A 55,989-nucleotide genomic window follows, 5' to 3' on the forward strand; every position below is an offset into this window, starting at 1 on the left:
AGTACGTCCAGTACGAGGGTGATGCGGGCGCGCGCCGATAGCACGCACCAGACGCCGCGGGCTGCTCCACGAAGATCCGCCGGACAGGCCCTAGGGGACCTCGCTCGCCGCACCCGTGGACCCACTCGCCTGCTCCGGCGTATCCGGCTTCGTGGGCGGCTCCTCCGGGTCCGGCTCCTCCGGGCTCGGGGAATCCGTCTCCGTCTCCGTCTCCGTCGGCGTGGGCTTGGTGACCGTCTTCGTGGGCGTCGGCGAAGACGACGAGGGCTTCGGCGACGACCCCGTCGCGCGCGGCGACGACGGCGACCCCGGGGACGACGGCGTGTCCGGCGCCGAGGACGTCGCCGAAGGCGACGCGTCACCGGCCGCCGGCGCCGACCCGCTCCCCGTCGGAGAGGGCGTCGCCGAGGGCGACGCGGAGGCGGGCCCCGAAGGCGCCCCGCTCGTGGACGGCCCGTCCGCCGGCTCCCCGGTCTCCACATCCGTGTCGTAGATGCTGTCGTCGTCCGGCGCCTCCTGCTCGGTCGACGTACCGGCGCCGCCCTGCGGGTCGCTGCTCGACGTCAGGCCGAGCGTCACCACCGTGCCGAGGACCCCGGCCAGCAGCACCCCCGCCCCGGCGGCGACCAGGTTGCGCCGGGCCCCGCCGATGAGGGCCAGCGGCCCGCCCCGCGCCGCACCCTTGCCGCCGCCCGCCGCGGGCGCGGTCACCGGCACCGTCATCGGCTCCTGCCGGGGCACCACGGCGGTGTCGGCGAACGCGCTCGTCATCGGGACCGGGACGACGGCCGGCACCCCCAGCGGCGGCGACGCGGCGAACGCCCCGTCGTCCCCCGTCGCCGGGCCGCCCCCGGCCCGGTCCTCGACCAGGGCGAGGGCCCGCCGCCCGGACACCGCACCGCTCTTGTCGGCGAGCGCCCCGCGCATGCTGATGGCGGTCTCGAGCTCGGCCCTGGCCCGGTCGGGGTGACCGGTGCAGAGCGCGAGGACGCCCAACTCGTGGTGGAAGTACGCCTCTTCCGCGACCTCCCCGGCGAGCCGGCCGGCCTCCTGGCCGATCCGCAGGGCCCGCTCCCAGGCTCCCCAGTGCAGCCCGGCCGCGAAGGCGGGCGCCGCGCTGCGGGCGAGAAGGACGGCGGCGCTCGTCCCTCCGGCGCCCTCCCCCGGCACCAGCCGGCCCATCGCGGCGATGATCGCGTCGGCCTCGGCGGTCGCCCGCTCGGGGGTGACCGAGGGGTGCCCGGTCCACCAGGCGTAGTGCTGGGCGGCGGTGCGGGCCCGGTCGACGGCGTCGTCCTCGTACCCGGCGGCCGCCAGCTGGGCCAGGACCCCGGCGGCCAGCCGGTAACGGGAGCCGGACGGGGAGAGCAGCCCGCAGCCGGCCAGCTCGCCGAGGGCGGCGTCGGCGTGGGTGTCCCCGACGAGCGCGGGCAGGTGGGCCTGGTGCGGCACCTCGCCGCCGAGGGCCACCGCGAACCGGAGCGTGTCCCGGGCGGCGTCGCTCAGCCGGGAGGCCAGCAGGGCGGCGGGCGCCGCGCCCTCGCCGAGGCTGGGCAGCGGCACGTCGGGGGCGTCGGCCGCTTCGGGCGCGGGCGGCGCGTCGGCGGGCCGGTTCTCCAGATAGCCGTACTCGTCGTACGCGGTGGCGTCGGTCCGCAGCTGGTCGCGCTGGCGCAGCAGCGCACCGGCCTGGACGAAGCGCAGCGGCAGCCCCTCGGACTCGAACCAGAGGTCTCCGGCCCAGTTGGCCTCCTCCTCGGTGAGCTGCCGTTCGGCCACCCGGCACAGCAGGTCCACGGAGGTGGCCCGGTCGAGTCCGGTGAGGAAGACCTCTTCCAGGGCGGAGTCGGCGCCGGGCGCGGCGACCTCGGGCGTCGCGGCGAGCAGGAAGGCGCACTCGGGGGTCGCGTCGAGCAGTTCGTCCAGGGCGGCGCCCCCGAGTTCCAGGTCGTCCAGGACGACGACGGCCCCGGTCGAGCGCAGCGTCTCCAGCAGGAGCGCCCGGTCCGGCCGGTACAGGGGGGCGTCGTGGACGGCGTCGAAGAGCGCGTACAGCAAGTCGGTGGCGGTGCGCTTGTGGCCGCTGAGGCGGACGACCCCGTCGGGCGCGAAGTCCGCGCAGTCGGCGGCGACGGCGTCGAGCAGGGCGGTTCGGCCGGAACCCGCCGGTCCGGTGAGCCGGACGGAGCGGCCGCGGGCGAGGAGGCGGGTCAGCCGTTCGCGTTCCTCCTCGCGCCGCAGCAGCGGCAGCTGGGGAACGGGCGGGCCGGGCGGCACGGCGGGAGCCGCCGCGCGGGCGCGGGCGGTGCGCTCGACGGGAGTGCGGCGGACGGGAGCGGCGGGCCGCTCGCCGGGCGGGCACGCCTCGACCTCGCTGCCGTCGACGGGGTTGACGGTGAGCGTCAGATCGCCGGCGACGAGGGTGACCATCCGCACCTGCTGCGGTGTTTGCTGACCGAAATCCGGGGTCAGCGGATCGCGCGAAGGACGGCGCCGGCCGGCCTCCTCGGCGAAGTCCTTGCTGTCGTTGCCGAACTCTTCCGGCCCCCGGTGTATCGGGTCCATCGCCAAAGCCCCCAAGACGCGTCGAGCACGGTTGTCCCTCCCGGCCTCGCACGTCCAGATGCCGCCCACGGTCCGGTGTCCGCCGGGTCGGGTCCGTCAATCGGCAGACGGCCGAACCCTAAACCTTCGCACAGTATCCACGACCATCCGGGGTGGCGCGCCGCCCCGAGATCACGGTCTCGTGAGGATTGTGTGCCTCCTCGCCGTACGGTCACCGAGGGGGCACGGGGTGTTCCCGTACGGCCCTCAGACGCGGGGCAGGGACTCCGCCGCGATCCCGCCCTCGATGGCGAGGATGCGGTGCAGCCGGGTGGCCACCAGCAGGCGTTGCATCTGCGGAGGCACGCCGCGCAGCACGAGGCGCCGTCCGGCGCGCCCGGCCCTGCGGTGTGCGCCCATGATGACGCCGAGACCGGTGGCGTCCCACGAATCCAGCTCGGTCAGGTCGAGCACCAGATCGCCGACGCCGCCGTCCAGGGCGGAGTGCAGGACCGTACGGGCGTCCGCCGCGCTTCGGACGTCGAGGCGGCCCCCGACGACCAGCTCGGCGTGGTCGCCCCTGATGTGCATATGCGCTCCCCTGGAATGCTCCGTGGCCCGGTCCGTCTGTCCGAAACTGTCTCTGCCCCAACTGACTGCGGCAGCGACAGGGTAGTTGCCGTCTGTAAGCGAACCGATACCGAATTCACTCCGAGGAGTGATGCGGGACCGTCGCGAACGCTGGTGTATCCGGTGGTTCCGGACGGCGTTCCCCCGAACGGCACCCGGCCTGGCTGACAGTGAATCAGCCGGACCGGACCGAAAATGATCAGTAGGTGTAGAAGCCCTGCCCGCTCTTGCGCCCGATGTCACCTGCATCGACCATCCGGCGCATCAGCTCCGGGGCGGCGAACTTCTCGTCCTGCGACTCGGTGTAGATGTTGCTCGTGGCGTGCAGCAGGATGTCGACGCCGGTGAGGTCCGCGGTCGCGAGCGGCCCCATCGCGTGGCCGAAACCGAGCTTGCAGGCGACATCGATGTCCTCGGCCGTGGCGACGCCCGACTCGTACAGCTTGGCGGCCTCGACCACGAGTGCCGAGATCAGCCGGGTGGTGACGAAGCCGGCCACGTCGCGGTTGACGACGATGCAGGTCTTGCCGACGGACTCGGCGAACTCCCGCGCGGTGGCGAGGGTTTCGTCGCTGGTCTTGTAGCCGCGTACGAGTTCGCAGAGCTGCATCATCGGAACCGGCGAGAAGAAGTGCACGCCGACCACGCGCTCCGGGCGCTCCGTCACGGCCGCGATCTTGGTGATCGGGATGGCGGAGGTGTTGGAGGCGAGCACGGTGTCGTCCCGGACGATCTTGTCGAGCGACCGGAAGATCTCGTGCTTCACCTCCAGCTTCTCGAAGACTGCCTCGACCACGATGTCCGCGTCGGCGACGGCGTCGAGGTCGGTGGTCGTGGTGATCCGGCCGAGCGCGGCCTCGGCGTCGGCCGCGTCCAGCTTGCCCTTGGCGACGAACTTGTCGAAGGAGCCCTTGATGCCGTCGCGGCCGCGGGTCAGGGCCTCGTCGGTGACGTCGCGCAGCACCACGTCCCAGCCCGCCCGGGCGGAGACCTGCGCGATGCCGGACCCCATGAGTCCGGCTCCGATGACGGCGAGCTTCCTGGCCACGTTGGCACCCCTCTGTATATGTCGCTGGTTCTGGTCCATGCCCTCCGGCGGAGGTTAGTACCCGGGGCGGGCGCTGGGGCCGTGAAGAGATGCGCGTCACGTCTCAAATGACGGACATCACACCGGGGGCCGTCATCCGGTGGCGCGGCGGGCGTAGTTGAGCACCTTTTCACCCAGCAGGTCCTCGATGTCGTCCAGCAGGACGAGCGCGTCCCTGGACACCTCGGCGGGCGGGCGGCCGGCCACCATCTCCTGCCCGATGTACCCCATGAGCGTGCCGTGGACCCAGGAGAGCTGACCGGCCACCAGGACGGGCGTCCGGTCCCCCGCCCCGGCGCCGCTCACCTCCACGAGGGTGGCCTCCAGGTGCTGTGCGGCCTCCTGCTGGATGTGCCAGAGGCGGGCCTTGAGGCTGTCGGCCTCCTCGATGACCCGCATGAAGCGCGCGTACCCCTCCATCAGGCCGACGGTGGGCGACACGCTCTCGACCTGGACGCGCAGCTCCCGCAGCACGGCGTCGGCCGCGGACTCGCCCCGGTCGCGGCCCCTGACGTACCGCGAGAGGCGTTCCACGACCCCCGCGCTCCGGTCCAGGAACAGGTCCTCCTTGGCGGGGAAGTAGTTGTACACGGTGTTGACCGAGACATCGGCGGCGTGGGCGATCTCGGCGATCGTCACCGCGTCGAAGCCCCGCTCCAGGAAGAGGCCGGTGGCCACGTCCGAGAGGTGCTGCCTGGTCTGCCGTTTCTTGCGCTCCCTCAGTCCCTCAGCCATGGGCCCATCGTAGATCGTCTGGTGTCCCTGTAAATTTGGGGTCATTGCATTTTTTCAGTGACTCTGTTTTCGTGGGGCGCATGACCGTCATCAGCACGTCCGGGCTCGCCCGGACCTTCATGGGCAAGTCCGGCCCCGTCGAGGCCGTCCGCCGCCTCGACCTGACCGTCGCGGCCGGCGAGATCGTCGGCCTGCTCGGCCCCAACGGCGCGGGCAAGACGACCACCCTGCGCATGCTCACCACGCTGCTCTCCCCCACCGGCGGCGCGGCCACCGTCGCCGGCCGCGACCTGGTCGCCGACCCGGCCGGGGTACGCGCGCAGTGCGGGTACGTCGCCCAGTCGGGGGGCGTCGACCCGCACACCACCGTGCGGGAGGAGCTGGTCACCCAGGGCCGGATGTACCGGCTCGGCAAGGCGGCGGCGATCGCCCGGGCCGCCGAACTCGCCCGGGAACTCGGCCTGTCGGAGCTGCTCGACCGGCGGACCGCGACCCTCTCCGGCGGCCAGCGCCGCCGCCTGGACATCGCGATGGGGCTCACCCACCGCCCCGCCGTGCTCTTCCTGGACGAGCCGACCACCGGGCTCGACCCGGGCAGCCGCGCCGACCTCTGGGACCTGGTGCGCCGGCTCCGCGACGCGCACGGCACCACCGTGGTGCTCACCACGCACTACCTCGACGAGGCGGACGCGCTCGCCGACCGGCTCGTCGTCATCGACGGCGGCCTGGTGGCGGCGGAGGGCACTCCGGCCGCCCTCAAGACCCGGTACGCGGGCTCGCCCGACGCCACGCTCCAGGACGCCTTCCTGGCCCTCACCGGACGCGCCCCCGCCGCCGACACCGCTCCCCTCGCGGTCTGACCCCCTCAGGAACGCCATGCTGCTGCACGACACCGCGCTGGTCTTCGGGCGTTACGCCCGCCAGACCCTGCGCTCCAGGTTCCAGATCCTCTTCGGCATCCTGATGCCCCTGCTCTACCTGCTCTTCTTCGGCCCGCTGCTCACCGGGCTGCCGCTCGGCGGGGACGTCGGCTCCTGGCAGATCCTGGTGCCCGGGCTGCTGCTCCAGCTCGGCCTGTTCGGCGCCTCGTTCGCCGGGTTCGGCCTCATCATCGACAAGTCGACCGGGGTCGTCGAGCGGATGCGGGTGACCCCGGTGAGCCGGGCGGCGCTGCTGCTGGGCCGGGTGCTGCGGGACGCGCTGCTGTTCGTGTTCCAGGCGGTGCTGCTGGTGCTCGTCGCCGTGCCGATGGGACTGCGGGCGCCGCTGGCCGGGGTGCTGATCGGCTTCGCCTTCGTCGGCCTGCTGACGGTCTCGCTGGCCTCGCTCTCGTACGCGCTCGCGATGCGGGTCTCGACGCCGCAGGAGTTCGGGCCCGTCATCAACTCGCTCACCATGCCGGCCATGCTGCTGTCCGGCCTGATGCTGCCGATGACGCTCGGCCCGAAGTGGCTGGACGTCCTCTCGCACTTCACGCCGTTCCGCTACCTGGTGGACGCGGTGCGGGACGCCTACGCGGGCTCGTACGCCACCGGGCACATGCTGTACGGGGTGCTGGTCGCCCTGGGCTTCGCCGCGTCGGCCGTGACGGCGGGCACACGTGTCTTCCGGAAGGCCGGGGCATAACTAGGGTGGCCGCATGGTCAATCTGACGCGCATCTACACCCGTACCGGCGACACCGGCACCACCGCCCTCGGCGACATGAGCCGCACCGCCAAGACCGATCTGCGGATCTCCGCGTACGCCGACGCCAACGAGGCCAACGCGGTCATCGGTACCGCGATCGCCCTCGGGCAGCTGGACGAGGACGTCGTGAAGGTCCTCGTCCGCGTGCAGAACGACCTGTTCGACGTGGGCGCGGACCTGTCCACTCCGGTCGTCGAGGACCCGAAATACCCGCCGCTGCGGGTGGAGCAGTCGTACATCGACAAGCTGGAGGCCGACTGCGACCACTACCTGGAACAGGTGGAGAAGCTCCGCAGCTTCATCCTTCCGGGCGGTACGCCGGGCGCCGCGCTGCTCCACCAGGCGTGCACCGTGGTCCGCCGCGCCGAGCGCTCCACCTGGGCGGCGATGGAGGTGCACGGCGAGGTCATGAACGCGCTGACCGCGACCTACCTCAACCGCCTCTCGGACCTGCTGTTCATCCTGGCCCGGGTGGCGAACAAGGAGGTCGGCGACGTGCTGTGGGTGCCGGGCGGCGAACGCTAGGAACGCGGGCCCGGCACCCGCTTCGGGAACAGCGTGTAGCTCGCCGCGATGACCAGGTTGATCCCGATCACCAGCAGCATCGTCCGCTGCCACGAGCGCAGCGAGCTCACGTCCCCGTCGCCGCCCACGTACCAGACGGCCGCCTGGAGCAGCGCCAGCGCGGTCGCGGCGGCCACGCACCACCGGGCGGCGGTCTTCCACTCGTACACCGCCCGCGCCTTCCCGTACTTCGGCGGCTTCACCGGGGGCGGGCCACCGGCGAACCGGTGCGCGACGCGGGCGTCCACCCACGTGATGGTGGAGTGCCCGAGGCCGACCGTGAAGCCGATGTAGACCGCGGCGAGGCCGTGTTTCCAGTCCGGCTCGGCGCCGTTCTTCAGGTCCACGGCGGTCACCGCGAGCAGGACGAGCTCCAGCACCGGTTCGCACAGCAGCACGGCGGCGCCCAGGCGCGGCCTGCGCGCCCCGTAGCGCAGCGCCAGGCCGGCGGCCAGCAGCACCCAGAAGGCGATCTCGCAGGCGACGATGAGTGTGACGATCACGGGTCCGCTCCTTTGCGTTCCCCTCCAGCCTGGCCGCCGCGCGGGCCCGGATCGTCGGCCCAGGTGACGAGACCTGACTGCATACTTCGATGTAGTGCCGACACCCGACCTGCCCCGCCCCCACCGCGACGACGTGCTCATCGCGGTCTCCGGGCTGCTCGGCGGACTGGTGCTGTGGCTGCTCAACCTGTACATGCGGGCCGGTGACGTCCTCGGGGACACCCGCCTGCCGCTCGTCCCGCTCGTCGTGATGTCGGCGGCGGAGCTGCTGCGCAGGAGCGCGCCGCGCACCGCCCTGGGCATCGGCACCCTCGCGCTCGTCGCGGACCAGGGCACCCACGGCAACCTGGCGACCGTGGCGATGTACACCGACGTCATGTACGCGGCGGTGCTGTACGGGACCCCGACGGCCGCCCGCCGCCTCCCGGTCATCACCTTCCTGATCTCCCTCGTCGTCACCATCGGCTCGCTCGCCTGGTTCCGCAGCCCCGAGGCCCTGCTCATCGGCATCGTCACCGCCCTCGTGGTCTTCGTGCCCGCCCTCACCGGAGTCAGCGTCCGCAACCACCGGGACGCCGCCGAGACCGCCCGGCTGCGCGCCGACCAGACCGCCCTGCTCGCCGAGATGGACCGCACCCAGGCGGTCACCGCCGAGCGGGCCCGGATGGCGCGCGAGCTGCACGACCTGGTCGCCAACCACCTGTCCGCGATCGCGATCCACTCCACCGCCGCGCTCTCCATCGGCGACCCGGAGACCTCCCGCACCGCCCTCGGGGTGATCCGGGAGAACAGCGTCGAGGGTCTGGCCGAAATGCGCCGCCTGATCGGGCTGCTGCGCACCGGCGCGGCCGATCCGGAGCCCAGCAGCTCGCCGACGCTCGGCTCGCTGGACGCCCTGGTCGAGCAGCACCGTGCCGCCGCCGCGGCCGGCGGGCTGACCTGCGTCCTGGAGGACACCAGGGCCGGGTCCGGGCCCCTGCCGGCGCCCGTCGAGCTGGCCGCGTACCGCATCGTGCAGGAGTCCCTCACCAACGCGCTCAAGCACGCGGCGCCGGGCCGGGTCGCGGTGCGGCTCGCTCGGGCGGCGGAGGTGCTGACGGTGGAGGTGACCAGTGCGCTCGGCGACCGGCCCGGGCCGCGCGCGCCGGGGTCGGGGGCCGGTCTGGTGGGGATGCGGGAACGCGTGGCGCTGCTCGGCGGGGAGTTCGCGGCGGGGCCGGAGGACGGAGTCTGGCGGGTGCGGGCGGAGCTGCCCGCGGAGGAAGGAAGGGGGACGTCATGACGATCCGGGTGCTGGTCGCGGAGGACCAGACGGCGGTGCGGGCGGGGCTGGTGCTCATCCTGGGCAGCGCGCCGGACATCGAGGTCGTCGGGGAGGCCGGGGACGGCGAGGAGGCGGTGCGGCTGGCCCGGGAGCTGCGGCCGGACCTGGTGCTGATGGACGTGCAGATGCCGCGCCTGGACGGGGTTTCGGCCACCCGGCAGGTGACCGGCGAGGGCCTGGCGGACGTGCTGGTGCTGACGACGTTCGACCTGGACGCCTACGTGTTCGGGGCGCTGCGGGCGGGGGCCTCCGGGTTCCTGCTGAAGGACACCGAGGCGGCCGGACTCCTCGACGCTGTGCGCACGGTGGCGCGCGGCGAGGGGCTGATCGCGCCGGCCGTGACGCGGCGGCTGATCGCGGAGTTCGCGGGGACCGCCTCCGCACGGGCGGCGGACGCTCCGGACGCCTCGGTGCTGGAGGCGCTGACCCGGCGGGAGCGCGAGGTGCTGGGGTGCCTCGGCGAGGGGCTGTCGAACGCGGAGATCGCCGACCGGCTCGCCATGGCCGAGGCGACGGCGAAGACGCACGTCAGCCGGTTGCTGGGGAAGCTGGAACTGCGCAGCCGGGTCCAGGCGGCCGTGCTGGCCCAGGAGTTGGGCGTCTGAGGTTTATTCGCGAACGATCACGATCTTTGGTCCAGACCTCTTGACGATTGGTCCAGACCTTCTTAATCTCACCGAACACACTGCGGTGAGCCTGCCATGACAAAAGCGGGCTCAGGGCGGCGCAGGGTTGCAGTTCACGGACCACCCCGTATGTCCGGACCTCACCCGAGGAGCACCGTTGAGCACTGAGACCCCCCGCCGGACCCGATTCAGACTCGGGTCCGGTCGAGCCACCAGAACCAGAGCCGTAGCGGGCCTCTCCGCACTGCTCCTTCCCCTGGCCGCGATGGTCGGCCTGGCATCCCCCGCCGAGGCGGCGACCTCCGCCACCGCCACGTACCTCAAGAAGTCCGACTGGGGCACCGGCTTCGAGGGCCAGTGGACGGTGAAGAACACCGGCACCACGTCCCTCAGCTCCTGGAGCATCGAGTGGGACTTCCCCAGCGGCACCTCCGTGGGCTCCGCCTGGGACGCCACCGTCACCCACTCGGGCAACCACTGGACCGCCAAGAACGTCGGCTGGAACGGCACCATCGCCCCCGGCGCCAGCGTCTCCTTCGGATTCAACGGCACCGGCTCCGGTGGCGGCGCCGCCACCAACTGCACGCTGAACGGCGCCTCCTGCGACGGCGGTCCCACCGTTCCCGGCGACAACGCCCCCTCGGCGCCGGGCACCCCCACCGCGAGCGGCATCACCGACACCTCGGTGAAGCTCAGCTGGACCGCGGCCACCGACGACAAGGGCGTCAAGAACTACGACGTCCTGCGGGACGGCTCGGTCGTCGCCACGGTCACCGGCACCACGTACACGAACACCGGCCTCACCGCGGGCACGGACTACTCGTACAGCGTGCAGGCGCGGGACACCGCCGGCCAGACCGGCCCGGTCAGCGGCGCGGTCAAGGTCCACACCACCGGCGGCGGTGACGACGGCGGCAACGAGACCGGCGACAAGGTCAACCTCGGATACTTCGCCGAGTGGGGCGTCTACGGGCGCAACTACCACGTCAAGAACCTGGACACGTCCGGTTCCGCCGCGAAGATCACGCACATCAACTACGCCTTCGGCAACGTCCAGGGCGGCAAGTGCACCATCGGCGACTCCTACGCCGACTACGACAAGGCGTACACCGCCGACCAGTCCGTCGACGGCGTCGCCGACACCTGGGACCAGCCGCTGCGCGGCAGCTTCAACCAGCTGCGCAAGCTGAAGGCGAAGTACCCCCACATCAAGGTGCTGTGGTCCTTCGGCGGCTGGACCTGGTCCGGCGGCTTCGGCCAGGCGGCCCAGAACCCGGCCGCGTTCGCGGACTCCTGCTACAGCCTGGTCGAGGACCCGCGCTGGGCCGATGTCTTCGACGGCATCGACATCGACTGGGAGTACCCCAACGCCTGCGGCCTGACCTGTGACACCAGCGGCCCGGACGCGCTGAAGAAGCTCACCTCGGCGCTGCGTACCAAGTTCGGCAAGGACTACCTGGTCACCGCCGCCATCACGGCGGACGGCTCCGAGGGCGGCAAGATCGACCTGGCGGACTACGCCGGCGCCGCGCAGTCGCTCAACTGGTACAACGTGATGACGTACGACTTCTTCGGCGCCTGGAACGCGAAGGGCCCGACCGCCCCGCACTCGCCGCTGAACTCGTACTCCGGCATCCCGATCGACGGCTTCAACTCCGCCGACGCCATCGCCAAGCTGAAGGTCCAGGGCGTCCCCGCGTCCAAGCTGCTGCTCGGCATCGGCTTCTACGGCCGCGGCTGGACCGGCGTCACCCAGGACGCGCCCGGCGGCACCGCCACCGGCGCCGCCCCGGGCACGTACGAGGCGGGCATCGAGGACTACAAGGTCCTGAAGAACACCTGCCCGACGACCGGCACGATCGCCGGCACCGCGTACGCCCACTGCGGCACCAACTGGTGGAGCTACGACACCCCGGCCACCATCAAGTCGAAGATGGCCTGGGCGAAGAACCAGGGCCTGGGAGGCGCGTTCTTCTGGGAGTTCAGCGGGGACACCAGCAACGGTGAACTCGTGAGCGCGATGAACACCGGCCTCAAGTAACCCCGAGGCTCAACCCCCCGAAAACGCCGGGGAGACAGGTCCGCCCCCTGTCTCCCCGGTTTTCGTATGCGCTGCGCGGCTCAGGCCACATCGACCCTCCCCCGGACTCCGTCCGGGAGGTGCCCCCTTCCAGCGAGCCCCTCTTCAGGCCACATTGACTCGCTGGCCGGGCGGGGCCGCCTCCAGCCAGGCGAGGAAGCCGGTCAGCGCGTCCTCGCTCATCGCCAGCTCCAGGCGGGTCTCCCGGTGGAGGCAGCCGAGCACGATGGCGTCGGAGAGCAGCGCCAGCTCCTCCTCGCCCTCCGGCATGCGACGGGCCACGACCTCGATCGCGGACCGCTCCAGGACCCGGCGCGGACGCGGCGAGTAGCTGAAGACCCGGAACCAGTTCACCTTGTCGCCGCTGTACCGGGCGACGCCGTACACCCATCCCTTGCCGGACAGGTCGGGTTCCTCGGGTACGTTCCACCGGAGGCTGCAGTCGAAGGTCCCGCCGGAGCGCTGAATCAGCCGCCGGCGCAGACCGAAGACGAAGAGTCCCAGCGCGACCAGTGCGACGACCAGTCCGCCCACCCACAGCGCGAGGTACATCTCCACCGACCTCCTCGCGTCGTCGAGTGGACGGAAGTCCGTCCATGCGTCATCTGCATCTGCATCGCCTCAGCCGCGACACGGTCCGGAGGGGTCTCCGGAACGGGCCGCGGCTGAGGGTAAAGCCATGTCGTGAGGTGGCTAGTGTGCCGCCACCGCACGCAGTCGCACTTCGGCGCGCCGCTCGGAAGCGGCGTCCGTGTCCGACTTCGCACGCTCGAGCGCACGCTCCGCGCGCTCGACGTCGATCTCGTCGGCAAGCTCCGCGATCTCCGCGAGAAGCGAGAGCTTGTCGTCGGCGAACGAGATGAAACCGCCGTGCACCGCGGCGACGACGGTCCCGCCCTCGCTCGTACGGATCGTCACCGGGCCCGATTCCAGCACACCCAGAAGCGGCTGGTGACCGGGCATGACGCCGATGTCGCCGGACGTGGTGCGCGCGACGACCAGGGTGGCCTCGCCGGACCAGACACTGCGGTCCGCGGCGACCAGCTCGACGTGCAGCTCAGCAGCCAAGGGTGGCTCCTCGGGTCACCACCCGGCGGTCGTGCCGGGTGTTGGGTCAATTCTACGGGGCGTGGTGAGGGGGACGGGACGCACCCGCCCCCCTCGGTGAGCCGGGGGCTCAGGAGACGCCGAGCTCCTTGGCGTTGGCCTTCAGGTCCTCGATGCCACCGCACATGAAGAACGCCTGCTCGGGGAAGTGGTCGTACTCACCGTCGCAGATGGCGTTGAACGCGGCGATCGACTCGTCGAGCGGAACGTCCGAACCGTCCACGCCGGTGAACTGCTTGGCGACGTGGGTGTTCTGCGACAGGAAGCGCTCGACGCGACGGGCACGGTGGACGACGAGCTTGTCCTCCTCGCCCAGCTCGTCGATACCCAGGATCGCGATGATGTCCTGGAGGTCCTTGTACTTCTGCAGGATCCCCTTGACACGCATGGCGGCCGAGTAGTGGTCCTCGGCGATGTACCGCGGGTCGAGGATGCGGGACGTCGAGTCCAGCGGGTCCACGGCCGGGTAGATGCCCTTCTCGGAGATCGGACGGGAGAGAACCGTCGTCGCGTCGAGGTGGGCGAAGGTGGTCGCCGGCGCCGGGTCGGTCAGGTCGTCCGCGGGGACGTAGATCGCCTGCATCGAGGTGATCGAGTGACCGCGGGTCGACGTGATGCGCTCCTGGAGCAGACCCATCTCGTCGGCCAGGTTCGGCTGGTAACCCACCGCGGACGGCATACGGCCGAGCAGGGTGGACACCTCGGAACCGGCCTGGGTGTACCGGAAGATGTTGTCGATGAAGAAGAGCACGTCCTGCTTCTGCACATCGCGGAAGTACTCCGCCATGGTCAGACCGGCCAGGGCGACGCGGAGACGGGTCCCCGGCGGCTCGTCCATCTGGCCGAAGACGAGCGCCGTCTTGTCGATGACGCCGGAGTCGGCCATCTCCTCGATGAGGTCGTTGCCCTCACGGGTGCGCTCACCGACGCCCGCGAACACCGACACACCGTCGTGGTTGTTGGCGACGCGGTAGATCATCTCCTGGATCAGCACGGTCTTGCCGACACCGGCACCACCGAACAGACCGATCTTTCCACCCTTGACGTACGGGGTGAGGAGGTCGATGACCTTGACGCCGGTCTCGAACATCTCGGTCTTGGACTCGAGCTGGTCGAAGTTGGGCGCCTTGCGGTGGATCGGCCAGCGCTCGGTGACCTCGGCCTCGGCCTCGGGCTTGTTCAGGATCTGGCCGAGGGTGTTGAAGACCTTGCCCTTGGTGATGTCGCCGACGGGGACCGTGATGCCGGTGCCCGTGTCGGTGACCGGGGCCTGGCGGACCAGACCGTCGGTCGGCTGCATCGAGATCGCGCGGATCACGCCGTCGCCGAGGTGCTGGGCGACCTCGAGCGTCAGCATCTTGAGCTTGCCGTCCTCGGCCGGGTCGGCCACCTCGACGGTCAGCGCGTTGTAGATGTCCGGCATCGCGTCGACGGGGAACTCCACGTCGACGACCGGGCCGATGACCCGGGCGACGCGGCCCGTGGCAACGGCCGTCTCAACTGTGGTCGTCATTACTTGTCACTCCCCGCGGTCGCGTCGGCCAGCGCACTGGCACCACCGACGATCTCGCTGATTTCCTGGGTGATTTCGGCCTGGCGGGCCGCGTTGGCAAGCCGGGAGAGCGTCTTGATGAGCTCACCGGCGTTGTCGGTGGCCGACTTCATCGCGCGGCGGCGGGCGGCGTGCTCGGAAGCAGCGGCCTGCAGCAGCGCGTTGTAGACACGGCTCTCGACGTACCGCGGAAGCAGGGCGTCGAGGACGTCCTCCGCCGACGGCTCGAAGTCGAAGAGCGGCAGGATCTCGCCCTTGCCGTCCTCCTGCTCCGTGGCACCGAGACTGAGCGGCAGCATCCGGTCGTCGACCGGGTTCTGCGTCATCATCGACACGAACTCCGTGAAGACGATGTGCAGCTCGTCGACACCGCCCTCGGCGGTCTCCTTGGACACCGCCTCGATCAGCGGGGCAGCCGCCCGCTTGGCATCCGCGTACGTCGGGCTGTCGGTGAAGCCGGTCCACGAGTCCGCGATCTTGCGCTCGCGGAACCCGTAGTAGGCGACACCCTTGCGGCCGATCACGTACGTGTCGACCTCCTTGCCCTCACCGCGCAGCCGCTCGGTCAGCTTCTCCGCGGCCTTGATGGCGTTGGAGGAGTAACCGCCGGCCAGACCGCGGTCGCTCGTGACGAGCAGGATCGCGGCCCGGGCCGGGGACTCGGCCTCGGTGGTCAGCGGGTGCTTGGTGGTGGAGCCGGTCGCCACCGCGGTCACCGCGCGGGTCAGCTCGGTGGCGTACGGCGTCGACGCCGCCACCTGGCGCTGCGCCTTGACGATGCGCGAGGCGGCGATCATCTCCATCGCCTTGGTGATCTTCTTCGTGGCGGTGACGGAGCGGATGCGGCGCTTGTAAACGCGAAGCTGAGCGCCCATCGATCAGCCCTCGCCCAGGAGCTTGCCGTCCGAGGTCTCGAACTGCTGCTTGAAGGCGGCGACGGCGTCGGCGATCGCCTGCAGCGTGTCGTCGGACATCTTGGCGCCCTCGCGGATGCTGGTGAGGAGGTCCTTGCGCTCGCGGCGCAGGTACTCCAGCAGCTCCGTCTCGAAGCGGCGGATGTCCTCGACCGGGACGTCGTCCATCTTGCCGTTGGTGCCGGCCCAGACGGAGACGACCTGCTCCTCGACCGGGAACGGGGCGTACTGCGGCTGCTTCAGCAGCTCGACCATGCGCTTACCGCGCTCCAGCGACGCCTTGGAGGCCGCGTCCAGGTCGGAACCGAAGGCGGCGAACGCCTCCAGCTCGCGGTACTGGGCGAGGTCCACGCGGAGCCGGCCGGACACCTGGCGCATGGCCTTGTGCTGGGCGGAGCCACCGACGCGGGAGACCGAGATACCGACGTTCAGGGCCGGACGCTGGCCGGCGTTGAACAGGTCGGACTCAAGGAAGCACTGGCCGTCGGTGATGGAGATGACGTTGGTCGGGATGAACGCCGACACGTCGTTCGCCTTGGTCTCGACGATCGGGAGACCCGTCATCGAGCCGGCACCCATGTCGTCGGAGAGCTTGGCGCAGCGCTCCAGCAGACGCGAGTGGAGGTAGAAGACGTCGCCCGGGTACGCCTCACGGCCCGGCGGGCGGCGCAGCAGCAGGGAGACGGCGCGGTAGGCGTCGGCCTGCTTCGAGAGGTCGTCGAAGATGATCAGGACGTGCTTGCCCTGGTACATCCAGTGCTGGCCGATGGCCGAGCCGGTGTACGGCGCGAGGTACTTGAAGCCGGCCGGGTCGGACGCCGGGGCGGCGACGATGGTCGTGTACTCCAGGGCGCCGGCCTCTTCGAGGGCGCCGCGCACGGAGGCGATCGTGGAGCCCTTCTGACCGATGGCGACGTAGATGCAGCGCACCTGCTTGTTCACGTCGCCCGAGCGCCAGTTGTCGCGCTGGTTGATGATCGTGTCGACGGCCAGCGCGGTCTTACCCGTCTGGCGGTCGCCGATGATCAGCTGACGCTGGCCGCGGCCGATCGGCACCATGGCGTCGACGGCCTTGTAGCCGGTCTGCATCGGCTCGTGCACCGACTTGCGGACCATGACGCCAGGGGCCTGCAGCTCGAGGGCGCGGCGGCCGTCGGTCGCGATCTCGCCGAGACCGTCGATCGGGTTGCCGAGCGGGTCGACGACGCGGCCGAGGTAGCCCTCGCCGACGCCGACGGAGAGCACCTCACCGGTGCGCTGCACCGGCTGGCCCTCCTCGATGCCGCTGAACTCGCCGAGGACGATCGCACCGATCTCGCGCTCCTCGAGGTTGAGGGCGAGACCGAGGGTGCCGTCCTCGAACTTCAGCAGCTCGTTCGCCATGGCGGAGGGCAGACCCTCCACCTTCGCGATGCCGTCGCCGGCAACGCTGACCGTACCGACCTCCTCGCGCGAGGCCGCGTCCGGCTTGTACGACTGGACAAAGTTCTCCAGCGCGTCCCGGATCTCCTCCGGCCGGATCGTGAGCTCCGCCATCTGGGTTCCCTGCTCTCCTTGTTGGGCCCGAAGTTTCTTAAGGGGGTCTGGGGGCCGACCCCCAGGAATCTTCTGCAGTTTCTGCACGGCCCAACCGGGCCGCTGGTCTTGCTCTGTTCTGTTGCGCTGCGCTTCGTCAGCCGGCCATGCGACGGGTCGCCTCGTCGAGGCGGTCCGCGATGGTGCCGTTGATGACCTCGTCGCCGACCCGCACCGCGATCCCGCCGAGGACCGAGGGGTCCACGTCGAGGTTCAGGTGCATCTGGCGGCCGTAGATCTTCGCCAGGGCGGCTCCCAGGCGCTGCTTCTGCCGGTCGCTGAGCGGCACCGCGGAGGTGACGATCGCGACCATGCGCTCCCGGCGCTCCGCGGCCAGCTTGGAGAGGGAGTCGAGTCCCGCTTCCAGGCTACGTCCACGCGGCTGGGTGACAAGCCGCACCACGACGCGCTCGGTGGCGGGCCGCGCCTTGCCGCCGAGCAGGCTGCGGAGCAGCTCGCCCTTGGCGGCGGGGGTCGCGGTCCGGCTGCTGAGCGCGGCACGCAGGCCGGTGTCCGAGGCGACGATGCGGCCGAACCGGAAGAGTTCGTCCTCGACGTCGTCCAGGTCGCCGGTGCGCTGGGCGGCGGTGAGGTCGGCGGTGTTCGCCAGCTCCTCGACCGCGTCGACCAGGTCACGCGACTGCGACCAGCGCGAGCGGACCATGCCGGAGACCAGGTCGACGGCTTCGCCGCCCACCTGACCGCCGAGCAGGCGGCCTGCCAGCTCGGCCCTGGCCTCGCCCGGCTGCGCCGGGTCGGTCAGGACCCGGCGCAGCGACACCTCGCGGTGCAGCAGCGCCGTGACGCCGGCCAGGTCCTCGGCGAGCTTCGCCGCGTCGACCGACGTGGAGTCGGTCAGCGCGTCGAGGCGCTCGCGTGCGGCAGCCAGTGCCTCGCGGCTCGCGCTGTTCATCGGACGGCCTCGGCCTTCGCTTCGAGCTCGTCGAGGAAGCGGTCGACGGTGCCACTCTGCCGGGCGTGGTCCTCCAGGGACTCACCGACGAGCTTGCCGGCCAGGTCGGTGGCGAGCTTGCCCACGTCCTGGCGCAGCGCGGCGGCGGCGGCCTTGCGGTCGGCCTCGATCTGGGCGTGGCCGGCGGCGACGATCTCGTCGCGCTGGCGCTGGCCCTCGGCACGCATTTCCTGCAGGATCACGGCGCCCTGCTCCTGCGCCTCCTGGCGCAGACGAGCGGCTTCGTGGCGGGCCTCGGCGAGCTGAGCCTTGTACTGCTCAAGAACGCTCTGGGCCTCGGTCTGGGCCGCATCGGCCTTCTCGATCCCGCCTTCGATGGCCTCGCGGCGCTCTTCCAGAACCTTGTTGATGTTCGGGAGGAGCTTCTTGGCGAGGAAGCCGAAGACGATGACGAAAGCGATGAGGCCAATGACGAGCTCAGGGATCGGCGGAATGAGCGGGTTTTCCGCTTCCTCCGCCGCGAGCTGAACCAGGGGGTTCACGTCAGTGCCTTCCGTCGAATGGGCTGTTCGCGACCGGTCAGGAGGTCGGGTAGACGAACGGCATGACCAGACCGATCAGGGCGAGCGCCTCACAGAAGGCGAAGCCGAGGATCTGGTTGGCGCGGATGAGACCGGCAGCCTCGGGCTGACGGGCGAGCGCCTGGGTGCCGTTACCGAAGATGATGCCGATGCCGACGCCGGGGCCGATCGCGGCGAGGCCGTAACCGATCGAGCCGAGGTTGCCCTTGATTTCGACGCCGGCGGCGAGGGTCTGGAGAGCGGACATGCCGGTTCTTCCTTCTCTTTCAATGTCCGGTGGGGGTTGGCCACCGGGTGCTTCAGGAGTGGGGTGCTCAGTGGCCCTTGGCGAGAGCGCCCTGGATGTAGCTGCAGGCCAGCAGCACGAAGACGTAAGCCTGAACAGCCTGGATGAAGAGTTCGAAGGCGGTCATCACGATGACCATCACGAACGACACACCTGCGTAGGCGATCCCGATGCCGTTGAGCATGTACCAGCTGGCGATCGTGAAGAGCAGCAGGAGCGTGTGGCCCGCGAACATGTTGGCGAAGAGCCGGACCGCGTGCGTGAACGGCCGGACGAACAGGTTCGAGAAGAACTCGATGGTCATCGAGAGCGGCAGGACCCCGCCGAGGCTCTTGTCGTAACCCGTGAAGTTCTTGAGGGCTCCGACGAAGCCGTGCTTCTTGAAGGTCAGGCCGACCCACAGGAAGTAGACGATCGCGGCCAGCGCGGCCGGGTACGAGATGATCGCCGTCACGGGGAACTGGGCAACCGGAATGATGGACCAGAGGTTCATCATCCAGATGACGAAGAACAGGGAGACCATCAGCGGGACGTACTTCTCGCCGTCGCGCTTGCCGATCGTCTCGTAGACGATGCCGCGGCGGATGAAGTCGTATCCGGCCTCGGCCGTCATCTGGAGCTTGCCGGGCACCAACTTCGGCTTGCGGAAGGCGGCCCAGAAGAAGCCCACGATGATCACCGAGCCGAGCAGGGCCAGCAGCATCGTCTTGTTGAAGTACAAGTTGCTGTCCGCGTCGCCCCAGAGGGGCTCGAACAGGAACGAGTGCAGGCCGGGTGCCGGAAAGCCACAACCGTCGAAGAGGTGGCAATCGGTCTCGAAGGCGAGCACCTGTGTCGGGTCAGCACTCACCGCGGGCTCCTTCAGCGTGGCGCATAGGTACGGCAACCTCGTTGTGTCGGCGCGGCGCGCAGCCGCGGTTCGGCACTGGACTGGTGTTTCGGATGTGTGAGCGGCAGTCAGGCATGTGAGCCTCGCGATCGAGCAGGCGTCAGCTCACATGCACGCGCCCGCAGTGCCGCAGTTGGAACCGGACGATAGCAGGGTCCTGACCCCGCACTTATTCCGCCCCTACCCTTCACGCGTCGGACCCCGGTTTCCCGGCCTTGTCGGCCTTGTCGGATTCGGGTTCCACGTAAAGGATCTTGGCCTTCATGTGCGCACGCGCCTGTGCGCCGATCCACACGAGGGTCGTCGCGACCAGGGTGATCGCGAAGGCCTTCGGGTTGAACAGCGAGGTGTTCTTGAATACGGCGACGAAGATGAACAGCAGCAGGAGCTGCGCCGTGTAGAGCGCGAGCCCCATCGCCTGGAAGAGGTGGGGCATGGACCTGGCGGTCCGTTGCAGGACCACGAGTCCGATCCCCATGAAGAGGATGACCACGATCGTCCCCACGATCGCGCCCAGGGCTCCCTTGCCGCCGGCGACGCCAGCGCTGATCGCGGCGGCTACGGCGCCGGCGACAGCGGTGGGTACGGCGGTCTGGAGGAGAGTCCGGACGTCGTTGGACGGCATGGCGGCAGCTCCGCTTGCAGGGGGTGGGCAGTGTGTCGTCATGGACGAGCGTAGGCCCGGTCCGAGTCGATGCCTCGGGCCGATGGACCGTGCTACATCAGGTCCTTCGGCTCTGTCACCGGGCTTCGTGAACGGTATCACAAACTATTTGATGAGGTCTTTACCAAGAAAGTGTGCTTGCTGTCACACGTGAGGGCTAATGAGCACGTGTGAGCAGGGCACGGCGTCGTTTTGTCTGCTAATGGGTGCCGATAAACCGGTTCACCGGCGGGTGGAACCGGCCGCTCTGCGATCAGCCGTACGCGAACGGTGGCCGATCGCGGTCGCCCCGTTGACGCCCGGGACAGCCGCGGCGACAGGCGCCCCGGCGGCCGTCTCACGCTCCTCGGCAGCGCCCCCGGCCCCGCCCGTCGCACCCGTCTCCATCTGGCCGTCCACGGGCCCCTGTTGGCCCTCCGCGGCCTCCTCCGACGCGGCCCCCGGCCCCTCCGCCCGACGCCGTCTGCGGCGGTAGCGCGGCGGCACGAAGCGTTCCGCCCAGCGCGGGGCGCGCGGGGTGAACGCGGGCAGCAGGAGCAGGATCAGCCCGAGCGCGCTCAGCCCGACGATCACGATCACGATCCACAGGGACGTCGAGTGCACCGAGTACCCCACCGCGCCGAACGCGATCAGCGCCGACCAGAAGTACATGATCAGCACCGACCGGCTGTGCGAGTGGCCGATGTTGAGCAGGCGGTGGTGCAGGTGCCCCCGGTCCGCCGCGAACGGCGACTGGCCGTTCCAGGTGCGCCGCACGATCGCCAGCACCAGGTCGGCCGCCGGGATGGCGATGATGGTCAGCGGCAGCAGCAGCGGGATGAACACCGGGAGCATCGCGTGGGTCGCCTGGCGCTCACTGCCCTCGAAGATCTTCATGGTGTCCGGGTCGACCTGCCCGGTCACCGAGATCGCGCCGGCCGCGAGCACCAGGCCGATCAGCATCGAGCCCGAGTCGCCCATGAAGATCCGCGCGGGGTGCATGTTGTGCGGCAGGAAGCCGAGGCACATGCCCATCAGGATCGCCGCGAACAGCGTCGCCGGGGCGGCGGCCTCGATGGTGTGCCCGTACCAGAGCCGGTAGGTGTACAGGAAGAACGCGGCGGCGGCGATGAGGACCATGCCCGCCGCGAGCCCGTCCAGGCCGTCCACGAAGTTGACCGCGTTGATCGTGATGACGACCAGCGCCACGGTGAGCAGGGTGCCCTGCCACGGGGTGAGGGCGACGGTGCCGACGCCCGGGATCGGCAGCCACAGGATCGTGAGGCCCTGGAGGACCATGACGGCGGCGGCGAGCATCTGCCCGCCCAGCTTGATCAGGGCGTCGATCTCGAACTTGTCGTCCAGCACCCCGATCAGCCAGATCAGCGCCGCGCCGGAGAGCAGCGCCCGGGGTTCGCTGGAGAGTTCGAAGACACCGTCGAGGTTGGCGAGGTGGTTGGCGACGATGAGCCCCGCGCACAGCCCGCCGAACATGGCGATGCCGCCGAGCCGCGGAGTCGGTTCGCGGTGGACGTCGCGCGCGCGGATCGCGGGCATCGCCCCGACCGCGATGGCGAACTTGCGCACCGGGCCGGTGAGCAAGTAGGTCACAGCGGCCGTGACACAGAGTGTCAGCAGGTAATCACGCACGGGCTGCCCCACAGATATCGCCGGCCATCTCAGCCCACACCTTAACTAGACAGGTCCCATGGTTGAGGACACGGAGCCGACCGCGATGGTTGCACGGCGCCTCTCGGGAAGATCATCGAGGGCACCCGTAGGAGGCCCGCCGCGGGGTCAGTGGGGCGCGGAGACGCCCGTCAGCGCGGTGACGACCGGGTCCAGGGCCTGGCTGATCTCGTCCCCGACGGACCGGAAGAAGGTGATCGGGGCACCGTACGGGTCGTGGACCTCGTCGGCGTCCGCGGTCGGGGCCAGCAGCCAGCCGCGCAGGGCGGCGGCGGCCCGCACCAGGGCGCGGGCGCGCTCGACCACGCCCTCCTCGCGGGCGTCGGGCAGGGTGGCCGGGTCTATGGCCCGGACCAGCCTGGTGAACTCCTTGAGCGTGAAGGTGCGCAGCCCGGCCGAATGGCCCATGGAGATGACCTGGGCGCGGTGGTCGCGGGTGGCCGTGAGCACGAGGTCGGCACGGATCACGTGCTCGTCCAGCAGCTCACGGCCGGTGAAGCCGGTGGCGTCGGCGCCGAAGTCGGCGAGGACCACCTCGGCGTTGGCCTCCATCGGGGCGCCCTCGTGGCCCCAGGTGCCGGCGCTCTCCACGATCAGCCCGCCCTGGAGCGGGTCCCCGAGCCGGTGCACCAGGGCGTGCCGGGTCAGCCGCTCGGTGATCGGCGAGCGGCAGACGTTGCCGGTGCTGACGTGGAGGATGCGGAAAGTGTCGGGCCGCCCCGCTATGCCACGCCCCTCGGGGGCGGTCAATTGGCCACCTCGAGGTCGGGGACCACCTTGCGCAGCTCCTCCGCCGAGATCGCCCCCGCGCGCAGCAGGACGGGCACCTTGCCGGTGACGTCCACGATCGACGACGGGACGATGCCGGGGGTCGGGCCGCCGTCGAGGTAGACGGAGACGGAGTCGCCGAGCATGTCCTGGGCGGCGTCGCAGTCCTCCGGCGAGGGGTGGCCGGTCAGGTTGGCGCTGGACACGGCCATCGGGCCGACCTCGGTGAGGAGCTCGATGGCGACCGGGTGCAGCGGCATCCGGACGGCGACCGTGCCCCGGGTGTCGCCGAGGTCCCACTGGAGCGACGGCTGGTGCTTGGCGACCAGGGTCAGGGCGCCCGGCCAGAAGGCGTCGACCAGCTCCCACGCCTGCTCGGAGAAGTCGGTGACCAGGCCGTGCAGGGTGTTCGGGGAGCCGATGAGGACCGGCGAGGGCATGTTGCGGCCCCGGCCCTTGGCCTCCAGGAGGTCGCCGACCGCCTCGGAGGCGAAGGCGTCCGCGCCGATCCCGTACACGGTGTCGGTGGGCAGCACGACGAGCTCGCCGCGGCGGACGGCCGACGCGGCTTCGCGCAGCCCCGTCGTGCGGTCGGTCGCGTCGTTGCAGTCGTATCGCCGTGCCATCAGCCGGCCTCCTCAAGCATGTACGGGTAGGGCTGGTACGGGTGCCGCCCCCCGGTCACGGCATCGCCTTGCGGGCGGTGGCGAACCGGGGGCGGCGGTTGAGGTCCGGGTGGTCGGCCGCGTCGGCCCAGCCCCGCTCCTCGGTGAAGATCCAGGGCACCTGGCCGCCCTGGGTGTCGGCGTGCTCGATGACGACGAGGCCGCCGGGGCGGAGCAGGCGGTGCGCGGTGCGCTCGATGCCCCGGATGGTGTCGAGGCCGTCCTCGCCGGAGAACAGCGCCATCTCGGGGTCGTGGTCGCGCGCCTCGGGCGCCACGTACTCCCACTCGGTGAGCGGGATGTACGGCGGGTTGGAGATGACCAGGTCGACCTGGCCGTCCAGCTCGGGCAGGGCGGTGAGCGCGTCGCCGCGGTGGACGGTGACGCGCGAGTTCTCGGCGTTCCTCCGGGTCCACTTCAGGGCGTCCTCGGACAGCTCCACGGCGTGCACGCGGGAGCGCGGGACCTCCTGGGCCATGGCGAGGGCGATGGCGCCGGAGCCGGTGCACAGGTCCACGATCAGCGGCTCGACGACGTCCATCGCGCGGACGGCGTCTATGGCCCAGCCGACGACCGACTCGGTCTCGGGGCGGGGCACGAAGACGCCGGGGCCGACCTGGAGCTCCAGGTAACGGAAGAAGGCGCGTCCGGTGATGTGCTGGAGCGGTTCGCGGGCCTCGCGGCGGGCGATGGTCTCCCAGTAGCGGGCGTCGAAGTCGGCGTCCGGCACGTTGTGCAGCTCTCCCCGCTTGACGCCGTGCACGAACGCGGCGAGTTCCTCGGCATCGAATCTCGGTGAGGGAACACCGGCGTCGGCCAGCCGCTGGGTGGCCTGGGCCACCTCGGCGAGCAGCAGGTTCATCGCGGTTCTCCGTACGGGGTCACGAGCGGGGCGGGGCGGGCGGTGGGCTCAGGCGGCTGCCAGCTTGGCGGCGGAGTCGGCGTCGACGCAGGCCTGGATGACCGCGTCCAGGTCACCGTCGAGCACCTGGTCCAAGTTGTACGCCTTGAAGCCGACGCGGTGGTCCGAGATCCGGTTTTCCGGGAAGTTGTACGTCCGGATCTTCTCGGACCGGTCGACCGTGCGCACCTGGCTGCGACGTACGTCCGAAGCCTCCTGCTCGGCGGCCTCCTGGGCGGCGGCGAGCAGCCGGGAGCGCAGGATGCGCATCGCCTGCTCCTTGTTCTGGAGCTGGCTCTTCTCGTTCTGGCAGGAGGCGACGACGCCGGTCGGCAGGTGGGTGATGCGGACGGCGGAGTCGGTCGTGTTGACGGACTGGCCGCCGGGGCCGGACGAGCGGTACACGTCGATGCGCAGGTCGTTGGCGTGGATCTCGACGTCGACCTCCTCGGCCTCGGGCGTCACGAGGACACCGGCGGCAGAGGTGTGGATGCGGCCCTGGGACTCGGTGGAGGGCACGCGCTGCACGCGGTGCACCCCGCCCTCGTACTTCAGGCGGGCCCAGACGCCCTGGCCGGGCTCGGTGGCCCCATTGCCGCCCTTGGTCTTCACGGCGACCTGGACGTCCTTGTAGCCGCCGAGCTCGGACTCGGTGGAGTCGATGATCTCGGTCTTCCAGCCGACGCGCTCGGCGTAGCGCAGGTACATGCGCAGCAGATCGCCGGCGAACAGCGCGGACTCGTCGCCGCCCGCCCCGGCCTTGATCTCCAGGAGCACGTCCTTGTCGTCGCTGGGGTCGCGGGGGACGAGCAGCAGGCGGAGCTTCTCGGTGAGCTCCTCGCGCTGCTGCTCCAGCTCCTTGACCTCGGCCGCGAAGTCGGGATCGTCGGCGGCGAGCTCGCGGGCGGTCTCGATGTCGTCACCGGACTGCTTCCAGGAGCGGTACGTCGCGACGATCGGGCTCAGCTCCGCGTAGCGCTTGTTGAGCTTGCGCGCGTTGCCCTGGTCGGCGTGGACCGCGGGGTCGGCGAGCTGCTTCTCCAGATCGGCGTGCTCGCCGATCAGTTCCTCGACCGCCTCGAACATCTCGGGCTCCTGGTTCCTTCGCTCGTCGTGCCTGCCGGCCGGTGGGTGCCTGCCGGGGCCGGGTACGGAGACCCCGTGCCCGGACCGGAAAAAAACGCCGGCCACGGCGCCCCGGGAAGAGGGCACCGCGGACCGGCGCGGACGGCTCGCTACTTGCCGGAGGCCTTGGCGCCCTTGCCGAAGCGGGCCTCGAAGCGGGCCACACGGCCACCGGTGTCGAGGATCTTCTGCTTGCCCGTGTAGAACGGGTGGCACTCGGAGCAGACCTCGGCACGGATGGTGCCGCTGTCCAGCGTGGAGCGGGTGGTGAACGACGCGCCACAGGTGCAGCTGACCTGCGTCTCGACGTACTGGGGGTGGATGTCGCGCTTCAAGGGTGTCTCCTAGGTTCGGGAGGGCACCGGGTCGTACGCGCGGATTGCGCGTCCGTGAACCGGGGCCGACGTACCAGTCTGCCAGGACCGGCCGTATCTCCCAAAACGAGGGTGGACGGCCGGGTATTCCCCCGGACGCGCCCGGGTCACCGGACGATCTCGCCCGCGTCGCCCTTGTCGCCCGCCGACTGCTTCGTCGCGGAGGCGGGGATCGGCCGGTCGGCGTTCAGGGCGTCCCAGACCTGCCGGTCGGCCTCCTCCAGCGGGAGGACGCGGTTGGGGTCTGCGGGGTCGTACCGGACGGGCAGGGTCACCATGTTCACGTGGTCGGAGCCGAGCCCCTTGAGGCCCTTGGCGAAGCCCGCGAGCTCGGTGACCGAGCCGAGGTCGGAGTCGGTCGTGACGGCCTTGGTGGCGGTGTCCGCGATGCCGTACAGCTTGGTGCCGTCGAACACGCCCACGCTCTTGACCTGCTGCATCAGCGCCTTGATGAACGCCTGCTGGAGCTGGATGCGGCCGAGGTCGCTGCCGTCGCCGACGCTGTGCCGGGTGCGGACCAGGCCGAGGGACTGCTCGCCGTCCAGGGTGTGGGTGCCGGGCTGGAGGTCCAGGTGGCTGTCGGGGTCGTCGATCGCCTCTGTGGTGGTGATCCGGACGCCGCCGAGCTTGTCGATCAGCTTCTTGAAGCCGGTGAAGTCGACCTCGACGTAGTGGTCCATGCGGATGCCGGACATGGCTTCGACGGTCTTGACCGCGCAGGCCGGCCCGCCGACCTCGTACGCCGTGTTGAACATGGCGCGCTGCTGCCCGGCCACCGGATCGCCGCTGACGTCCCCGGTGCAGTCGGGCCGGGTGATGAGGGTGTCGCGCGGGATGGAGACCACACTCGCGGTCTTGTGGCCCTTGTTGACGTGGACGACCATCGCGGTGTCGGAGCGGGCCGCGCCCTCGTCGGCGCCGTACTCGCCGTTCGCGCCGGAGCGGGAGTCGGAGCCGAGCACGAGGATGTCCTCGGAGCCGTTGTCGACGTTCTCGGGGCGGTCCTTGCCGAGCGCGGTGTTGATGTCGACGGCCTGGAGATTGCCGTTGAGGTGGACGTACGCGTAGCCGAGCCCCGCACCGCCCACGACGACCGCGCCGGCCAGGCTCCAGACGGCGATCCGCGTGGCCCGGCGGCCACGGGACGGCTTTTTCCGGCGTCTGCCGGTGGCCCGTATTCGGCCGCTGCTCCCGCTTCGCTCGCTCATGCGTCTCCCTCGTTCCGTCGGCTACCCCCTTGCGTTGGCGGCGACAAGAAGCGTGGCACAGGCGGCTGTGGCCCCCGCGGGTGCCCACAACGGCTCGCACGGGGGCGGAGCCGGCCGGGATTCCGGCGCTCACCTGCGGTTTCGTGGCCCGCGCGACGGTCGTACGAAGGTGTGGGGCGACGCCGTCCGTGTGGCGAAGGTCTCGGAACGGCAACGGTGTACGGCACAGGGCCGCCCCCGCACCGGAGTGCGGGGGCGGCCCTGTGTGCTGCCGGAGGGCGACGCCTAGTCGTTGTTGCCCGGGGCCGGCGTCGTCTTCTGGATCTGGAGCAGGAACTCCGCGTTCGACTGGGTCTTCTTCATCCGGTCGAGCAGGAGCTCGATGGCCTGCTGCTGGTCGAGCGCGTGCAGCACCCGGCGCAGCTTCCAGACGATCCCCAACTCCTCGCTGCCGAGCAGGATTTCCTCCTTGCGGGTGGAGGACGCGTCGACGTCCACCGCCGGGAAGATCCGCTTGTCGGAGAGCTTGCGGTCGAGCTTGAGCTCCATGTTGCCGGTGCCCTTGAACTCCTCGAAGATCACCTCGTCCATGCGCGAGCCGGTCTCGACCAGCGCGGTGGCCAGGATGGTCAGCGAGCCGCCGTCCTCGATGTTGCGCGCGGCACCGAAGAAGCGCTTCGGCGGGTAGAGCGCGGTCGAGTCGACACCACCGGACAGGATGCGGCCGGAGGCCGGGGCGGCGAGGTTGTACGCGCGGCCCAGGCGGGTGATCGAGTCCAGCAGGACGACCACGTCGTGACCCAGCTCCACCAGGCGCTTGGCGCGCTCGATGGCCAGCTCGGCGACGGTGGTGTGGTCCTCGGCGGGGCGGTCGAAGGTCGAGGAGATGACCTCGCCCTTCACCGACCGCTGCATGTCGGTGACCTCTTCCGGACGCTCGTCCACGAGGACGACCATCAGGTGGCACTCGGGGCTGTTGACCGTGATCGCGTTGGCGATGGCCTGGAGGATCATGGTCTTGCCGGTCTTCGGCGGGGCCACGATCAGACCGCGCTGGCCCTTGCCGATGGGGGCGACCAGGTCGATGATCCGCGTCGTCAGGACGTTGGAGTCGGTCTCCAGGCGGAGCCGGTCCTGCGGGTAGAGCGGGGTCAGCTTCTGGAACTCGGGGCGGCCCCGGCCCGATTCCGGTGCCATGCCGTTGACCGAGTCGAGGCGGACCAGCGCGTTGAACTTCTCGCGGCGCTCGCCGTCCTTGGGCTGGCGCACCGCACCGGTGACGTGGTCGCCCTTGCGCAGGCCGTTCTTGCGGACCTGGGCGAGCGAGACGTACACGTCGTTCGGGCCGGGCAGGTAGCCGGAGGTCCGGATGAACGCGTAGTTGTCGAGGATGTCCAGGATGCCCGCGACGGGGATCAGGACGTCGTCGTCGCTGACGGGCGGGGCGTCGGCGAAGTCGTCGCGTCCACGGCGCCCGCGGCGGTCGCGGTAGCGCCCGCGCCGGCCGCGCCGGCCGCCCTCGTCGTCGAAGCCGTCGTCCTGCGGGCCGTTGTTGCCGCCCTGGTTCTGGCCGCCGCCCTGACGGCGGTTGCCGCCCTGGTCGTCGCCCTTGCCGCGCTGACGGTCGCGCTGGCGGTCGCGGCGCTGCTCGCCCCGGTCCCCGCGCTGGCGGTCGCCGCGGTCGCCCCGGCGGCCCTCGGCGTTGTCCGCGCCGGCCTCGGCCTTGGACTCGGCGGAGCGGTCCTCGGCGGGCGCCTCGTGCTTCTGCTCCTGCTTCGGCTCGTCCTGGGCGCGGTCCTTGGTCTGCGCCTTGGCGTCCGGCTTGCTCTCCGGGCTGCCCGCCTGCGCGGTGGCGCGGCGGCGGCGGCGCTCGCCCGCGGGCTGGTCGTCGCTGGCCGGCTGGCCCGGGATGTCGATCTGCTGCTGGGCCGTGGCCTTGTCGGCGGGCGCGGCGGCCGGGGCCTCGTCGGCGCCGGTGCGGGCCTTGGAGGTGGCGCGGCGCTTCGGCTTGGTCTCCGTCGCGTCGGCGGCGGCCGCGGGGGCCTTGGCCTTGGGGGCGGCGGAGCCGCCACCGGCCTGGGCCTCCTTGATGACCTCGATCAGCTGGCTCTTGCGCATCCGCGCGGTGCCCTTGATGCCGAGGCCGGACGCGACCTGCTGCAGCTCGGCCAGGACCATGCCCTCAAGGCCGGTGCCGGAGCGGCGGCGCCGTGCGGTGGTGCCAGTGGCAGCACCTTCGGCGGGCGTGGCGCTGTCGACGTTCTTGTCGGCAGTCACGCCCATCAGATCGGTGGTGTCGCTCACGAAGGGTCCTTCCCTGGAGCGGACGTCGGCCTTCTGGCTCGGCGACCGGTTGTGCTGTCCGGCTGCGGTCCTCGGTTGGTGCGGCCCGTGCCGGGGCGGTGGTCCGCCGGATGGAACGGCGGAGAGATGAGGTGTGCATGTGCCCGGCGCGAGCATCCCCCTGCTCGGCCCACTCCTGGACGAGCGGAGGGGTGTCGTGCCGGTTCCGGAGCGTGCTCGCAACTGCTCAGGCAGGCTGCTCAGGCAGTTGGGGAGGCTCCCGGAAGAAATGGTGGTCCCGAAGGGGACACGAAGCAACGCGCCTCATGGACGTCGATTGCAGACTTGAGGTTAACACTACCGGCTCCAACAAACATTCCCCCTCTCACTCACCGGCAATCACTTCTCGGCCAGCGGCCTCGCGGGCCGGACGGGAGGCGCGGACATGGCCTACGGGGCCAGCGGCAGGACGCTCGCGCCCTGCGCGTCGAGAGCGAGCCGGTTGGCCGCCCATCCCTCACCCGCCAGTCGGGCGACCTTGTCGGCCGCGCCGTCCCCGGCCAGGGCCAGCACCGTCGGTCCCGCGCCGGAGATCACCGCCGGGACGCCCTCGGCGCGCAGCCGGGCCACGAGTTCGACGCTCTCGGCCATGGCGGGCGCGCGGTAGTCCTGGTGCAGCCGGTCCTCGGTGGCCGTGAGCAGCAGCTCGGGGCGCCTGGTCAGGGCCTCGACGAGGAGGGCGGCACGGCCGGCGTTGAACGCGGCGTCGACGTGCGGGACGGTGCGCGGCAGGAGGCCGCGGGCGGTCTCGGTGAGCACCGGCTTGCCGGGGACGAAAACCACCGGAACGATGGAATCAGCGGGGTCCATCCTGATCGCGCGCGCGGAGGCGCCGTCCATCCAGGCGAGCGTGAATCCGCCGAGCAGGCAGGCCGCGACGTTGTCGGGGTGGCCCTCGATCTCGGTGGCGAGCTCCAGCAGCGCGGCGTCGTCCAGCCGGGCGTCGCCGCCGGTGGTCACGGCGCGGGCGGCGACGATCCCGGCGCAGATGGCGGCGGAGGAGGAGCCGAGGCCGCGCCCGTGCGGGATGCGGTTGGCGCAGACGATCTCCAGGCCGCGGGGCTGTCCGCCGAGCAGGTCGAAGGCGGTGCGCAGGGACCGTACGAGCAGGTGCTTCTCGTCGCGGGGCAGGGTGTCCGCGCCCTCACCGGCGATGTCGATGTGCAGTCCGGAGTCCGCGACGCGGACGACGACGTCGTCGTAGAGGCCGAGCGACAGGCCGAGGGCGTCGAAACCGGGGCCCAGGTTTGCGCTGGTCGCGGGGACGCGCACCCGGACGGCGGCGGCTCGGAAGGCGGGACCGGCCATCGCTGTGACGACTCTCCTTGTGAGGCGGCGGGGATTCCGGGGGCTGCGGGCGGGGATTCTTCGGGGGAGCCGCAACGGCCCGGGGCCCCGGCAGATGTGGCGGGGCGGATGGGGGACAGCTTATCGAAGGAAGGTTCTGTGGCGACATAGGGCGCACAGGAGGCGCACGATGCGTGTCGCACGCTCGCGGTGCGCTCTTGTCGCCGGAAAGGGCCGGTAGGACGCCTTTTCTGACGACTCGTCGCCCAGGGCCTTTCGTTTGGATCAGGCCGGATCAGGGAGCGGGGTGTGGTGCCGTGCATCGCAAGGCGGAGGAGTGAGGCAACGCGGAGCGTTGGTGATTGACGACAACGCCGCGAGGCGCGGTGCCACGCCCCGCGAGCCCGGCCTGATCCAGACGAAAGGCCCTGCCCCGGGCCGTCGCGCGGACGGACCCGGGGGCGAGGCGTGACGTGGTTACGCCAGGCCCAGCTTCTCGGCGGCGGCGGCCGCGTCGACCGGGACGGTGACCGGCTGCGGGGCGCCCGCGACGGCCCAGTCCGGGTCCTTGAGGCCGTTCCCGGTCACCGTGCACACGATCTTCTGGCCGGGGTCGACCTTGCCCTCCTCGGCGGCCTTGAGCAGACCGGCGACGGACGCGGCCGACGCGGGCTCCACGAAGACGCCCTCCTGCGAGGCCAACAGGCGGTACGCGGAGAGGATCTGACGGTCCGTGACCTCGTCGATGAAGCCGCCCGACTCGTCGCGCGCGGCCAGCGCGTAGTTCCAGGAGGCCGGGTTGCCGATCCGGATCGCGGTCGCGATGGTCGACGGGTCCTTGACGACCTCGCCGCGCACGATGGGCGCGGAGCCGGACGCCTGGAAGCCCCACATGCGCGGCTTGTGCGTCGACACGCCGTCCCCGGCGTACTCGGTGTACCCCTTCCAGTACGCGGTGATGTTGCCCGCGTTGCCGACCGGGAGGACGTGGATGTCCGGGGCGTCGCCGAGCGCGTCGACGATCTCGAACGCGGCGGTCTTCTGGCCCTCGATGCGGACCGGGTTGACGGAATTGACCAGCGCGACCGGGTAGTTGTCCGAGAGCGAGCGGGCCAGCGTCAGGCAGTCGTCGAAGTTGCCGTCGACCTGGAGGATCTTGGCGCCGTGCACCAGCGCCTGGCCCATCTTGCCGAGCGCGATCTTGCCCTGCGGCACCAGGACGGCGCAGACCATGCCGGCCCGGACCGCGTAGGCGGCGGCCGAGGCGGAGGTGTTGCCGGTGGAGGCGCAGATGACGGCCTGCGCGCCCTCCTCCTTGGCCCGGGTGATAGCCATGGTCATGCCGCGGTCCTTGAAGGACCCGGTGGGGTTGGCGCCCTCGACCTTGAGGTGCACCTCGCAGCCCGTGCGCTCGGAGAGGACCTGAGCGGGGACGAGCGGCGTACCGCCCTCACGGAGCGTGACGACCGGCGTCGTGCTCGTGACCGGGAGACGGTCCCGGTACTCCTCGATGATGCCGCGCCACTGGTGGGTGCCCTTGGTGGTCATGGGTCCTTACTCCCCTTCAACACGCATGATGCTGGCGACACCGCGCACGGTGTCGAGCTTGCGCAGCGCCTCGACGGTCCCGGAGAGGGCGGCGTCGGGCGCGCGGTGGGTGACGACGACGAGCGATGCCTCGCCGTCGGTTTCCTGACTGTCCGGCCGGCTCTGCTGGCGGACCGTATCGATGGATACGCCCTGGTCGGCGAAGACCGTCGCGACCTGGGCGAGCACGCCCGGCTTGTCGGCCACGTCGAGGCTGATGTGGTACCGCGTGACGACGTCGCCCATGGGGCTCACCGGCAGGCGCGTGTACGCGGACTCGCCGGGCCCGGGGGCCTCGTTGAGTTTGTTGCGGCAGACGGCCACGAGGTCGCCGAGGACCGCGGACGCGGTGGGCGAGCCGCCCGCGCCGGGGCCGTAAAACATCAGCTGTCCGGCCGCCTCGGCCTCCACGAACACCGCGTTGTACGCCTCGCGCACCGAGGCGAGCGGGTGACTCAGCGGGATCATCGCGGGGTGCACGCGGGCCGTCACGGAGGCGCCGTCGGCGGCGCGCTCGCAGATGGCGAGGAGCTTGACGGTGCAGCCCATGCGGCGGGCGGACGCGATGTCGGCGGCGGTGACCTCGGTGATGCCCTCGCGGTGCACGTCGCCGATCCGGACCCGGGTGTGGAAGGCGATCCCGGCGAGGATCGCGGCCTTCGCTGCGGCGTCGAAGCCCTCCACGTCGGCGGTGGGGTCGGCCTCCGCGTAACCGAGGGCGGTGGCCTCGTCCAGCGCCTCGGAGTATCCGGCGCCGCTGGTGTCCATCTTGTCGAGGATGAAGTTGGTGGTGCCGTTGACGATGCCGAGCACCCGGTTGACCTTGTCGCCGGCCAGGGACTCGCGCAGCGGCCGGACGAGCGGGATGGCACCGGCCACGGCGGCCTCGTAGTAGAGGTCCCGGCCGTGCTGCTCGGCGGCGGCGTGCAGGGCGGCGCCGTCCTCGGCGAGCAGCGCCTTGTTGGCGGAGACGACGCTCGCGCCGTGCTCGAAGGCGGTCCTGATCAGCGTACGGGCGGGCTCGATGCCGCCGATGACCTCGATGACGACGTCGAGGTCGCCGCGTTCGACCAGGGCGGTCGCGTCCGTGGTGATCAGGGCGGGGTCGATGCCCTCGCGCACCTTGGAGGGCCGGCGGACGGCGACACCGGCGAGCTCCACCGGCGCGCCGATGCGCGCGGCGAGGTCTTCGGCGTGCGTCGTCATGATGCGCGCCACCTCTGAGCCGACCACACCACAGCCCAGCAGCGCCACCTTCAGCGGACGCGTACGCATCATCCGACCTCGTTTCCTCTTACACCTGTAGTACGGACCAGTCTCACTCACCGGACGGGTGTTCCCGCCATCCGTCCGGATCGTGAGACCTTTACGGGGATACCGTGGTACGGCCCCGGAAATACGGCATCAGCCGACGTCGAGACGCAGGAGATCTTCCTCCGTCTCGCGCCGGACGATCACCCGCGCCTCCCCGTCGCGCACGGCGACGACGGGCGGGCGCAGGGCGTGGTTGTAGTTGCTCGCCATGGAGCGGCAGTACGCGCCGGTGGCGGGCACGGCGATCAGGTCGCCGGGGGCCAGGTCGGACGGCAGGAAGGCGTCCTTGACCACGATGTCGCCGCTCTCGCAGTGCTTGCCGACGACCCGGACGAGCATCGGTTCGGCGTCCGAGGTCCGGGAGGCGAGCGCGACGCTGTACTCGGCGTCGTACAGCGCGGTGCGGATGTTGTCCGACATGCCGCCGTCGACGCTCACGTAGGTGCGCAGGCCCTCCAGCGGCTTGACCGTGCCGACCTCGTAGAGCGTGAAGGCGGTGGGGCCGACGATGGCGCGGCCGGGCTCGACGGAGATCCGGGGGGTGGCGAGACCGGCGGCCTCGCACTCGCGGGTCACGATGTCACCGAGCGACTTGGCGATCTCGTGCGGCTCGCGCGGGTCGTCCTCGGAGGTGTACGCGATGCCGAGGCCGCCGCCGAGGTCGATCTCGGGCAGTTCGACGCCGTGCTCGTCGCGCACCTCGGCGAGCAGCTGCACGACGCGGCGGGCGGAGACCTCGAAGCCGGCCATGTCGAAGATCTGGGAGCCGATGTGGGAGTGGATGCCGACGAGTTCGAGCCCGTCCAGGGTGAGCGCCCGGCGCACGGCCTCGGCGGCCTGTCCCCCGGCCAGCGCGATGCCGAACTTCTGGTCCTCGTGGGCGGTCGCGATGAACTCGTGGGTGTGCGCCTCGACGCCGACGGTCACCCGGATCTGGACGCGCTGGCGCTTGCCGAGGTCCTGCGCGATGTGCGCGACGCGGACGATCTCCTGGAAGGAGTCGAGGACGATGCGCCCGACGCCCGCCGCGACGGCGCGCTCGATCTCCTCGACGGTCTTGTTGTTGCCGTGGAAGGCGATGCGCTCGGCGGGCATCCCGGCGTCGAGCGCGGTGGCCAGCTCGCCGCCCGAGCAGACGTCGAGGTTCAGCCCCTCCTCCTTGAGCCAGCGGACGACCGCCCGGGACAGGAACGCCTTGCCCGCGTAGAAGACGTCGGCCCCGGGCCCGAAGGCGTCGGACCAGGCGCGGCAGCGGGCCCGGAAGTCGGTCTCGTCGAGGAAGTAGGCGGGGGTGCCGAACTCCTCGGCGAGGCGGGAGGCCGTGAGCCCGCCGACGGTCAGGGCGCCGTGCTCGTCACGGGTGACGGTCTGGGACCACACCTTGGCGTCGAGGACGTTGAGGTCGTCGGCGGGGGCGAGGTAGTGGCCCTCGGACAGCACGTCGGCGTGACGGGGCCCGGCGGGGTGTGCGGATCGGCTCATCGTGTGACTCTGCTCTCTCGGGTGCTCAGAGGAATGCGGGCGCGCTGACGCCGAGCAGGGACAGGCCGCCGGCCAGCACCGTTCCGGCGGCTTCGGCGACAGCCGTCCGGGAGCGGTGGGCGGCCGAGGGTTTCTCCTCCCCGACGGGCAGCGGTGGTGCGGCGTCGTGGAAGTCGAAGAAGGCCGCGGCGACCGCGTCGAGGTGCCGGGCGAGCCGGTCGGGGGCGCGGTGGCGGGCGGCGCCCGCGAGTACGGCGGGGTGCGCGTCGAGCAGCGTGAGCAGAGCGGTGGACGCCTCGGTGGCGTCGATGTCCTCACCGGGCCCCGCGGCGGCGACCCCGAGCCGGGCCGCCTCCCGGACCACGGCACGGGCGCGGGCGTGTGCGTAACGGACGCGGAAGAGGGCGTTGGCCTCGGTCTGCGTGATGAGCTCGGGCCCGAGGGGGGCGCGGTCGTGCCCGGCGGGCCGGAGAAGACCCCAGCGGGCGGCGTCGGGGCCGAGCCGGGCCAGCAGGGCAGCGGCGGGGTCCCCTGCGGGGACGGGGCGTATGGGGGCGGACGGTTCGAGATCCGGGCTGCCGCCCGCCCTGCGCGGGTCCGCCGGAGGCTCCCTGTGAGCGGCGACACCGGACTCCCGCGCCGCACGCGGCGTCTCGTACGCCTCCGCGCTCACCCCGAGCCGCGCCCAGTCCGGGTCCGGCTCCCCCTCGCAGGCGACGCGTACATCGGCGCCCTGGGCGGCCAGGAGGCGGCGGACGGCGTCGGCGGTGACGGCGGCCCGGACCTCGCGGGCGTGGACGAGGCGCAGCCGCTGTCCGGCGAGGGCGTCCCCGTACCCGTACCGCTCCCCCTGCTCCCGCACCCGGTGGACGAGGTCGCGGTGGGCGGCGGCGCCGGTGGCGGCGTCGAGCGTGAAGTTGAGGAAGCCCGGTCCGGTGATCTCGACGCCGGCCACCCCGGGGGCGCCGGCGAGCCGGTCGCGCAGGATATCGGCGACCTCGCGGGCGCCGAGGCCGGCGGGGCCGGCGAGCTGGAGCGCGACCGCGCTGGCGTAGTCGCCACGCCCGCCCGGCCGGGTCCTCTCCACCCGCACGCGCGCGGGCACGGGCGCGCGCAGGGCATCCTCGCGGACCGCGCGGCGCACGGCGTGCAGCACGGTCGTGGAGAGATCGACGGGGGTCACGGGACAAGCGTATGGGAGGGAGGGGGGCCCTTCGCGAACCGGTTTCGCCATGCGGTCAGCCGGCGGCGCTCTCCGCCCGCCCGGCACCCGGCCCGGCGGCCGGCACGGACGGCCGCCCGCGCTCGACGAGCCGCCGCACGAGCATCACCAGCTCCCCCGGCTCGAACGGCTTGGCCAGGAACGCGTCCACTCCGGCGGCGACCCCGTGGTCCACCTCGTACGGCGTGCACGCGCTCACGATCGCGAGCGGCAGGTGCCCGGTGCGCGGGTCGGACCGCAGCCGGGTGGCGGTCTGGAGACCGTCGAGCCGGGGCATGACCACGTCGAGCGTGATCACGTCGGGACGGACCCGGTGCACGAGATCCAGACACTCGACGCCATCGCCCGCGGTCACGACCTCGAAGCCCTCCAGCTCAAGGTTGACCCTGATCAATTGCCGGATGACCTTGTTGTCGTCGACAACAAGCACGCGGCCGCATGCCCCAGACACGCTTCGAGAGTAGGCGCGCCGGAAGGGCTGCGTCCGGGTTTTGCCCACTTCCGCCCCCGGAGGAGCGGCGCCGAGGTTGGCTGGATGTGTGTACGAGGGGGCGCGTGCTCTCACGCGATGACGCGGAATACCTGTTCACGGGCACCCCGTCGGAGCTGGTAGTGTTTCACCCGTCGCAGAGCAGCACAGCGACACGCCCCCGTAGCTCAGGGGATAGAGCATCGGCCTCCGGAGCCGGGTGCGCAGGTTCGAATCCTGCCGGGGGCACTTCGCAGGAAGTGCCGAAAAGACCCCGCCGTCAGTGGAAACACTGATGCCGGGGTCTTGGCGTATGCGCGGGCGTACGCGAGGGCCGGAAGGCCGCCGGCGGAAAGCACCGAGGGCCGCACCTCGTCGGATGCGGCCCTCCGTCCCTCAAGCGGGGCCGGGATCGAAGATCTCGTGCCCACCGACCCGGCGCCAGACGATATGCGGCTCACCCGCGCGGATTTCGTCCGCGTACTGCCAGGTGGCACGCCCGTCGGGCGCCCATGTCATCTCCATGACGGGACGTGCGCCGGCCGGGAGTGGCACTCCCTGGACCGGCTTGACCCGGAGGCCGGGCCGAAACCGCCCGCTGGCCGCGTCCGGCACGAACTTCTTGCGAACGCAGTCCTGGAACCGTGCCCGCTCCTCGGGGAGGAGCTTCTTGAAATCACGGTCGAAGCGAGCGGTCGTCTCAAAAGTCGGCAATGGGCCTCCCAGGGGTCGGGGTCAGTTCTCCTCGGCGAGGTGCGCGAACATCTCGTCCACGTCCTCATGCCGGGTGGTGCGCCCTGCGGCGATGTCCTCGCTCGCGTCACGCTCACCCGCCTGCCACCGCTCCGTCCAGAACCACGCCTGGTCCGTGCGGATCTTCCGTAGTCCGTGCACCTCGACAACGCCGTCGTCGTTGATGGCGAACTCAAGCTCGTCACCCGGGGAGACTCCCAGCGCCTCGCGGACCCCTGCGGGCAGCGTCAACTGCCCCTTGTCGCGCACACCGGCATGGAACGTGGTCGCAGCCATAAGTGACCTCCCTCTCCGCATTCCGTGTCTGCCTCGTGGCTTCAGCATACCTGGGCGGGGAGGAATGTGCGAGATTCCTACTTTCACAACTTCTCACTCTCCAACCCCATCTCCGCCGCGACCGTCTTGCCGACGGGGGCACGGTCCAGCACCTCCCACCGGTCGGCGAGGGCTGCCACCAGGAGCAGTCCTCGACCCTCTTCGGCGAGCGGTAGGGGCTCGGCCACGACCCCGGACGGCAGGCGGCGTTCGCCCCTGGTATCGGAGACCTCGATGCGGAGGGTCCGGCCGGTGAGGTGCAGGCACAGCTCGAAGTCGCGGCCCGGAACGCGGCCATGCGTGACGGCATTGGCCGCGAGTTCGGCGACGAGCACGGCGGCGGTGTCGGAGGCCGTGGTGCCGTGCGGCACGCCCCAGGCGTCGAGCTGGTGCAGGGCGAGGCGACGGGCGAGCCGGGCGCCGCGCGGAGTGGAGCTGAAGCGCTGGGTGAACGCGGTCCCGGTGGCGGGGGCGTGGGGGGCGTCTGCGGTGGGCAGGGGTGTCATGCCAACAAATCTGGCGGTACGTCCATGGCGCGCACCAGTGATCATCCGCGTACTCCGAGTGAGCGTACGCGCTCAGGGCGTCCGCATCAGCTCGCGGAGCCCGGCGACGCGGGCCGGGACACTGTCGGCGGCGTCCCGGGGCGCGTTCTGCGCGTGCGAGCTCCGGCATGGGCGGCAGAGGCCGTCCGGAAGCGCGTCCGCCGGGCCGGGGCGGCCGCATTCGACGCACTCGACCCGGAGGCCGCTCGCGGAGCCGGGCGTGTCCGGGATGTGCGGCGGCATCTTGTCCGTGAGGCGGCGGCGCACCAGGCCGAGCGGGTGCGTGACGGGCTCCGGGAGTCCGGCGGTGAGTGCCGACGCCAGGTGCTCGGCGCTCGCACCGCGTGCGAACCAGGCGGCGGCCAGCGGTTCCAGGGCTGCGCAGTCGGCGGCGGAGAGCGCCAACCGGGGGTCGCGGCGGCCGAGTCCGGCGAGGGCGAGGTACGCGGCGGAGGGCGCGACGGGAGCCTCTGGTGCGGGCGGTGCGGGGGCGGTGCGCTGCGGGGGTACGTCCGGCTGGGCGGCGGCCGGCCCGGAGAGCGCGGCGGTCCACCACTCGTTGTTGCGGGCGGTCCGGGACCAGTAGGTGTACGTCACCCACCGGCATGTCCCGTCGCCTTCGACACGGCGGCGTACGCGGCGCAGGTGTCCGGCCACGGCGAGCGCGCGCAGGGCGGTGCCGATGGCCATCTGGCCGTACAGGGGGAGGTCCTTGGCCAGTGACTTGATGTCCATCGCGGCGCCCTCGGGGAGGCGGTCGATGTAGCCCGCGACGTATCGCTCGCGCTCGGGCAGGGAGGCGAAGTCGGCCGGGCGGGAGGGGCGTTGGCCGGGGGCGACCTGCTTGCCGTAGCCGGACTTGGCCGTGCGGTGCGGGCGCGGCGCTTCGGGCGCGGGCAGGGCGGGACTAAAGTGCTGGACAGCCATGAGATCGGGGCTTTCTGTTGGGTCGATCTTGGGTCAGACCCCGACCGGTGCTGAGAACACCGCGTCGGGGTCGTTTCGTTGGGGGCACCGTAAGCAGTCGCGACTTTCCGCTGCAACTCGCTCACTATTAGTCATACTTGCTGGCCGTGACGGGATGGGGAGGGTGGGAGGGTTTCCTCTTTCCGGCTTTTCCCGCCCGATGAAGAACACCGCTCGGGTCTCGGATCTCGAAGCTCAAGCGCGCCCCGAACACACCGCCTGGGACCCGAGATCCGAGACCCGAGACCCGAGCGGGCCATCACCCCTCGACTTCCTTCCGGCGCCGCGCGAGCCGCCAATCGCGGCCCTGCTTCGGGATGTTCACCTCGTCCGTGGCCGGTACGGTCTCGCCCACGATGACCTGGCCGGTCGGCTCGGCGAGTTCCAGGCCGGAGAGATGCTTCTTGAGCCGCTTCGCCATGGGGAGGAAGGTCGCCAGGGTGAACCCGCCGGAGACCACTGCCCCGACGACGGGAACGGCCTTCGAGACGGACTTGGCGAAGGTCTGCTTCGTCATTTTGACGCCGAGATGCGCGGCGATCTTCTTCACGACCGGATAGACGACCCCCTTGGTGAGCGCCTTCTGCGGCAGCTTCTTGGCGACCTCCTTGGATATCGCCTCGGCCACCTTCCCCACGGCCACGTTCGCGGACTGGGTTCCGAACATCACCCCGAAGAAGAGCGTGAGCACGCTCCTGGTCGCGTCATCGACGTCGTCCTCGCCGGAGAAGAGATCGGGCCAGCTGTAGAGGTAGGCGAGCTTCTGCGCGATCCGCAGCATGTGTCCGACGTACTGAGCGAGATCGGCGGGCACCGTGGCGGGCATAGCGAGGGCGCCGGGGAGTCCCGTGGCCGCCGATATCGCGCTCACCTTGGCGGTCTCGTAGCGGATCGACTCGTTCGCCACCCGGTCCAGGACGTCGAGAGGTATGCCCGCCGCCGCCGGGGTCTCCTCGGTCGCCCTACGTATGTCCTCCTCCGAGCAGTGGCGGCGCAGAGCCGTCCGGAGGTACGCCTCCCGGTCGATCCGCACGCCCGGGAGCTTCGCCGCAGTGGCGAGGAGAGCGGAGAAACGCGACTCCGCGTTCTCGCTCGTTTTGTCCATGTCCATGGCGGGAACGTACATGCGGTCGACGCCCCGGCGCGGCCCTTCGCACGCAACGCCGAAATCCCCGCTCACGCCAGGCCCGCAGTACGTACGCTGCGTCAGCGTACGCGCACGCGTGGTGGACAGTACGTAACCCTCGCCTCGATCATGACACCGAGTCAGAAGCGGTACGACGGGGGGCGGCGCGAAAGGTGGCCACGATGGCCTACGGGAACACGGACGGCGGTACGGGATCTGCGGGCGGTACGGAGCCGGAGGCTTCGGACAGTCTGCGCACCTTCGGCGCGGTCGTCCATGCCCTGCGCGAACACGCGGGCCTGAGCCGCGAAGAGTTCGGCAAGCAGGTCGGCTACTCGAAGCACACGATCGCCTCCATCGAGCAGGGCCGCCGGTGGCCGGAACGCGGCTTCGTCGAGAGCGCGGAACCGGTCCTCGGCAACACGGGTGCCCTGCGCAAGGCCGCGCCCCACCTGACCCGGCAGCCCGGGCTGGCAAGTTGGTTCGTGCAGTGGGCGCGCCTGGAGGCGACAGCGATCAGCCTCTACACGTACGACTGCCGGGTGATCCCCGGCCTGTTGCAGACCGAGGCGTACGCACGGGCCATCTCGCTCGACGTGCCGCCCCTGCCCGACCCGGAGGAGCTGGAGCAGCGAATCGCGGCACGGTTGGCCCGTCAGGAGCTGCTGTCCATCCACCGGAAGCCGCCCACGGCGTTCAGCTTCATCGTGGAGCAGTCGGTGCTGGAGCGGCACACGGGAGGGGACGACGTCACGCGTGAACTCCTGGATCACTTGATCGAGTTGATCGAGGGGAACTGGAACGTGGAGTTTCAGGTCATGCCCACGCGTCAGCCACACCACGCAGGCACGGATGGTCCGATCCTGTTGGCGGAAACGCCCGAACACCGATGGTTCGCCTACTCGGAGGGGCAGCAAAACGGGCGGCTGATCTCCGATCCGAAAGAGATCAGCATCCTCCAGCAGCGGTATGCGAAACTGCGCTCACAGGCTCTAAGCCCCGAGGACTCGCTGAGCCTGCTGAAGCGAATGCGAGGAGCGCTATGAGCACGTCCGGCCTGACCTGGTTCAAGAGCAGTTACAGCGGCTCGCAGGGTGACGCCTGTGTCGAGGTGGCGATGGACTGGCGCAAGTCCAGCTACAGCGGCTCTGAGGGGGACAGCTGCGTCGAGGTGGCCATGGACTGGCACAAGTCCAGCCACAGCGGCTCCCAGGGAGACGACTGTGTCGAGGTCGCCACCTGCCCCGCCGCCGTCCACGTCCGCGACTCCAAGGACCAGCACAGCCCCGAGCTCGCCCTCTCGCCCACGGCCTGGGGCGAGTTCGTCGCGTACGCCGTCCAGGGCTGAGCCCCGCGCAGTGCCCCGCACCGGTGGTGCGGGGCACTGTCATGTGCTCAGCCGACCGGCAGCCCCGGGGCCGGGTACGCGTCCATCAGTTCCTTCACCTCGGCGCGGACCTTCCCGACCGTGTCCTCGTCGCCCGCCCGCGCGGCCGTGACCACGCGGTCGATCCACCCCGCGATCCTGCCCATCTCCGAGACGGGCACCCCCCGCGACGTAAGCGCCGGCGTCCCCAGGCGGATGCCCGACGGGTCGAACGGCTTGCGCGGGTCGTAGGGGACCGCGTTGTAGTTGGCGACGATGCCGGCCCGGTCCAGGGCCTTCGCCGCCGGCTTGCCGGGGATGTCCTTGCCGGTGAGGTCCACCAGCAGAAGGTGGTTGTCCGTGCCGCCGGAGACCAGGTCGAAGCCCCGGGCCGCCAGCTCCTCGCCCAGGGCGCGGGCGTTGGCCACCACCGCGTGGGCGTAGGCGCGGAAGTCCGGGGTGGCCGCCTCCTTCAGGGCTACGCCGATGGCCGCCGTGGTCTGGTTGTGCGGGCCGCCCTGGAGGCCGGGGAAGACCGCGCGGTCCAGGGCGCGGGCGTGCTCGGCGCGGCTGAGGAGCATCGCGCCACGTGGGCCGCGCAGGGTCTTGTGGGTGGTCGTGGAGACGACGTCCACGTGGGGCGCGGGCGAGGGGTGGGCGCCGCCCGCGACCAGGCCCGCGATGTGGGCGATGTCGGCGACCAGGACCGCGCCCACCTCGCGGGCGATGTCCGCGAAGCCCGCGAAGTCGATCTCGCGGGGCACGGCGGTGCCGCCGCAGAAGATGAGCTTGGGGCGCTCGGCGAGGGCCAGGTCGCGGACCTCGTCCAGGTCGACGCGGCCGGTGTCGCGGCGCACGCCGTACTGGACGCCGTTGAACCAGGTGCCGGTGGCGGAGACGCCCCAGCCGTGCGTGAGGTGGCCGCCCATGGGCAGCGACATGCCGAGCACGGTGTCACCGGGCTTGAGGAAGGCCAGGTAGACGGCGAGGTTGGCCGGTGAGCCGGAGTACGGCTGGACGTTGGCGTGGTCCATGCCGAAGAGCGCCTTGGCACGGTCGGCGGTCAGCGTCTCGACCTGGTCGATGATCTGCTGGCCCTCGTAGTAGCGCTTCCCCGGGTAGCCCTCGGAGTACTTGTTCTGGAGCACCGTGCCGGACGCTTCGAGCACGGCGGCGGAGACGTAGTTCTCGCTGGGGATCAGGCGCAGGGTGTCCGCCTGGAGCTGCTCCTCGGCGGCCACGAGGGCGGCGAGTTCGGGGTCGGTCGTCGCCAGGGCGGGGTGGCGGGGCTGTGCGGGTACGGACGCGGTCACGGGTTCCTCCCGGGTCGGTCGCATGGCTGCGGCGTGGACCCGGATGCCCAGGCGGACGGCTCTCCGGCATGACGCCCCCGGGCGCGCCCGGGGTGTGCCGCTCCCTCGTGGTCGATTCCACTGAGCACCCCCGTGAGGAGGTGCGCGCCAGTCGCGGCCTTCCGCACCCTACCGGGCGCCCGTGCGGAAGGCGGCCCGTCCCCGTCAGGCGGAAGCGCGTTTGCGGGACGCCGTGCTCTTGGACCCGCTCTGCTTCTTGGCCGTCGTCTTCTTCGCGGCCGGCTTCTTCGCGGTGCTCTTGGCGGCGGTCTTCTTGGCCGCCGGCTTGCCCGTACCGCTCGTCGTGGACTTCTTGCCGCCGGTGGACTTCGGCGAGGAAGCGGACTTCTTGGCGGTGCCCCCGGAGCCGGATGCCTTCTTGTCGGTGCCGGGCGCCTTGCGGTCGGCGAGGTGGGTGACGTCCGCCACGGAGTCCTCCTCCCCCTCGCCCCGGGCCTCCTTCGCGGCCTTGACGCTGCTCTCCAGGGCGGCGAGCAGGTCGATGACCTTGCCGCCCCCCTTCGCGCCCTTCTCGGCCGGTTCCGGCGCCTCGCCCGACGCCTTCGCGGCGACCAGCTCCTCGACCGCCTCCCGGTAGTCGTCGTGCAGCGAGTCCATGTCGACCTCGCCGAGGGTGTCCATCAGGGCGTCCGCGAGGTCCAGCTCGGCGTCGCGCACGGTCACGTCGGACTCGGGGGCGACGCCCTCGGGAGCCCGGATCTCGTCCGGCCAGAGCAGCCCGTGCATGGCGATGACGTCGTCCACGACGCGGAGCATGCCGAGGCGCTCGCGCCCGCGCAGCGCGTACTTGGCGAGGGCCACCTTGCGGCTGCGCTTCAGGGCCTCGCGCAGCAGGGTGTACGGCTTCGCCGCCGGGACGCCGTTGGCCGAGAGGTAGTAGGCCGCGTCCATCTGGAGCGGGTCGATCGCGTCGGCCGGGACGAAGGCCACGATCTCGATGGTCTTCGCGGTGGGCAGCGGCAACTGGCTGAGGTCCTCGTCGGTGATCGGGATCATGGTGCCGTCGGCGTCCTCGTACGCCTTGCCGATCTCGGCGGAGGTCACCTCCTCGCCGTCCAGCTCGCACACCTTGCGGTAGCGGATGCGCCCGCCGTCCTCGACGTGGATCTGCCGGAACGAGATCGAGTGGTTCTCGGTGGCGTTGACCAGCTTGATCGGGATGCTGACCAGCCCGAAGGAGATGGCGCCGTTCCAGATGGATCTCACCGGTTCACCCCTTGGGTACGTATATACGAAGAAAAGACGTTTTTGCGTGTGATTCTTATCGTATGACGCCGATCACCGAGGTGGAGGGGCGACGGCTGTCCCTGAGCAATCTGGACAAGGTGCTGTATCCGGCCACCGGCACCACGAAGGGCGAGGTGCTGCACTACTACGCGGCCACCGCTTCCGCGGTGCTGCTCGCGCATCTGCGGGACCGGCCGGTGTCCTTCCTGCGCTATCCGGACGGGCCGGAGGGCCAGCTCTTCTTCACCAAGAACCCGCCGCCCGGTACTCCGTCCTGGGTACACCGGACCCCGGTGCCGCACCGCGCGAGCGAACCGTCCGAACAGGTGGTCGTCCAGGATCTGGCCTCGCTGATGTGGGCCGCCAACCTGGTGGTGGAGTTCCACACCCCGCAGTGGCGGGCCGAGACCCCCGCGGTGGCCGACCGGCTGGTGTTCGACCTCGACCCGGGGGCGCCCGCCACGGTGGTCGAGTGCTGCCGGGTCGCGCTGTGGCTGCGGGAGCGGCTGGCCGAGGACGGCCTCACGGCGTACGGGAAGACCTCGGGCGCCAAGGGCCTGCACCTGCTGGTCCCGATCGTCCCCACGGACTCGGCGGCCGTGTCGGCGTACGCGAAGGGCCTCGCCGTCCGGGCCGAGCGGGAGCTCGCCGACCTGGTGGTGCACCGGATGCGGAAGGCGCTGCGGCCGGGCAAGGTCTTCGTCGACTTCAGCCAGAACGCCGCCGCGAAGACGACCGCCACGCCGTACACCCTGCGCGCCCGCGCCGAGCCGGCCGTCTCGGCGCCGGTCACCTGGGCCGAGATCGAGGGCTGCCGCTCCCCCGGTGACCTGGTGTTCCTGGCGGACGACATGGCGGCGCGTCTCGACCGGCACGGCGATCTGCTCGCACCGCTGGGCGATCCGGAAGAGGGACGGCCGCTCCCGGAATGACCGTACGGAAGCGGCCCACCCATACCGTACGCACGCGGCTCTTGTCATGGCTCAGGGCAAAAGCGCGACCGAGACGGTCGAATCGTCCGAGCCGTGGTGCACACTCTGCGCAGACACTGCGTGTGTGACGTCGGCGGGGAGGCGATGGCGTGTTCGCGGGGATCGATGAGGTCGACTGGGCCTCGATGACACATGCCCACGGACCGGCGGACGATGTGCCGGCGCTGTTACGGGGGCTGGCCTCCGCCGATCCGGCGGAGCGTGAACGGGCGCTGGACGGGATGTACGGGGCGGTGCACCACCAGGGCGACGTCTATCCGTGCACGCTCGCCTGCATCCCGTTCCTCTTCGAGCTGGTCGCCGACCCCTGGGTGCCGGACCGGGGCGACATAGTCGAGTTGCTGACCAGCATCGGCGGCATCGACCTCGGCTCGGACGACGAGGAGGAGATCGGCGAGGACGAGGCGGAGGCCGCCGCCAATTACGCGATGGCCGCGGCGGCCGTCTCCGCCGGTGCCGGGGTCTTCTTCCCGCTGCTCGCCGACGACGACCCGGGCGTGCGGCTGAGCGCCCCGCTCGCCCTGGCCGCGCTGCACGAGGACCCGGCCAGGGTGCTGGCCCTGCTGCGGGCGCGGCTGGCGGCGGAACGGGACGAGGAGGTGCGGCTCGCCCTGGTCGAGGCGGCGGGGCGGCTCGCCCTGCGTCACCGGCCGCTCGCCCGTCCGGTCGCCGACTGGCTCGGCGGGCTGGCCGCGGAGACGGGCCCGCCGGGGCTGCGGCTCGCGGCCCTGGCCCAGCTGGCGCGCTGCGCCCCGTGCTCGCTGCCGGGCGACGTGGTGCCCGTGGTGACGGGGCTGCTGGGCCAGCTGCGCACCTCGTCCCCCGGCCCCGGCGGCACCCGGGCGCGCCCCGTCGAACCGCCGGGGCCGGGTGCCGACGCGGTCCCGGCGAGCCTGCGGGGGCAGGTGCGGGCGCTGTCCGCCGAGGAGACGGCGGGGCGGGCCGCGCCCTGGACGGCCGATCTGCTGCGCACGCTGCACACCGGCCTGGACGACCGGGTCGCCGAGCGGGCGGCGCTCCTGGCCGACCAGCTGCGCAGCCCCGACCCCTGGCAGCGCGTCGACGCCGTCCGGATGAGCGACCGGCTGATCGGCGGCCGGCGGGGTTCGTACGAGGAGCTGGTGCGGCTGGTGGGCGAGCAGCTGGCCGTGCCCGAGCCGAGGCTCGCCGAGGCCGCTTCGCACCTCCTGGAGGGGCTGTTCGGGCTGGCCGCCCCCGCGGCGGAGGCGCTGGCGGAGCGGGTGGCGGCGGACCCCGGGGCCTGGGTGCGGACCTGCCCGGACGGGCGGACCCAGCTGGGCAGCGCGGCGACGGCCCTGGCCCGGCTGGGCGACCCGCGCGCCCTGCCGGCGCTGACGGCGGCCCTCGCCCATCCCCTGGTGCCGTACGAGGTGGGGCCCGGGGTCGCCCGGCTGGGCGAGGCGGCCCGGCCGCTGGCCGGTGCGCTGCGGCGGCGGCTGGGGGACGCGGTGCTCGACGAGCGGGTGTACGACCGGGTGGGCCCGCTGCTGCGCGCGCTCACCGCGCTCCGGGCGGGCGCGGCGGCCCCGGAGGTGCTGCGGGTGCTGCGCGAGGCCCCGGACTCCGCGGGCGGGTGGCTGCGTACGGCGGCGGTGCGGGCCCTCGCCTCCTTCGGGCCCGCGGCCGGCTGCGCCGTGCCGGAGCTGCGGGCCCTGCTGCGACGGACCGGGACGGCGGAGGCGGCCGAGGCGGCCGGGGCGCTGTGGGCGGTGGAGGGGGACGCCGACGCGGTACTGCCCGCGCTGCTCGCGGGTCTCGCCGCCCGGGACGCGGACGCGCGGCGGGCGGCGGCGGGCGTGGCGGGGAGGCTCGGCTGGCGGGCGGCGGCGGGCGCGCCCGGGCTGCGGGAACTGCTGAGCGACGGGAACCTGTGGGTGCGGGTGGACGCGGGGATCGCTCTGTGGGAGGTTTCCGGTCGTGCGGAGGAGTCCGTGCCGGTGCTGCTGGCCGCCTGGGGGCAGAACCACCGGGTCCGGGTCCGGGTGGCGGAATGCCTGGCGCGGATGGGGCCCGTTGCGGCAGGGTCGGACGCGGCACGTGTGCTGCTCGCCGAGCTCACCTCCGTACGCCGTCACAACGCGCCGGAAGGCGCCTACGGCAGCCACGACACGTACACCGACGAAAAGCTGCTGGCGCTCTGCCGCCGGGCGCTCCCGGAGGACACCGGGAACACGGGGAAGGAACCGACATGATCATTTTCGGCACGCGGGGCTATCTGTACCAACTGGCCATCCTGACGCTCGTCTGCGGCTGGTGCGGGAATCCGGCGGCGCACACGCTGCGCAAGCGGGTCACGAAGTTCACGCTGTTCTTCGTGCCGCTGTTCCCGATCTCCACCTCGTACGCCACGCAGTGCACCTTCTGCGGCGGCGAGCAGCGGATACCCAAGGAGCAGGCCGAGCAGCTGCTGGCCCAGCAGGCGGCCTCGCAGGGCGGCAACCCGTTCGGCCAGGCGCCGCAGCAGGGCTACGCGCCGGGCGCCTCGGGGCCCTCGGGGCAGGGGCAGAACCCGTACCAGCAGTAGCCGCCACTCCGGCCGCACCGCAGCGCTGAATACACATAAGGGACTTCCTCCCCCATAAGGTCGGCAGGGTCGGCCGGTCCGCCCGTCGGGAACGGAGGAAGTCATGCGCCTGCGGCTGCCCGCCCTGGTGTCCCTGGGGGTACTGCTGCTGGGCGGCTGCGGCACCGGCGGGGAGCTGCGGAGCGCCGGACGGACCCCGCCCGCGAACGGCCCGGTGCGGCTGTGGCCGGCCCTCCCTCCGGCGTCCGCGGCCCCCTACGACTACGGCGAGGGCGAGACCGCGCGCATCCCCGGCATCCGGGTCACCGGCGGCGACGTGCGCCGGCTCGACCCGGTGGCGGTGGTGCGGGCGGGGCTGAAGGTGCCGCCGGGGCGGGCCGGCGAGGGCGGTGAGCTGCCGGCCCGGACGGTGGAGCTGGTCGAGTCCTGCCGGTCCGCGCCCCGGACCTGCCCGGTGCTGCCGCCGTACTTCCGGGACCTCACGGGCGACGGGCGGGACGAGATGGTGCTCGCGGTCCGGATGCCGGGCCGTCAGCTCTCCGTACGCGTCTACATGCCGGAGTCCGGCGGGCTGACCCGGATCATGTCCGCCTCGGACGCGGTCATCAGCGTCCAGCTGGCCGGGCGCGACCTCATCATGCGGGCACCGTCGGCGATCACCGGGTACGAGTACCGCACGGCCTGGTCCTGGGACGGCCGGCAGCGCGCGATGCTGCCGACGCAGGACGAGATCCTGCGCACCCGCGACGACCGGCGGCGGACGCCGGTGCCCCGTCCCTCCGCCCCGCGCGCGCCCCGCCCCACGGCCTCCGTGTCGGCGGAGCGCCGGTGAGCCGCCGGGCGGCGGCGCCGCGGCGGCGCCCGCGACCGCGGCTGCCGGCCTGGACGGCGACGCTGACCTGGAAGGCCGCGGTGTTCATCACGGTGATGTGCTGTGTGCTCGCGGCGCTCCTCGGCGTCCTGGTGCACACCGCGGTCACCCGTCAGACCGTCGGCCACGCCCGCGAGAAGTCGCTCGCCCGGCTGACCGTCGTCACGGGCGCCTTCGAGGCGGGCGAGGCGCTGCCGCCGCGTTCCGGGCTGGACCCGCCGGGGCTGCCGGGGCCGTTGCGGGCGCTGGCGGCGGACGGGCGGCGCGGGACGATGGTCGGCCGGCTGCGGGGGCGTCCGGTGATGTGGGCGGCGGCCCCTGCGGACGGCGGGCGCGCACTGGCGGCCTGGACCGACTACGGCCAGAGCGCCCGCACCATCAACGGCCTGGACGGGGCCATCATCGGCTCCTCACTGCTGGCGATCGGCGCCACGCTGCTGGTCGGGGCGTTCGCGGTGACCCGGGTCACCCGGCGGCTGCACCAGACCGCGCGGGTGGCCCGGCGCATCGGCGCGGGCGACCTGGACGCCCGGGTCGGCGATCCGCGCACGGCGGACCCGTCGCGGCGCCAGGACGAGGTCGCCGTCGTCGCGGGGGCGCTGGACACCATGGCCGCGGCGCTCCAGCGCAAGCTCCAGGCGGAACAGCGGTTCACCGCGGACGTGGCGCACGAGCTGCGGACCCCGCTCACCGGTCTGTCGGCCGCCGCCGAGCTGCTGCCGCCGGGGCGCCCGTCGGAGCTGGTGCAGGACCGGGCCCGGGCCCTGCGCGCCCTGACCGAGGACCTGCTGGAGATCTCGCGCCTGGACGCCCGTACCGAACACGTGGACCTGGACGTCCACGAACTGGCCCCGCTCGCCGCCCGGGTGGCGCGGGGTACGGGCACCGTGGTCGAGGTCACCGGGGAGCCGGTGCGCGTCGAGACGGACAAGCGGCGCCTGGAACGCGTGCTGGGCAACCTGATCGGCAACGCCCACCGGCACGGCAGGCCGCCCGTGGTCCTCACCGTCGACGGGCCCGTGGTGACCGTGCGGGACCACGGCGACGGCTTCCCGGAGTACCTGACGGCGGGCGGCCCGCAGCGTTTCCGCACCGAGGGCGGCGGCAAGGGGCACGGCCTCGGGCTGACCATCGCGGCCGGCCAGGCCGAGGTGATGGGCGCGGCGCTGACCTTCGGCAACGCGCCGGACGGCGGGGCGGTGGCCCGGCTGACGCTGCCCCGGTACGTACGGCCGGAGGGCGAAGGGCCCTGAGCAGCCCCGTACGCGCCGCGACATAACCGACATAACACCCGGGTCTTGCTACGTTGCGGGGCATGACCGCATCGACGGCGGACGCACCCCCGCCCGAGCTGCGCCTGCCCCGGCGGCGCGGCGTGGAACTCTCGCTCCTCATCGGGGCCGTCCTGATCTCCATCTACGGCTACGCCGCGGTCGGCCTCGCGCACGACGACGCGGTCCCGCCCGACGTCGCCGGATACGGCGGCGGTCTCGGCCTGCTCGCGCTGCTCGCGCACCTCGCGGTACGGCTCCGCGCCCCGTACGCCGACCCGCTGCTGCTGCCCATCGCCGTCCTGCTCAACGGGATCGGCCTGGTGCTGATCTACCGGCTGGACCTGGAGACCCCGGGCGACCGGGCGGCGACGACCCAGCTGATCTGGTCCACGATCGGCGTCGCGTTCTTCATCGCGGTCGTGGTGTTCCTGCGCGACCACCGCGTCCTCCAGCGCTACGCGTACGTGTCGGTGGCCGCCGCGCTGGTCCTGATGATCGTGCCGATCTTCTTCCCGGCGGTGAACGGGGCGAAGATCTGGATCAGGATCGGCGGCTTCTCCTTCCAGCCCGGCGAGTTCGCCAAGATCCTGCTCGCGGTGTTCTTCGCCGCCTATCTCGCGGCGAACAGCAACGCCCTCGCGTACACCGGCCGCAAGGTCTGGAGGTTCCAGCTGCCCACCGGGCGGGTGCTGGGGCCGATCGTGGCGATCTGGCTGCTCAGCGTCGGCGTCCTGGTCCTGGAACGCGACCTGGGGACCTCGCTGCTGTTCTTCGGCCTCTTCGTGATCCTGCTGTACGTGGCGACCGGGCGCCGGGGCTGGATCGCGGTGGGGCTGCTGCTGGCGGCGGTCGGCGCGTTCGTCGTCGGCTCGTTCGAACCGCATGTGCACAGCAGGGTGCAGGACTGGCTCGATCCGTTCGCCTCGATCGACGCCGGACGCGGGCCGGGCCAGCTGGCCCAGTCGCTGTTCGCCTTCGCGGCCGGCGGGATGCTCGGTACCGGGCTGGGGCTCGGCCACTCCGTGCTCATCGGGTTCGCCGCGAAGTCCGACTTCATCCTGGCGACGGCGGGCGAGGAACTGGGGTACGCCGGGCTGACCGCGCTCTTCATGCTGTACGCGCTGCTGGTGGCGCGCGGCTTCCGGGCGGGGCTCTCGCTGCGCGACGCGTTCGGGCGGCTGCTCGCGATCGGCCTCGCCTCGATCCTGGCGCTCCAGGTCTTCGTCATCGCGGGCGGGGTGACGGGGCTGATCCCGCTGACCGGGATGGCGATGCCGTTCCTGGCGCAGGGCGGTTCGTCCGTGGTCACCAACTGGATCATCGTGGCGCTGCTGATCCGGGTCAGCGATCTCGCCCGCAGACCGGCGCCGGACGAGGTGGAGACGGGCGTGGTGGCGTCGGTCCCGGCGGCGCTTCCCGGCGCGGAGGACGAGCGGTGATCCGCTACATCCGGCACGCCGCCGCGTTCTGCCTGCTGCTGCTCGTGGCGCTGCTGGCCAACGCGGCCCGGGTCCAGGTCTTCGAGGCGGACGCGCTGGACGACAACCCGGCCAACCGGCGCAACACCATCGCCCGTTACGACCAGGCGCGCGGCAACATCCTGGTCGACGGGCGGCCGGTGACCGGCTCGACGGACACCGGTGAGCAGCTCGCGTACGAACGGACCTACCGCTACGGGCCGCTGTACGCGCCGGTGACCGGGTACGCCTCGCAGACGTACGGCACCACCCTCATCGAGAACGCCGAGGACGGCATCCTCGCCGGCACCGATCCGCTGCTCGCCCCGCTCCCCCTGTGGGGCGAGGTGAGCCGGAGCCGGCAGCCGGGCGGGGACGTCGTCACCACGGTCCGGGACGCGGTGCAGCGCGCCGCGTACGAGGGCCTGGGCAACCGGCGGGGCGCGGTCGCCGCCGTCGAACCGGCGACCGGGCGCATCCTGGCGCTGGTCTCGACGCCCTCGTACGACCCCGAGCGGCTGTCCGGGACCGGCGCGTCCGTCACCGGTGCCTGGCGGGAGCTGAACGACGCGGAGAGCCGGCCCATGCTCAACCGGGCGATCCGGCAGACCTATCCGCCGGGCTCCACGTTCAAGATCGTGACGGCGGCCGCCGCGCTGGACGCGGAGGTCGTCACCGATCCGGACGCGGAGACCGACACCCCGTCCCCGTACGTCCTGCCCGGCACCTCGACCGTGCTGCCCAACGAGTCGCGCGGCTGCGAGAAGGCGTCCCTCTCCGACGCGATCCGGGTCTCCTGCAACACCGTCATGGCGCACCTCGGCGTGGAGGTCGGACTGGACGGGATGGTGGACGCCGCCGAGCGGTTCGGCTTCAACGACACCGGCTTGAAGATCCCGTCCGGGGTGGCGAAGAGCAACTTCGACACGGAGATGAGCGACGACCAGCTGGCGCAGTCCGCGATCGGCCAGTTCGACACCACCGCGACCCCGCTCCAGATGGCGATGGTCGCGGCGGCCGTCGCCAACGGCGGGGAGCTGATGTACCCGCACCTGGTGGAGCGGACGACCAAGCACGACGGGGCCACGGTCCGCACCACCGGGCCGACGTCGTACCACCGGGCGATGGAGCCGATGACGGCGACGCGGCTGCGGCAGATGATGGTCGACGTCGTCCAGGACGGCACGGGCACGAACGCGGCGATCGACGGGGCGACGGTCGGCGGCAAGACCGGCACCGCCCAGCACGGCGTCGACAACTCCGACCTGCCGTACGCCTGGTTCATCTCCTGGGCGCAGGCCGACGGCGCGGCCCGGCCGGCCGTCGCGGTCGCCGTGGTCGTCGAGGACGCCGAGGCCGACCGCGCCGACATCAGCGGCGGCGGCAGCGCGGCCCCGATCGCCCGTGCGGTGATGGAGGCGGCCCTGGAAGACTGAACGGGTGACGGATTCCGGGGGACTGCGCGAGGTGCTGGCCGCGATCGACCGCGAGGACCCGGGGCTGTGCGCCTTCCTCGACGTCTGGCCCGAGGAGGCGCTCGCCCGGCTCCCCGCCGCCTCCCGGCACCTGCTGGCCGGGCTCCCGTTCGCGGTGAAGGGCCGCACCGGCATCCGTTCGTACGCCGCGCGCCGGCTGGTCGCGGCGGGCGGGGTCCCGGTCGGCTCGACGTCCGTGCCAGGCCCGGGGACGTACTGGAAGACGTGGGGGCTCGGCAGGCACGGCCGTACGGTCAACCCCTGGCGCCCGGACCGGACCCCGGGCGGTTCGTCGGCGGGCTCGGCGGCGGCGGTCGCGGCGGGCCTGGTGGCGCTGGCGACGGGCAGCGACGGGGCGGGGTCGGTGCGCATCCCGGCGGCCTGGTGCGGGGTGTTCGGCCTGAAGACGACGAACGGCCTGCTGCCCTCGCCGGACCGGTCGGGGCTCGCGTCGGCCGGGGTGCTGGCGGCCTCGGCGGCGGAGGCGGAGACGTATCTGCGGTGCGTGCTGGACGACTACGCGCCGGCCCCGCCCGCGCTGCCGCTGTCCGCCGCCTACAGCCCGGACCTGGGCTTCGCGGAGACCGAGCCGGAGGTGGCGGCCGTGGTGCGGGGCGCGGTGCGGCGGCTGGAGGCGGCCGGCGTCGTGCGGCTCACCGGGGGCGGCTGCGATCTGCTGGACCCGGGCCCGGCCTGGTTCGCGGTGCGCGGCGGGGACGTACGGCCGCCGGAGGCGGAGGTGCGCGCGGAGAACGACCGCCGTCTGGACGCCTTCTTCGCCCGGACGCCCTTGCTGCTGACCCCGGTCACGCCGAACCGCCCGCACGGCCACGAGGGGCCGGGCGCCGCCTTCTCGACGGCGCTGACCTGGGCGTTCAACCTGAGCGGCCATCCGGCGGCGAGCGTGCCGGCCGGCTTCACCGGTGACGGCTGCCCGGTGGGGCTGCACCTGGTGGCCGGCCGGGGGCGGGACGCGGAACTGCTGGGCGCGGCGGGGGCGGTGGAGCGTGCCCTCGGGGCCGGGTGAGCCGTTCGCACGAGTACGCGCACCGCGTGGGTGAGTACGTGTACTCAGGGCGGCCCGGCCCCTGACGGGGCAGCCTGGACTCCGACAGCCACCCCCTGAAGGAGTGCCACCATGCGTACGACCAGCCGCCCCCGCCCGTTGCGGACCACCGCCGCCCTCGCCGTCGGAGGCGCGGTGTTCGCGCTGCTCACGTCCGCGTGCTCGACGGCGGACGCGGTCTGCTCCGACGGCGAGTACCCGGTGCTGTACGTCGGCAGCACCGGGAGCGCGTGCGTGAAGGACGGCGAGGAGCCGCCCAAGGGGTACGCCCGCTACCCCGAGGGCAAGGTGCCGGAGCACGTGGACGACGAGTGGTGGACGTACTGGAACGAGCACACCCTCGACAAGGACGGGAAGATCGTCGAGGTCTCGGAGTAACGGCGGGGCGGCCGGTCAGCCGGCCGCCCCGGTGCTGATCGGCTCGCGCATCTCCTTGCGGACCTGGGCCGCCTGGCGCGCCGCCTCGGCGAGGTCGACCTCGTCGGGGTCCTGGAGCGCGGTCTCGGCGGTGACGACGGCGACGAAGGACGCGGTGTTGTCGTCGCCCCACGCGCACATGGGCAGCGTGCTGGTGATGCCCCCGTCCTCGGAGCGGACGACCTCGCAGGCGACGGTGACCCCGTAGCCCTCGGGCGTGAACTCGCGCGCGGGCACCGCCACGGTCATCCCCTCGGCATCGGCGGCCCCCTTGAGGATCGTGTCGCGGGAGAACTCGGGCTTCTTGATGCGCCCCCACATCCCGGAGACGATCAGCGTCCCGCCGTCCTTCGACGCGTACTGCGTGACCACGGCCCTGGGGTCGCGGACGGTCGGGTCGTAGGTGTCCTCGATGTCCTTGCCGTCCGTCGCCGAGGTGTCCTCCTGGAGGGTGTACTCGCCCTCCAGGAGCGTCTTCGGCACGGTCAGCCGGTACTCGGCCGCCGGGAACCCCCCGGACAACGGCAGCTTGTCGTCGGCCGCGTCCCCCAGCCGTACGACGCCGAAGACGATGCCGCCCGCCACCAGGAGCGCTCCCACGACGACCGCCACGATCACCCCCGGCCGGGCCCGCGACGGACCGGGCCCGACGGGCGGAGCGCCCCACGGCTGGGGCGCCGGGCCCGGCGGGGACCCCCAGGGCTGCTGCTGGGGGTACGGATTCGGCTGCGGCGGCGGGCCGTACGGGCCCTGGGGCGCACCGTGAGGACCCTGCGGCGGCGGGGGCATGCTCATGTCGCCCAAACTACGGCATGGACGCGCGCTCTCCACGGCCGGTGCCGGGGCCCGGACCGCGCTCCCTGGCCGGCGCCCGTCAGGCTTCCGCCACGCCCTGCGCGACCGCCTCGGCCACCTCCGCCACCCTGGCTCGCTCCTCCGCCTCGAAGCGGTCCTTGTCCAGTTGTTCGGCGATCTCCTCGTCCTGGGCCATGAGCAGGTCCAGGCTGGAGTCGCCGAGTTCCAGGACGCCCATGTCGACGTACGCCTTCTGGAGCCGTTCGCCCCACAGGCCGATGTCCTTGACGCAGGGGACGATGCGGCTGAACAGCAGCTTGCGGAAGAGCTGGAGGAATTCGGAGTGCTCGGTGAGCTCCTTCGCCTCCTGCCCGCCGACGCCGAAGTTCTCCAGGACCTCGACCCCGCTGAGCCGGTCGCGCATCAGGTAGCAGCCCTCGATGACGAACTCCTCGCGCTCGCGCCGTTCCGCGTCGCTGATCTGCCGGTAGTAGTCGCGCAGCGCCATCCGCCCGAAGGCGACGTGGCGGGCCTCGTCCTGCATGACGTAGGCGAGTATCTGCTTGGGCAGCGGCTTGGTGGTGGTGTCCCGGATCATGCCGAACGCGGCCAGCGCCAGGCCCTCGATGAGGACCTGCATGCCGAGGTAGGGCATGTCCCAGCGGGAGTCGCGCAGGGTGTCGCCGAGCAGGCTCTGGAGGTTGTCGTTGACCGGGTAGAGCATGCCTATCTTCTCGTGCAGGAACCGGCCG

The 55,989-nt window shown here is 71.8% G+C and carries 54 protein-coding genes and 1 tRNA gene (1 of these 55 only partly in view); 18 read left to right on the forward strand and 37 right to left on the reverse strand.

All coding sequences use genetic code 11. The annotated features are described in order from the left end of the window. Positions 1-90: 90 nt before the first annotated feature. The 4 genes from ACFUJY_RS33155 to ACFUJY_RS33170 all read right to left on the reverse strand — a co-directional run bounded on the left by ACFUJY_RS33155 (position 91) and on the right by ACFUJY_RS33170 (position 4,996). Complete coding sequence (locus tag ACFUJY_RS33155) at positions 91-2,565, reverse strand: ATP-binding protein (RefSeq protein ID WP_383306541.1); 2,475 nt, start codon at positions 2,563-2,565, stop codon at positions 91-93. A gap of 246 nt (positions 2,566-2,811) precedes the next feature. Continuing rightward, positions 2,812-3,135 carry an STAS domain-containing protein gene (locus tag ACFUJY_RS33160; RefSeq protein ID WP_383306543.1) on the reverse strand — a complete coding sequence of 108 codons (324 nt, stop codon included), beginning with the start codon at positions 3,133-3,135 and terminating at the stop codon, positions 2,812-2,814. A gap of 238 nt (positions 3,136-3,373) precedes the next feature. Beyond that, positions 3,374-4,222: a 3-hydroxyacyl-CoA dehydrogenase family protein gene (locus ACFUJY_RS33165; protein WP_073964852.1), complete on the reverse strand. Its 849-nt coding sequence runs from the start codon at positions 4,220-4,222 to the stop codon at positions 3,374-3,376. Between the two features lie 132 nt (positions 4,223-4,354). Beyond that, complete coding sequence (locus tag ACFUJY_RS33170) at positions 4,355-4,996, reverse strand: TetR/AcrR family transcriptional regulator (RefSeq protein WP_383306546.1); 642 nt, start codon at positions 4,994-4,996, stop codon at positions 4,355-4,357. A gap of 80 nt (positions 4,997-5,076) precedes the next feature. On the opposite strand from ACFUJY_RS33170, the gene ACFUJY_RS33175 reads away from it, so the two are divergent. The 3 genes from ACFUJY_RS33175 to ACFUJY_RS33185 are packed head-to-tail and all read left to right on the forward strand — an operon-like array spanning position 5,077 to position 7,208. Continuing rightward, complete coding sequence (locus ACFUJY_RS33175; protein ID WP_383306548.1) at positions 5,077-5,856, forward strand: ABC transporter ATP-binding protein; 780 nt, start codon at positions 5,077-5,079, stop codon at positions 5,854-5,856. Between the two features lie 16 nt (positions 5,857-5,872). Continuing rightward, positions 5,873-6,622 (forward strand): ABC transporter permease, encoded by a 750-nt coding sequence (locus ACFUJY_RS33180; RefSeq protein WP_383306550.1) that lies wholly within the window; start codon positions 5,873-5,875, stop codon positions 6,620-6,622. Between the two features lie 13 nt (positions 6,623-6,635). Continuing rightward, on the forward strand, positions 6,636-7,208 hold the full coding sequence (locus tag ACFUJY_RS33185) for a cob(I)yrinic acid a,c-diamide adenosyltransferase (protein ID WP_383306552.1): 573 nt from the start codon (positions 6,636-6,638) through the stop codon (positions 7,206-7,208). Here ACFUJY_RS33185 and ACFUJY_RS33190 read toward each other — a convergent pair. Then, the gene (locus ACFUJY_RS33190; protein WP_383306554.1) at positions 7,205-7,750 is read right to left on the reverse strand and encodes a hypothetical protein; all 546 of its coding nucleotides are present in this window, start codon (positions 7,748-7,750) and stop codon (positions 7,205-7,207) included. The genes ACFUJY_RS33185 and ACFUJY_RS33190 overlap by 4 nt on opposite strands. 94 nt (positions 7,751-7,844) lie before the next feature. Between ACFUJY_RS33190 and ACFUJY_RS33195 the strand changes: the two genes are divergently transcribed. From ACFUJY_RS33195 to ACFUJY_RS33205, 3 genes are all read left to right on the forward strand, one after another. Further along, positions 7,845-9,032, forward strand: coding sequence for a sensor histidine kinase (locus ACFUJY_RS33195; RefSeq protein ID WP_383306556.1), 1,188 nt, complete (start codon positions 7,845-7,847; stop codon positions 9,030-9,032). Then, positions 9,029-9,679, forward strand: coding sequence for a response regulator (locus ACFUJY_RS33200; RefSeq protein ID WP_383306558.1), 651 nt, complete (start codon positions 9,029-9,031; stop codon positions 9,677-9,679). The genes ACFUJY_RS33195 and ACFUJY_RS33200 overlap by 4 nt, the downstream gene beginning before the upstream one ends. A 178-nt stretch (positions 9,680-9,857) precedes the next feature. Beyond that, positions 9,858-11,741, forward strand: a complete 1,884-nt coding sequence (locus tag ACFUJY_RS33205) for a glycosyl hydrolase family 18 protein (protein WP_383306560.1) — start codon at positions 9,858-9,860, stop codon at positions 11,739-11,741. A 144-nt stretch (positions 11,742-11,885) separates the two neighbouring features. Here ACFUJY_RS33205 and ACFUJY_RS33210 read toward each other — a convergent pair whose 3' ends face one another. The 24 genes from ACFUJY_RS33210 to ACFUJY_RS33325 form a co-directional block, all read right to left on the reverse strand. Beyond that, positions 11,886-12,332 carry a DUF2550 domain-containing protein gene (locus ACFUJY_RS33210; protein WP_020207372.1) on the reverse strand — a complete coding sequence of 149 codons (447 nt, stop codon included), beginning with the start codon at positions 12,330-12,332 and terminating at the stop codon, positions 11,886-11,888. Positions 12,333-12,473: 141 nt separating this feature from the next. Beyond that, positions 12,474-12,848, reverse strand: a complete 375-nt coding sequence (locus ACFUJY_RS33215; RefSeq protein ID WP_383306562.1) for a F0F1 ATP synthase subunit epsilon — start codon at positions 12,846-12,848, stop codon at positions 12,474-12,476. Between the two features lie 109 nt (positions 12,849-12,957). Further along, positions 12,958-14,400, reverse strand: a complete 1,443-nt coding sequence (atpD, locus tag ACFUJY_RS33220) for a F0F1 ATP synthase subunit beta (RefSeq protein ID WP_383306564.1) — start codon at positions 14,398-14,400, stop codon at positions 12,958-12,960. Then, positions 14,400-15,314, reverse strand: a complete 915-nt coding sequence (locus ACFUJY_RS33225; protein WP_383306566.1) for a F0F1 ATP synthase subunit gamma — start codon at positions 15,312-15,314, stop codon at positions 14,400-14,402. Before ACFUJY_RS33225 ends, atpD begins: the two co-directional genes overlap by 1 nt. 3 nt (positions 15,315-15,317) lie before the next feature. After that, positions 15,318-16,889: a F0F1 ATP synthase subunit alpha gene (gene atpA, locus ACFUJY_RS33230; protein ID WP_111338206.1), complete on the reverse strand. Its 1,572-nt coding sequence runs from the start codon at positions 16,887-16,889 to the stop codon at positions 15,318-15,320. Positions 16,890-17,025: 136 nt separating this feature from the next. Continuing rightward, complete coding sequence (locus tag ACFUJY_RS33235; RefSeq protein ID WP_383306568.1) at positions 17,026-17,841, reverse strand: F0F1 ATP synthase subunit delta; 816 nt, start codon at positions 17,839-17,841, stop codon at positions 17,026-17,028. Next, on the reverse strand, positions 17,838-18,383 hold the full coding sequence (locus ACFUJY_RS33240) for a F0F1 ATP synthase subunit B (protein WP_361019640.1): 546 nt from the start codon (positions 18,381-18,383) through the stop codon (positions 17,838-17,840). Before ACFUJY_RS33240 ends, ACFUJY_RS33235 begins: the two co-directional genes overlap by 4 nt. Positions 18,384-18,420: 37 nt before the next feature. Beyond that, on the reverse strand, positions 18,421-18,669 hold the full coding sequence (atpE, locus tag ACFUJY_RS33245) for an ATP synthase F0 subunit C (RefSeq protein ID WP_018102636.1): 249 nt from the start codon (positions 18,667-18,669) through the stop codon (positions 18,421-18,423). Between the two features lie 67 nt (positions 18,670-18,736). Continuing rightward, positions 18,737-19,558 (reverse strand): F0F1 ATP synthase subunit A, encoded by an 822-nt coding sequence (gene atpB / locus ACFUJY_RS33250; protein ID WP_328902424.1) that lies wholly within the window; start codon positions 19,556-19,558, stop codon positions 18,737-18,739. A 226-nt stretch (positions 19,559-19,784) separates the two neighbouring features. After that, complete coding sequence (locus ACFUJY_RS33255) at positions 19,785-20,222, reverse strand: hypothetical protein (protein WP_383306571.1); 438 nt, start codon at positions 20,220-20,222, stop codon at positions 19,785-19,787. Between the two features lie 261 nt (positions 20,223-20,483). Next, positions 20,484-21,902, reverse strand: a complete 1,419-nt coding sequence (locus ACFUJY_RS33260; protein ID WP_383306573.1) for an MraY family glycosyltransferase — start codon at positions 21,900-21,902, stop codon at positions 20,484-20,486. Positions 21,903-22,037: 135 nt separating this feature from the next. Next, positions 22,038-22,679, reverse strand: coding sequence for a protein-tyrosine-phosphatase (locus tag ACFUJY_RS33265; RefSeq protein WP_383306575.1), 642 nt, complete (start codon positions 22,677-22,679; stop codon positions 22,038-22,040). Further along, positions 22,676-23,323 carry an L-threonylcarbamoyladenylate synthase gene (locus ACFUJY_RS33270; protein WP_383306577.1) on the reverse strand — a complete coding sequence of 216 codons (648 nt, stop codon included), beginning with the start codon at positions 23,321-23,323 and terminating at the stop codon, positions 22,676-22,678. Before ACFUJY_RS33270 ends, ACFUJY_RS33265 begins: the two co-directional genes overlap by 4 nt. A gap of 55 nt (positions 23,324-23,378) precedes the next feature. After that, positions 23,379-24,224, reverse strand: coding sequence for a peptide chain release factor N(5)-glutamine methyltransferase (gene prmC, locus ACFUJY_RS33275; RefSeq protein ID WP_383306578.1), 846 nt, complete (start codon positions 24,222-24,224; stop codon positions 23,379-23,381). A 48-nt stretch (positions 24,225-24,272) separates the two neighbouring features. Continuing rightward, positions 24,273-25,349 (reverse strand): peptide chain release factor 1, encoded by a 1,077-nt coding sequence (gene prfA, locus ACFUJY_RS33280; protein WP_143619759.1) that lies wholly within the window; start codon positions 25,347-25,349, stop codon positions 24,273-24,275. Between the two features lie 149 nt (positions 25,350-25,498). Continuing rightward, positions 25,499-25,723: a 50S ribosomal protein L31 gene (rpmE, locus tag ACFUJY_RS33285; RefSeq protein ID WP_111338195.1), complete on the reverse strand. Its 225-nt coding sequence runs from the start codon at positions 25,721-25,723 to the stop codon at positions 25,499-25,501. A 146-nt stretch (positions 25,724-25,869) separates the two neighbouring features. Next, entirely contained in the window at positions 25,870-26,970 is a 1,101-nt protein-coding gene (locus ACFUJY_RS33290) for an LCP family protein (protein ID WP_383306581.1), read from the reverse strand. A gap of 285 nt (positions 26,971-27,255) precedes the next feature. Then, positions 27,256-29,274, reverse strand: coding sequence for a transcription termination factor Rho (gene rho, locus ACFUJY_RS33295; RefSeq protein WP_383306583.1), 2,019 nt, complete (start codon positions 29,272-29,274; stop codon positions 27,256-27,258). 429 nt (positions 29,275-29,703) lie between these two features. Continuing rightward, positions 29,704-30,621 carry a homoserine kinase gene (gene thrB / locus ACFUJY_RS33300; RefSeq protein ID WP_164402831.1) on the reverse strand — a complete coding sequence of 306 codons (918 nt, stop codon included), beginning with the start codon at positions 30,619-30,621 and terminating at the stop codon, positions 29,704-29,706. Positions 30,622-31,077: 456 nt separating this feature from the next. Then, entirely contained in the window at positions 31,078-32,148 is a 1,071-nt protein-coding gene (gene thrC / locus ACFUJY_RS33305) for a threonine synthase (protein WP_383306586.1), read from the reverse strand. Between the two features lie 6 nt (positions 32,149-32,154). Beyond that, entirely contained in the window at positions 32,155-33,465 is a 1,311-nt protein-coding gene (locus ACFUJY_RS33310; protein ID WP_383306588.1) for a homoserine dehydrogenase, read from the reverse strand. A 126-nt stretch (positions 33,466-33,591) separates the two neighbouring features. After that, positions 33,592-34,983: a diaminopimelate decarboxylase gene (gene lysA / locus ACFUJY_RS33315; protein ID WP_383306590.1), complete on the reverse strand. Its 1,392-nt coding sequence runs from the start codon at positions 34,981-34,983 to the stop codon at positions 33,592-33,594. 25 nt (positions 34,984-35,008) lie between these two features. Beyond that, positions 35,009-36,166, reverse strand: a complete 1,158-nt coding sequence (gene nrtL / locus ACFUJY_RS33320) for an ArgS-related anticodon-binding protein NrtL (protein WP_383306592.1) — start codon at positions 36,164-36,166, stop codon at positions 35,009-35,011. A gap of 55 nt (positions 36,167-36,221) precedes the next feature. Beyond that, complete coding sequence (locus tag ACFUJY_RS33325) at positions 36,222-36,635, reverse strand: response regulator (RefSeq protein WP_143622361.1); 414 nt, start codon at positions 36,633-36,635, stop codon at positions 36,222-36,224. Positions 36,636-36,851: 216 nt separating this feature from the next. Between ACFUJY_RS33325 and ACFUJY_RS33330 the strand changes: the two genes are divergently transcribed. Continuing rightward, positions 36,852-36,923, forward strand: a tRNA-Arg gene (locus tag ACFUJY_RS33330). A gap of 486 nt (positions 36,924-37,409) precedes the next feature. Here the strand turns inward: ACFUJY_RS33330 and ACFUJY_RS33335 are convergent. The 4 genes from ACFUJY_RS33335 to ACFUJY_RS33350 form a co-directional block, all read right to left on the reverse strand. Beyond that, positions 37,410-37,703 (reverse strand): AbrB/MazE/SpoVT family DNA-binding domain-containing protein, encoded by a 294-nt coding sequence (locus ACFUJY_RS33335; protein WP_330313731.1) that lies wholly within the window; start codon positions 37,701-37,703, stop codon positions 37,410-37,412. A gap of 83 nt (positions 37,704-37,786) precedes the next feature. Further along, complete coding sequence (locus ACFUJY_RS33340; RefSeq protein ID WP_383306594.1) at positions 37,787-38,248, reverse strand: ATP-binding protein; 462 nt, start codon at positions 38,246-38,248, stop codon at positions 37,787-37,789. A gap of 72 nt (positions 38,249-38,320) precedes the next feature. Beyond that, on the reverse strand, positions 38,321-39,214 hold the full coding sequence (locus ACFUJY_RS33345) for a MarR family transcriptional regulator (RefSeq protein ID WP_383306596.1): 894 nt from the start codon (positions 39,212-39,214) through the stop codon (positions 38,321-38,323). 298 nt (positions 39,215-39,512) lie between these two features. Continuing rightward, positions 39,513-40,364 carry a hypothetical protein gene (locus tag ACFUJY_RS33350; RefSeq protein ID WP_383306598.1) on the reverse strand — a complete coding sequence of 284 codons (852 nt, stop codon included), beginning with the start codon at positions 40,362-40,364 and terminating at the stop codon, positions 39,513-39,515. Positions 40,365-40,561: 197 nt separating this feature from the next. Between ACFUJY_RS33350 and ACFUJY_RS33355 the strand changes: the two genes are divergently transcribed. Further along, positions 40,562-41,425 carry a helix-turn-helix domain-containing protein gene (locus ACFUJY_RS33355; RefSeq protein WP_383306600.1) on the forward strand — a complete coding sequence of 288 codons (864 nt, stop codon included), beginning with the start codon at positions 40,562-40,564 and terminating at the stop codon, positions 41,423-41,425. Further along, positions 41,422-41,727, forward strand: a complete 306-nt coding sequence (locus ACFUJY_RS33360; protein WP_383306602.1) for a DUF397 domain-containing protein — start codon at positions 41,422-41,424, stop codon at positions 41,725-41,727. Before ACFUJY_RS33355 ends, ACFUJY_RS33360 begins: the two co-directional genes overlap by 4 nt. A gap of 47 nt (positions 41,728-41,774) precedes the next feature. On the opposite strand, the gene glyA is transcribed toward ACFUJY_RS33360, so the two are convergent. Further along, positions 41,775-43,058: a serine hydroxymethyltransferase gene (gene glyA / locus ACFUJY_RS33365; RefSeq protein ID WP_383306604.1), complete on the reverse strand. Its 1,284-nt coding sequence runs from the start codon at positions 43,056-43,058 to the stop codon at positions 41,775-41,777. Positions 43,059-43,262: 204 nt separating this feature from the next. Further along, positions 43,263-44,324, reverse strand: coding sequence for a Ku protein (locus ACFUJY_RS33370; protein ID WP_383306606.1), 1,062 nt, complete (start codon positions 44,322-44,324; stop codon positions 43,263-43,265). A gap of 62 nt (positions 44,325-44,386) precedes the next feature. Between ACFUJY_RS33370 and ligD the strand changes: the two genes are divergently transcribed. The 9 genes from ligD (at position 44,387) to ACFUJY_RS33415 (ending at position 54,403) form a co-directional block, all read left to right on the forward strand. Continuing rightward, complete coding sequence (ligD, locus tag ACFUJY_RS33375) at positions 44,387-45,277, forward strand: non-homologous end-joining DNA ligase (RefSeq protein WP_383306608.1); 891 nt, start codon at positions 44,387-44,389, stop codon at positions 45,275-45,277. A 149-nt stretch (positions 45,278-45,426) separates the two neighbouring features. Continuing rightward, complete coding sequence (locus ACFUJY_RS33380) at positions 45,427-47,550, forward strand: PBS lyase (protein ID WP_383306610.1); 2,124 nt, start codon at positions 45,427-45,429, stop codon at positions 47,548-47,550. Then, positions 47,547-47,882, forward strand: coding sequence for a zinc-ribbon domain-containing protein (locus ACFUJY_RS33385; protein ID WP_383306612.1), 336 nt, complete (start codon positions 47,547-47,549; stop codon positions 47,880-47,882). The genes ACFUJY_RS33380 and ACFUJY_RS33385 overlap by 4 nt, the downstream gene beginning before the upstream one ends. Before the next feature lie 103 nt (positions 47,883-47,985). Then, on the forward strand, positions 47,986-48,714 hold the full coding sequence (locus tag ACFUJY_RS33390) for a hypothetical protein (RefSeq protein WP_383306614.1): 729 nt from the start codon (positions 47,986-47,988) through the stop codon (positions 48,712-48,714). Further along, positions 48,711-50,006, forward strand: a complete 1,296-nt coding sequence (locus ACFUJY_RS33395; RefSeq protein WP_383306616.1) for an ATP-binding protein — start codon at positions 48,711-48,713, stop codon at positions 50,004-50,006. The genes ACFUJY_RS33390 and ACFUJY_RS33395 overlap by 4 nt, the downstream gene beginning before the upstream one ends. 62 nt (positions 50,007-50,068) lie before the next feature. Then, the gene (locus tag ACFUJY_RS33400) at positions 50,069-51,466 is read left to right on the forward strand and encodes an FtsW/RodA/SpoVE family cell cycle protein (protein ID WP_383306618.1); all 1,398 of its coding nucleotides are present in this window, start codon (positions 50,069-50,071) and stop codon (positions 51,464-51,466) included. Then, the gene (locus ACFUJY_RS33405; protein WP_383306620.1) at positions 51,463-52,920 is read left to right on the forward strand and encodes a penicillin-binding transpeptidase domain-containing protein; all 1,458 of its coding nucleotides are present in this window, start codon (positions 51,463-51,465) and stop codon (positions 52,918-52,920) included. Before ACFUJY_RS33400 ends, ACFUJY_RS33405 begins: the two co-directional genes overlap by 4 nt. Positions 52,921-52,924: 4 nt before the next feature. Next, on the forward strand, positions 52,925-53,986 hold the full coding sequence (locus tag ACFUJY_RS33410) for an amidase family protein (protein WP_383306622.1): 1,062 nt from the start codon (positions 52,925-52,927) through the stop codon (positions 53,984-53,986). A gap of 111 nt (positions 53,987-54,097) precedes the next feature. After that, positions 54,098-54,403 (forward strand): SCO0607 family lipoprotein, encoded by a 306-nt coding sequence (locus ACFUJY_RS33415; protein WP_383306624.1) that lies wholly within the window; start codon positions 54,098-54,100, stop codon positions 54,401-54,403. Between the two features lie 15 nt (positions 54,404-54,418). Here ACFUJY_RS33415 and ACFUJY_RS33420 read toward each other — a convergent pair whose 3' ends face one another. Continuing rightward, complete coding sequence (locus ACFUJY_RS33420; RefSeq protein ID WP_383306626.1) at positions 54,419-55,237, reverse strand: hypothetical protein; 819 nt, start codon at positions 55,235-55,237, stop codon at positions 54,419-54,421. A gap of 79 nt (positions 55,238-55,316) precedes the next feature. Continuing rightward, positions 55,317-55,989: the 3' portion of a ferritin-like domain-containing protein gene (locus tag ACFUJY_RS33425; protein WP_383306628.1), read on the reverse strand. The gene runs 437 nt beyond the window's last position; the window shows 673 of its 1,110 coding nt (coding positions 438-1,110); its start codon lies off the right edge, out of view; it ends in the stop codon at positions 55,317-55,319.

Origin of the sequence: Streptomyces sp. NPDC057249, assembly GCF_042669245.1 — a bacterium.
Lineage (GTDB): Bacteria > Actinomycetota > Actinomycetes > Streptomycetales > Streptomycetaceae > Streptomyces.

What these genes read in the sequence shown, in the direction of transcription:
- ACFUJY_RS33175 (WP_383306548.1), top strand. Translation starts at nt 5,077, where the DNA reads ATGACCGTCATCAGCACGTCCGGGCTCGCCCGGACCTTCATGGGCAAG.
- atpE (WP_018102636.1), bottom strand. Translation starts at nt 18,669, where the DNA reads ATGTCCGCTCTCCAGACCCTCGCCGCCGGCGTCGAAATCAAGGGCAAC.
- ACFUJY_RS33415 (WP_383306624.1), top strand. Translation starts at nt 54,098, where the DNA reads ATGCGTACGACCAGCCGCCCCCGCCCGTTGCGGACCACCGCCGCCCTC.
- ACFUJY_RS33400 (WP_383306618.1), top strand. Translation starts at nt 50,069, where the DNA reads ATGACCGCATCGACGGCGGACGCACCCCCGCCCGAGCTGCGCCTGCCC.
- ACFUJY_RS33290 (WP_383306581.1), bottom strand. Translation starts at nt 26,970, where the DNA reads ATGAGCGAGCGAAGCGGGAGCAGCGGCCGAATACGGGCCACCGGCAGA.
- thrC (WP_383306586.1), bottom strand. Translation starts at nt 32,148, where the DNA reads ATGACCACCAAGGGCACCCACCAGTGGCGCGGCATCATCGAGGAGTAC.
- atpA (WP_111338206.1), bottom strand. Translation starts at nt 16,889, where the DNA reads ATGGCGGAGCTCACGATCCGGCCGGAGGAGATCCGGGACGCGCTGGAG.
- ligD (WP_383306608.1), top strand. Translation starts at nt 44,387, where the DNA reads ATGACGCCGATCACCGAGGTGGAGGGGCGACGGCTGTCCCTGAGCAAT.
- ACFUJY_RS33390 (WP_383306614.1), top strand. Translation starts at nt 47,986, where the DNA reads ATGCGCCTGCGGCTGCCCGCCCTGGTGTCCCTGGGGGTACTGCTGCTG.
- atpD (WP_383306564.1), bottom strand. Translation starts at nt 14,400, where the DNA reads ATGACGACCACAGTTGAGACGGCCGTTGCCACGGGCCGCGTCGCCCGG.
- ACFUJY_RS33170 (WP_383306546.1), bottom strand. Translation starts at nt 4,996, where the DNA reads ATGGCTGAGGGACTGAGGGAGCGCAAGAAACGGCAGACCAGGCAGCAC.
- thrB (WP_164402831.1), bottom strand. Translation starts at nt 30,621, where the DNA reads ATGGCCGGTCCCGCCTTCCGAGCCGCCGCCGTCCGGGTGCGCGTCCCC.
- ACFUJY_RS33210 (WP_020207372.1), bottom strand. Translation starts at nt 12,332, where the DNA reads ATGTACCTCGCGCTGTGGGTGGGCGGACTGGTCGTCGCACTGGTCGCG.
- ACFUJY_RS33180 (WP_383306550.1), top strand. Translation starts at nt 5,873, where the DNA reads ATGCTGCTGCACGACACCGCGCTGGTCTTCGGGCGTTACGCCCGCCAG.
- ACFUJY_RS33235 (WP_383306568.1), bottom strand. Translation starts at nt 17,841, where the DNA reads ATGAACAGCGCGAGCCGCGAGGCACTGGCTGCCGCACGCGAGCGCCTC.
- ACFUJY_RS33385 (WP_383306612.1), top strand. Translation starts at nt 47,547, where the DNA reads ATGATCATTTTCGGCACGCGGGGCTATCTGTACCAACTGGCCATCCTG.
- ACFUJY_RS33225 (WP_383306566.1), bottom strand. Translation starts at nt 15,314, where the DNA reads ATGGGCGCTCAGCTTCGCGTTTACAAGCGCCGCATCCGCTCCGTCACC.
- ACFUJY_RS33200 (WP_383306558.1), top strand. Translation starts at nt 9,029, where the DNA reads ATGACGATCCGGGTGCTGGTCGCGGAGGACCAGACGGCGGTGCGGGCG.
- ACFUJY_RS33185 (WP_383306552.1), top strand. Translation starts at nt 6,636, where the DNA reads ATGGTCAATCTGACGCGCATCTACACCCGTACCGGCGACACCGGCACC.
- ACFUJY_RS33155 (WP_383306541.1), bottom strand. Translation starts at nt 2,565, where the DNA reads ATGGACCCGATACACCGGGGGCCGGAAGAGTTCGGCAACGACAGCAAG.
- ACFUJY_RS33270 (WP_383306577.1), bottom strand. Translation starts at nt 23,323, where the DNA reads ATGGCACGGCGATACGACTGCAACGACGCGACCGACCGCACGACGGGG.
- ACFUJY_RS33335 (WP_330313731.1), bottom strand. Translation starts at nt 37,703, where the DNA reads ATGGCTGCGACCACGTTCCATGCCGGTGTGCGCGACAAGGGGCAGTTG.
- lysA (WP_383306590.1), bottom strand. Translation starts at nt 34,983, where the DNA reads ATGAGCCGATCCGCACACCCCGCCGGGCCCCGTCACGCCGACGTGCTG.
- ACFUJY_RS33340 (WP_383306594.1), bottom strand. Translation starts at nt 38,248, where the DNA reads ATGACACCCCTGCCCACCGCAGACGCCCCCCACGCCCCCGCCACCGGG.
- ACFUJY_RS33160 (WP_383306543.1), bottom strand. Translation starts at nt 3,135, where the DNA reads ATGCACATCAGGGGCGACCACGCCGAGCTGGTCGTCGGGGGCCGCCTC.
- prmC (WP_383306578.1), bottom strand. Translation starts at nt 24,224, where the DNA reads ATGAACCTGCTGCTCGCCGAGGTGGCCCAGGCCACCCAGCGGCTGGCC.
- ACFUJY_RS33355 (WP_383306600.1), top strand. Translation starts at nt 40,562, where the DNA reads ATGGCCTACGGGAACACGGACGGCGGTACGGGATCTGCGGGCGGTACG.
- ACFUJY_RS33255 (WP_383306571.1), bottom strand. Translation starts at nt 20,222, where the DNA reads ATGCCGTCCAACGACGTCCGGACTCTCCTCCAGACCGCCGTACCCACC.
- ACFUJY_RS33420 (WP_383306626.1), bottom strand. Translation starts at nt 55,237, where the DNA reads ATGAGCATGCCCCCGCCGCCGCAGGGTCCTCACGGTGCGCCCCAGGGC.
- ACFUJY_RS33345 (WP_383306596.1), bottom strand. Translation starts at nt 39,214, where the DNA reads ATGGCTGTCCAGCACTTTAGTCCCGCCCTGCCCGCGCCCGAAGCGCCG.
- prfA (WP_143619759.1), bottom strand. Translation starts at nt 25,349, where the DNA reads ATGTTCGAGGCGGTCGAGGAACTGATCGGCGAGCACGCCGATCTGGAG.
- ACFUJY_RS33350 (WP_383306598.1), bottom strand. Translation starts at nt 40,364, where the DNA reads ATGGACATGGACAAAACGAGCGAGAACGCGGAGTCGCGTTTCTCCGCT.
- ACFUJY_RS33310 (WP_383306588.1), bottom strand. Translation starts at nt 33,465, where the DNA reads ATGATGCGTACGCGTCCGCTGAAGGTGGCGCTGCTGGGCTGTGGTGTG.
- ACFUJY_RS33360 (WP_383306602.1), top strand. Translation starts at nt 41,422, where the DNA reads ATGAGCACGTCCGGCCTGACCTGGTTCAAGAGCAGTTACAGCGGCTCG.